The organism is Xanthobacter agilis (assembly GCF_021730435.1).
Classification (GTDB): Bacteria; Pseudomonadota; Alphaproteobacteria; order Rhizobiales; family Xanthobacteraceae; genus Xanthobacter; species Xanthobacter agilis.
On the sequence record NZ_JABWGX010000025.1, the window covers coordinates 1 to 55,661 of the forward strand.

The window sequence follows — 55,661 nt, forward strand, 5'->3', positions numbered from 1 at the left end:
CGTTGTGACCATCGGAGGCGAGGCGGGAACCACGGTGAAGAACATCGAGGCCGTGAACATCACCAGCGGCTCGGGCCATGACAGGCTCACCGGCGGCGCGGGCAACGATACGCTTAATGGTGGCCTCGGCAACGATACGCTTAGTGGCGGCAATGGCGACGACACCCTCTCCAGCGACGGTGGCAAGGACACGCTGGACGGCGGCGCGGACGATGACACTGCGGCGCTGGACTTCAGTGGTGCAACCACGAGTGTGACCTTCACGCTGAATACCGAGGCCGGCTCCACCTCCGTTGTGACCATCGGAGGCGAGGCGGGAACCACGGTGAAGAACATCGAGGCCGTGAACATCACCAGCGGCTCGGGCCATGACAGGCTCACCGGCGGCGCCGGTGACGACCAGCTCATCGGGGGCCGAGGCAACGACCGGCTACTCGGTGGCACGGGCAATGATTGGCTCTATGGCGACTGGTCGGACGATATCGGGGCCGACGACCGTCTCGATGGAGGTCGAGGCGACGACAGCCTCATCGGAGCTGGTGGCAACGACATCCTGAATGGGGACTCTGGCAACGACATCCTTCTTGGCGGCGATGGCAACGACACCCTTGATGGCAGCTCTGGCAACGACGCGCTCAACGGCGGCCTCGGCGATGATGCGCTCACTGGCGGCGACGGCAGCGACACGGCCGCCTATTCCTCCATCACCACGGCGGTGAGCGTCGATCTGACGAAGGCCGGCGCCCAGGACACCGGCGGTGGCGGCACCGATACGCTGATCTCCATCGAGAATCTCACGGGCGGCACCGGTAACGACACCCTGCGCGGGAACGCGGCGGCGAACGTCCTCGACGGCAGCGGCGGCAATGACAGGCTGATCGCCGGCGCCGGCAACGACATCCTGCTTGGCGGCCTCGGCAACGACACCCTCACTGGCGGCGACGGCAGCGACACAGCCGCCTATTCCTCCATCACCACGGCGGTGAGCGTCGATCTGACGAAGGCCGGCGCCCAGAACACCGGCGGTGGCGGCACCGATACGCTGATCTCCATCGAGAATCTCACGGGCGGCACCGGCAACGACACCCTGCGTGGCAACGCGGCGGCGAACGTCCTCGACGGCAGCGACGGCAATGACAGGCTGATCGGCGGCGCCGGCAACGACCTCTATCTGGTGGGCGCCACCGGAGATGTGGTCGTGGAGAATGCCGGCGAGGGCGAGGATCTCGTGATCACGACGCTGTCGCAATACCAACTGACCGCGAACGCGGAGAACCTGATCTATTCCGGTAGCGACACGTTCTCCGGTCGCGGAAACAGCCTCGCCAACATCATCCGGGGCGGCGACGGCGCAAATACGCTGACGGGTGAAGGCGGAAATGACAATCTTGTCGGCGGGACAGGCAACGATACGCTTTACGGCGGCTCCGGCAATGACCGCCTGATCGGCGAAGCGGGTGCTGACCGCATGGAGGGCGGCCTGGGGAACGACGACTACACCGTCGATTCGGGGCGCGACGCCGTCATCGAAAAGGTGGGCGGCGGCGATGACACCGTCCGCACCGCCTTATCGCAGTACCAGATTGCCGATAATGTCGAGAACCTGATCTATACAGGTAATAACTCATTCATCGGAACCGGAAATAATATTGATAATATCATCAGGGGCGGCGCCGATGGCGACACTCTATACGGTGGCGCCGGCAATGACTTCCTTGATGGCGGAGCCGGAGGAGACAAACTCTACGGCGGAATCGGCGGTGACGCTTATGTGGTGAACTCCCGCGCCGATCTTGTCAGCGAAAAGCAGGATCAAGGGTTCGATACCGTCCACACTACCCTAAACTCCTACTCCCTTGGCAACAACGTTGATGGCCTCACCTATACGGGCAACCACGATTTCACCGGAACTGGCAATGCTCTCTCCAATATCCTGACCGGCGGGGTTGGTAACGATACCCTTGTCGGTGATGCCGGTGCTGATCTCCTCGATGGCGGAGCCGGGCGCGACTGGCTTTACGGTGGCCAAGGCAGCGACACCTATGTGGTGGACTCCAGCAGGGATCGCGTCAGCGAACAGGCGGGCGAGGGGACCGATACCGTCCGCACGACGCTGAGTTCGTACGTTCTCGGCGGCGAAATCGAGAACCTGACCTATACGGGCGAGAGCAATTTCTCCGGGACCGGCAACGCCCTTGCCAACACCATCATCGGCGGCGCCGGCAACGATCGCCTTTCCGGGAATGGCGGCGACGATTGGATTCGCGGCCGGAACGGTTCGGATCGGATTGCGGGCGGCTCAGGCAACGACCGGCTCGAAGGCGGCGCCGATGTCGACACACTGATTGGTGGGAGCGGAGCCGATCAGTTCATTTATCGCGGCCTTTCCGATTCCACTTCGGAACACTTCGACACCATCGCCGATTTCTCAGCGGTGGCGGGAGACGTGATCGCCCTTTCCGTCATCGACGCCATGTCTGCCACCGCGAAGAATGACGCCTTCGTCTATATCGGCTCGAAGGCCTTCTCTGGCACGGCGGGACAGCTACGGTTCAGCGGCGGCTACCTCATGGGCGACGTGAACGGCGACAAGGTGGCTGACCTGAGCATCAAGATCGCGGGCGCCACCTCGCTGGACCAAAGCAGCATCGTGCTCTGACCCCCGTCGGCCATGCCATATGGGATGCGGCGGAAGGTTATCGCCGCAGCCGAAACTTAGTCGGGTGCCCAATTGCGGGCACCCTTCATTCAATTTCAATTGTAGATATTCTGAATACTTAACAAATCAGGCGATAATTTAATCGCACATCCGGCCAGCCACCGTTTTCGGCATCGCGCTGGCGGTGGCTATTTCGAGGCGATTACCTGCCGCAGCGCCTCATTGATCCGCTCTTGCCACCCGGGTCCGTCTTCCTGGAAATACTCAAGCACGGCCCGATCCAAGCGGAGCGAGACGGTTTCCTTTGCATTTGGAAGGCTGGGGGCCTGCGGTGGAGTCTCGGCTGGCTTGGTCGTTGCGGCCTTGAAAGCCACTTCAGCGGCCTCGCGCGCGGAAAATCCTGTGCTGCGGAATGGTGGTCGGGCCATCAGAGGTGTCCTTCCTGGGGCGGTTCAGTGCGATGGGGTCGGGGTCGGTCTGGCTGGGACGTCGGGTGGCTGGTGCGCATGGGCTGGACCGCGAAAATCCGCCTCGAGGACGGTCTTCGCGAGACCTATGAATGGTTTCTGAAGCACCAGGGCGGGTTTCGTATATAAACCGCCGAGGGTTTTTCGGGAGCCTGATTTTCAGCCCGTTGGACAGCGACGGGGCTGGGTCCTGAGCGTCGCCGGCGGGGCGTCGCTCGCCGTCTTGTCGCGGGCGCTCGCGGCCGGCATGTCGGCCGCGAGCCGTTGCCGTCAGGTGCCGCAGAAGGTCTGGTAGTCCTTCATCTCGGGTGGCAGCCCGGCATAGGCGGCAAAGCGCGGCTGTTCATCAAAGGGGTGCTGGATGACGCCCAGCAGTTCCTCGAAGGGGGCGTAGTCGCCCTGTTCCGTGGCGGCGTCCAGCGCCCATTCCACCTGGTGGTTGCGGGGAATGAACTTCGGGTTCACCCGCTCCATCCCGGCACGGATCGCCGCGCCCGCGTGGCCGGTTTCGGCAAGGCGCGCCCGCCAGCGCGTGGCGAAGGCGTCGAACGCATCGCGGTCGAGGAACAGGTCGCGCACGCCGGTGAGGCCGTCCGGGCTCTCGGCGGCCGCGGCGAGGCCACGGAAGGTGAGGGTGAAATCCGCCTTCTGGGCTTGCATCACCTGGAGCAGTTCGAGGGCCAGCGCCACATCCGTCGCCGCGCCGCCGGGCAACCCGATCTTGGCGGTCAGGCCGGCGTGATAGGCCGCCTCGAACCGCTTGGGGAAGGTGCCCAGCAGGGCGTTGGCCTCCTCGACCGCGGGTTCACGCTCCGCGTGGAGCAGCGGAATGAGGCATTCGGCAAGGCGGGCGAGGTTCCAATGGGCGATCTGCGGCTGGTTCTTGTAGGCGTAGCGGCCCATGTAATCGATGGACGAGAACACCGTGGACGGATGGTAGGCGTCCATGAAGGCGCAGGGGCCGTAATCGATGGTCTCCCCCGCCACTGACATGTTGTCCGTGTTCATCACGCCATGGATGAAGCCGATGAGCTGCCAGCGGGCCACCAGCGCCGCCTGCCGCTCCATCACCGCTTCGAGCAGCGCGGCATAGGGGTGCGCGGCGCCGATCAGCTCGGGATAGTGCCGGGCGATGGTGTAGTCGGCGAGCGCACGCAGGCCCTCGGTGTCCTTGCGGGCCGCGAAGAACTGGAAGGTGCCGATGCGGATGTGGCTCGACGCGACCCGCGCCAGCACGCCGCCGGGCAAGGCCCGCTCGCGCCAGACCGGATCCCCGGTGGTGACGGCCGCCAGGGTCCGCGTGGTCGGCACGCCCAGGGCGGCCATGGCCTCGCTCACCAGATATTCGCGCAGCACCGGGCCGATGGCGGCTCGGCCGTCGCCACGGCGGGAGAAGAGGGTGGGGCCGGAGCCCTTGAGCTGGATATCGCGGCGGCGCCCCGCGCGGTCGATGACCTCGCCCAGCAGGATGGCGCGGCCATCACCGAGCTGTGGCGTGAACTGGCCGAACTGGTGTCCGGCATAGGCCAGCGCGATGGGTTCGGCGCCCTCGGGCACGCGCACCCCGGCGAACATCGCCGCCGCCTCGTCCGTGGCAAGGGCCACTGGGTCGAGGCCCAGCTCCTCGGCAAGGGCCGTGTTGAGCTTGACGAGGCGCGGCGCGGAAACCGGTGTGGGCTGGGCCGGCGCAAAGAAGGTCTCGGGCAGGCGCGCATAGGAATTGTCGAACGGAATATGAAGCGTGGTGGCTGTGATCGTGGACATGGCAAAGCAATCTCCCCCGGGAAAATGGGCAGGCCCGGGACCGATAGGGCAGGGTGATCGCTTCCGCCGGATGTGTCCAGCCGCTCGCGCTCAGGGGGAGAGGCGGCGGAAGCCGACCGCGCCCTTGTCGGCATCGTAGAGATAATCATAGGCGTTCAGAACGCGCACGGAGGTGTTGAGAAACGCGGGCTGGCCCGGCCGCGCCACCACGATCACCTCGGTGGGCGCCACGGGATCGGCGCGGTCCCCGACCACATAGCCATAGCGCGGCGCGGTGACGCCGGGGCCGGGCGTGACGTCGAGGCGCACCCCATCGGCGAGCACGGGGCGCCCGTCGGGTGTGAGCAGGCCGGAAAACTGCGTCTCGGGCACGGTGAGAAAGCTGCGAAAGACCCCCGTGTCCACCAGCAGTGTGCCGCAGGCGGGGGGTGTGCGACCGGCGAGGGCGAAGCAGGCCGGTGTCGCCTGCCAGTCGCCGGGGGTGGGGGAGGGCGCCAGAGGCACGCGGGCGAAATCCGCGCCGTCACCGGCTCCAAGGCCCACCTGCACCCCGGTGCGGGTGACGATGTAGCCCCGCCCGAGGGTGCCCGGCGGTTCGCCCGACAGGGCCATGCCAGGCAGGTTGAGGAACGGGTTTTTCCGGGGCGTTCCCCCGCTCTGGTGGTCGTTCTCGCGGGCAAAGCCGACCCCCAGCATGGCGACCCGATGGGGCGCCGGATTGGGTTGGCAGCGGCGGGCGGTCTTCAGGCAGTCGATGCGCGTCACCGCGAGCACCGGTAGCGGACGGGTTGTGACCGAGGCGCCATCGGCCCCGGTAAGGGTCACCGCCGCGCGCACATAACGGCCGATCATGACCCGGCCGGAGCTGGAATAGGTGAGGGTGCCCGGTCCGAGATCCGGCAGCGATTCAAGATCGGGAATGGCGCTGGCCGAGATGACGATGCCGGTGGACCCGGTGTCCATCACCGCCCGGCGCCAGCGACCGCCGATGGCGATGCCGAGCTTCGGCGTGCGCAGCAGCGGGCGGCCCTCGGGTGGAGCATTCAGGTACCGGAGCATCACCGGCCGGGGCGTTGCTTCCATGGGGGTGGACGATGCGCCCGTGGACGATGCGCCCGTGGACGAGGCGGCATGGGCCATCGGCAGGGTTCCCGGCAGGGCGCCGCAAAGCGCAAGCATCACGATCGCGCGGCGAAGGGCGCGGGCGGCGGGCGCGCGGCGGATGATCGACATGATTCTCCTCGGCGGCACGCGGCCGCATCCATCATGCCCCATCAAACCATGGCGGGAGCGTCTTGCGCCGTGGCTTGATACCGCAGGAGCCGGCGGCGCCGCGCACGGGCAGGCGTTGCGCAGGCATGGTGATGCTGCTTGTCTGGAGCCGCGGCCGGCCGGTTTGGCGCCCGCCGCGACCGGATGCAAACGAGGTTTCGATGCGCAGCGAGATCACCGGCACCACCCTTCCCATCGTCACCTTCACTCTGGAGCCGGGCGAAGGCGTGCTCGCCGAGCCCGACCGCCTGTCCTGGATGACGCCCAACGTGGCCATGCGCACCACGGCGGCGACCGGCGGGGCGGGCGGCCTGTTATCGGCCATCGGCCGTGCCATCTCCGGCGGCGGCCTGTTCATGACCGAGTTTACGGCAGAGGGGAGCGAGGCGCTGGTGGCGTTTGCCGCCACCGTGCCCGGCAACATCATCGAGGCCAAGGTGGCGCCGGGGCGCGGCTTCCTCATCCACCGCCACGGCTTCCTTGCCGGCTCCATGGGCCTGTCGCTCAGCATCGGCGTGCAGCAGTCGCTCGGCGCCGGGGTGTTCGGTGGCAACGGCTTCGTGCTTCAGCATCTGACCGGGTCCGGCAGCGCCTTCGTGGAGCTGGGCGGCGAGATCGTGAGCTACACCCTTCAGCCGGGTCAGGAACTGCTGGTGCATCCCGGCCATGTGGGCATGTTCGAGGAGAGCGTGTCGTTCGAGATCACCACCATTTCCGGGGTGAAGAACGTGTTGTTCGGCGGCGACGGCTTGTTCCTGGCGCGGCTGAGGGGCCCCGGCCATGTCTGGCTTCAGACGCTCACGCCCGCCAAGCTCGCCCATGCGCTGGCGCCCTACATGCCGCAGGAGCGGCGTTGAGGCTCGCCCGCGGCATGGTCCGGCCGGGGCCTCCCGGCCGGTTGTTATCTGGCTCCGCCGGCCAGCGGGCGCACGCCCACATAGCCGCCATCGGCGTCGTAGAGATAATCGAAGCCATTGAGGAAATGGTAGGATGTGTTGACGAACGGCGCCGGGTGGGGCGGGCCGGCGAGGACCGCCTTGTTCGGAACCATGGGATCGGCGCTGTCGCCGACGCGGACGGAATAGGCCGCGACCGGAAGTCCGGGCACGCTGATGTGAATGCGCGTGCCGTCGGGCAGGGTGACACGCCCGCTTTCCGCGCGCCCCCTGTGAGCGTATGGCACACGCAGGAACATCACGCCCGCGCCCGTATCCATGAGCATGGTGCCGCGGGCCGGAGCCCTATCGTCGAGGGCGATGCAGGCCGGGGCGGGGGCCCATTGCGAACCCGCCTCGCCTTTGCCGAGCTTCACAAAGGAGAAGCCGGCGGTGTTCGCCGCATTGAGGCCGAGCTGCACGCCCGTCCGCGAGATGATGTAGCCGCGCCGCATGGCGCCGGGATGTTCCGCGGTTCCCATATCCTCCGCGGACATGAAGGGATTGACGTGGGGATCGGGAAACCGGGTTCTGCGCGCGAACCCGACGCCGAGCATGGCGATGTCGTCAGGTTTGCGGCGCGGACGGCAGGACTTGGATCCCGGCAGGCAGCGCAGCGCCTCCACCGCCAGAACGAGGATCGGGCGTGTGGTGATGCTTGCCCCGTCGGCGCCCGAGACCGTCACCGGCGCCAGCACCCAGCGTCCGCGCAGCACGCGCCGGGAGCCGGTGTAGACGAGTTCGCCCCGCCCCAGATGGGGCAGGCTCCTCAGGTGTGGGATGCGCGCGGCGGAGAAGGCGACGCCGGTGGAGCCGGTGTCGACCAGCGCTTTAAGCTTCGCGCCGCCGATTGAAAGGTCGAGCTGCGGCCGGTCGGTCATCGGCGCGCCCGGCGCGGCCGCATTGAGGTAGGGCAGGGAAATGGATTTGCTTTGCCCGCCAAAGTTCTGGGGCTCGGTCGCCGCCGCCTCTCGCCCGAGGCAGCCGATGGCCAGGATCAGGACACAAAGAGCACGGGGACTGAGGCGCATCTCCTTCCCTCTTCATGATGAGCCCGATGGAACCCGCAAAACTGTCTTTGCTGACGTCAGGACGCCAGGTTTCCTTTTGTTATGGGAATGTGTGCGTTTTTTAATTTATCCGTGGATGAGAGCAGTGACGTGTGCTGCGGCGGCGGAAGCGAGGGCTTCGAGGTCGTATCCGCCTTCGAGGATGGAGACGATGCGTCCTGCGCAGGATCGGTCTGCGATGTCGATGAGGCGCCGTGTGATCCATGCGAAGTCGGGGTCGAGGAGGCGGAGGGCGGCCATGGGGTCGCGCAGATGGGCGTCGAAGCCTGCGGAGACGAGGATGAGGTCGGGGTGGAAGGCTTCGACGCGGGGCAGGACGCGGGTTTCCATGGCCTCCTTGAAGTGGGTTCCGTCGTCTCCGGCGCGCAGGGGGGCGTTGACGATGGTGTTTGCGCTTCCGGTCTCGGAGAGTTCCCCGGTGCCGGGAAAGAGGGGCATCTCGTGGGTTGAGGCGTACATGACGGACGGGTCGTCCCAGAAGATCTGCTGGGTGCCGTTGCCGTGGTGGACGTCGAAATCGACGATGGCGACGCGTTCGAGGCCGTATCTGGCCTGGGCGTGGCGGGCGGCGACGGCGACCTGGTTGAGGAGGCAGAAGCCCATGGGCTTGCGGGTTTCGCAATGGTGTCCGGGCGGCCGCATGGCGACGAAGGCGTTGGCGACCTTTCGGTCCATGACCTCGTCGACGGCGAAGCATGCGCCGCCGACGGCGCGCAGGGCGGCTTCCCAGCTTCCCGGGGACATGACGGTGTCGGAATCGATGCGGACCAGCCCATCGGCGGGGGAGGCGCCGCCCATGGCGTCGAAGAAATCGGCGGGGTGGACGCGGATGATGTCGTCGCGGGCGCCGCGCGGGGCGCTGTCGCGCACCAGGAGGGAGAACTTTTCCTGCTCGAAGATCCGATCCAGCACGCGCAGCCGGTCGGCGCGTTCGGGATGACCGGGCGGGGTCAGGTGATTGAGCCCGGCCGGATGGGTGACGAGCAGAGTGGACATGAAGCCGGCGACCTCCCTATGGGCATTCTTTTTGTGCACCCATAGCATATTTCCCGGTCTGCCCCCCAGCCTTGCGACGGCTCAAAGTCAGGTGTTCTGTTCGTCGTCGATCCTCTTGTCGTCGAGCCTCTTGGAGAAGACGATGCGGGGTTCCTCGATGAAGCCTTCGGCGTGATAGAAGGCGCGCACGTCGGCATTGTCGGGTCGCACCATCAGCATGAGCTTGGGCACGGCGCGGGCGCGCAGCCAGTCCTGGGCGGCGGAGAGGATCAGGCTGCCGAGGCCCTGGCGCTGATGGTCGGGATCGATGGCGAGGTAATAGACCCAGCCGCGATGTCCGTCGTGCCCGACCATGACCGCGCCGAGCAGGGTGGGGCCGGCCTTCATCGCCAGGATGGTGGAGTGGGGTCCGCGCCGGGCGAGGGCGATGTCGGCGTGGGGATCGTTCCAGGGCCGGATCAGCCCGGCCCGCGCCCAGAGGTCGACGAGGGCCGGGATGTCGGCCTCTTCCAGATGTCCGATGACGAGGTCGAGGTCGCGGAAGGCGGGGCTCGTGGCGGGGCTCATGGCGGGGTTCATGGCTGGGGCTCGTCGTTGGAGGAAGGGCGCGGGGCGGCGGCGCGGGCGAGGCGGTCGGCGATGGCCTCGCCCAGGCCGGCGCGGGGCAGGGGCACCACGGCGATGGCCGGGGCTCCGGAGGCATCGAGGCGGCGCAGGGCGCCATAGAGATGGGCGGCGGCCTCGGCGAGGTCGCCGCCGGGGCTGAGGTCGAGGATGGTGGCGGCATCGGCGCTGCCCGGCGGGCGGGCGCCGGCGAAGGTGAGGAGGGCCTCGCCCGGAGCCACGGCGTCGGCCTCGAGGCGGACCCGGGCGCGGGGCGCGTAATGGGAGGCGAGGCGTCCGGGGGCGGCGGGCCGGGCGTCGTCGCCGGGGGCGGCGTCGGCGAGCGGGGCGCCGAGCCGGGCCTCGATGGTGTCGCGGGTGAGGCCGCCGGGGCGCAGCAGGCGGGGGGTCCCGCCGGTGAGGTCGAGGATGGTGGATTCGACGCCGACGCGGGTCTCGCCGCCGGCCATCACCAGGTCGATGAGGCCGGCCATGTCGTCGAGCACATGTTCCGGGGTGGTGGGGGAGACATGGCCGGAGCGGTTGGCGCTGGGCGCGACCACGGGGCCGCCGAAGGCCGCGATGAGGGCTTGGGCCAGGGGATGGGCGGGCACCCGCAGGGCGATGGTGTCGAGCCCGGCGCGGGCGAGGTCGCAGACCCGGCCGCCTCCGGCATAGGGCACCACCAGGGTGAGGGGGCCGGGCCAGAACGCCTCGGCCAGCCGCCGGGCGGCGGGGGAGAAGGCGCCGAGGGCGAAGGCCTGTTCGCGATCGGCGAGATGGGAAATGAGCGGGTTGAAGGCGGGCCGGCCCTTGGCGGCGTAGAGGGCGGCCACGGCATGGGGATTGGCGGCATCGGCGCCGAGCCCGTAGACGGTCTCGGTGGGAAAGGCGACGAGGCCGCCGGCCTTGAGCCGCCGGGCGGCGCGGGCGAGGCCTTGGGCATCGGCGCCGACGACGCGGGTGTCGCGCGCCGGGGCTCGGGGGGCGGGCCGAGGCGGGCCCGGCTCAGGACTGCCCGGTTGAGGCGTGCCCGGCCCGGTGCCCGGAGGGATGGGGCCTTGGGAGCGAACCATGTGTGCCTTCATGCGGGGCGCGGCTGCGACCAATGGCCGGCGGGCGCGACTTGACGAACGGGGGCCGTCGCCGCGAATTGGGGCCCGGCCGGCGCCTGCGCTTAGAGCGCGGGTGAAGGGCCCGGTCAAGCCGCGGGACCTCCGAGGGGACAGGGGGCCGCGCATCGCAAGGAGAGAGTGATGGCCTATCGTGCGCCGGTCGAGGATGTGTTGTTTTTCCTGAAGACCTGCACCTCATTGCCGCGGCTCATGGAGCAGGGGCTCGTCGATCTCACCTTGGACGTGGTGGAGCCGGTGCTGGAGGAAGCGGGCAAGTTCGCAGCTTCTGTGATCGAGCCCCTCGACCGCGGCGCCGATACTGAAGGCTGTACCCTCAAGGATGGGGCGGTGACCACCCCCAGCGGCTGGAAGGCGGCCTTCCAGGCCTGGAACGCGGCGGGGTGGAACGCGGTCGCGGCGGAGGCGGATTTCGGTGGCCAGCACCTGCCGACCACGCTGACCTCGGCGCTGACGGAGTTCTGGAACACCGCCTCGCCGTCGTTCGGCATCGGCGGGGTGCTGACCCAGGGTGCCATCGAGGCGCTGACCGCCCATGGTTCGCCGGCGCTGCAGAAGACGTTCCTGGAGCAGATGGTGTCCGGCGCGTGGACCGGCACCATGAACCTCACCGAGTCGCAGGCGGGCTCGGACCTCTCGGCGCTGCGGGCGAAGGCGGTGAAGCAGGCGGACGGCAGCTATCGCATCTTCGGCACCAAGATCTTCATCACCTATGGCGAGCACGACATCGCCGAGAACATCGTGCACCTGGTGCTGGCGCGCCTGCCGGATGCGCCCGCCGGCACCCGTGGCCTCTCGCTGTTCGTGGCGCCGAAGTATCTGGTGAACGCGGACGGCACGCTGGGCGCGCGCAATGACGTGGTGTGCACCGGGATCGAGCACAAGCTCGGCCTGCACGGCTCGCCGACCTGCACCATGACCTTCGGCGAGACGGGCGAGGGCGCGGTCGGCTATCTCGTTGGGGAGGAAAATCGCGGGCTCGCCTGCATGTTCACCATGATGAACAACGCCCGGCTGGCGGTCGGCATCCAGGGGGTGGCGGTGGCCGAGCGGGCGACCCAGCGGGCCTTCGCGTATGCCAGGGAGCGCCGCCAGGGCAAGGCGGCGAGCTACGGCGGCGCGGGCATGGCGCCGATCATCCACCATCCGGACGTGAAGCGGATGCTGCTGACCATGCGGGCGGAGACCGACGCGGCGCGGGCGATCTGCCTGATGACGGCGGACGCCCTCGACCGCTCGCGGCGTCTGGCCGATCCGGTGGCGCGGGCGAGCGCGCTGGCGGAGGCGAGCCTGCTGACCCCGGTGGCGAAGGCGTTTTCCACCGACATCGGCATCGAGGTGGCCTCGCTCGGGGTGCAGGTGCACGGGGGCATGGGCTTCATCGAGGAGACCGGGGCCGCGCAGCACTATCGCGACGCCCGCATTTTCGCGATCTACGAGGGGACCAACGGCATCCAGGCCATCGACCTTGTCACCCGCAAGCTGCCCCAGGAGGGGGGCGATGTGGTGATGACGCTCATCGCCGACTTCCGCGACATCGCGGACGAGGTGCATGCGCTGGAGCTGCCGGCGTTCGGCCGGGCCGGGGAGAAGCTGGCGGAGGCGGTGGACGCGCTCGGCCGCGCCACCCGGATCCAGCTCGACCGGCTGGGGGAGGAAAACGAGAAGGCGCTGGCCGGGGCCACGCCCTATCTGCGGCTGTTCGCGCGGGCGGCGGGCGGCGCCTATCTGGCGAAGGCGGCGCTCGCCGCCCACAAGGCCCGGCTCGCCGGCGACAGCGACCCGCGGCACGCGGCCCGCATCGCGCTCGCCCGCTTCTTCGCCGAAAACCTCTGCCCCCAGGCCAAGGGCCTCGAGGACATCGTCGAAGCCGGTCCCTCCAGCCTCCTCACCGCCGACCCCCTCCTCTCCCTCCCCTGAACCCACCCCAACCCCAACCGGGGTCCCCCCAAACCGGGACCCCGCACCAACCCAAAACACCCCAACGCCCCACACAAGGCGCTCCGCACGAGGCGCAACGCTTCATGAGGCGGCAGGGTAACGCTGTTCTCGATACGTAAATCGGGGTTCTGATTCCACGCTCAGGGGGATCGTCAGGACCACTGCGGGGGGATGCCGCTGGGGGTCGCGCCCCTCATGCCGAGGGCGCGCCAGGTGCCCCGGCCGGCGTTTTTCGCCAGATACAGGGCGGCGTCGGCTTCAGCCACCAGGGAGGTCGGGTCCGTGTCCGGCACGCTCGCCACCGCCATGCCGATGGAGAAGGAGGTGGGCAGCACCAGGCCTTCGGTCTCCACCGGCTTCGACAGATGGGTATGGAGGCGATCCGCCAGGCTGGCGAACTCCTCGGCGCTCTTGCCGATGGCGACCACGGCGAATTCGTCGCCTCCAAAACGGGCGGCAAGGTCGCCGGCGCGAAGGGCTGATTGCAGGCGGCGGGCCGTCGTGGTGAGCATCAGGTCCCCGGCCATATGCCCGTGCATGTCGTTGACGCCCTTGAAATGGTCCACGTCGATGAGCAGCACGGCGAACGGCGCCAGATCGCGCGCGAGGCGGCGCCCGGCCTGCTCCAGGGCGCGGTCGAAGGTGGCGCGATTGGCGAGCCCGGTCAGGGGATCGTGGCTCGCGGCGTGCTCGAGAGCCGCCTCGAGGTGCTTCTTCTGCGAGATGTCGGTGATGGTTCCCACCGCCCGCAGCGGCCGGCCCGCGGGGTCATGCTCCACCACCTTGCCGCGCGACAGCAGCCAGACATAGGCGCCGCTGCGGTGCCGGCCACGCAGTTCCATCTGGTAGAGACGGCGCCGGCCGATCGCATGATCGCGGAACGCGGTCTCGACTTCGGGCAGATCGTCGGGGTGTATCAGCTCGCGAAAGCGCACCAGGATGCCGGCGTCGGAATCGGGATTGTAGCCGAGCATGCGGTAGGCCCGCGCGCTGAAGAAGATGGTATCCGATGGCAGGTGCAGGTCCCAGATGCCATCATTTGCGCCTTCCAGGGCGTAGGCGAGGCGGCGCTGGTCCTCCTCCAGGGCGCGTTGCTGGCGTTCGCGCTGGGTCATGATGGCGGCAATGATGAGGGCGGGACAGACCGCGATCACCAGTCGCCCCTGCACCTTCAGGAGGTCAGGCCGCAGCCCTCCGGTCGGGGCGTGCGCCGCATCGGCGACGGCGAGGCCCAGTACAGCGGCGGCAAACAAGGATGCGGCCAGGGCCGTGGGAAAGGGCCCCAGGCGGAACGCGAACCAGAGCAGGATGCAGGCGCCGATTTCGAGCAGCAGGGGCTCGCCCGTCATCGCCACCAGGAGCGCGGTTCCGGCCAGCCCGGCGGTCGCTACGATGTATTCCAGCGCGACGAAGCGCCGGTCATGGCCGGCTCTAAGGGCATGATCGAGCGGCTCGGGCGCGTCCTCCACCCGCGGCCACAGCAGGAACAGGGGCAGCAGCAGCACAATGCTCGCCATGTCCGGTAGCCACCAGCCAAGCACGGTGGACCAGAAGTGGCCGCCGAACTCGCTCACGACCGCGCTCGCGCCGATCCCCGCGCCGGGAAGTCCCGCGATGAACGCCACCGCCACGAGGCCCACCACATGGCGGACGTCGAAACGCCCACCGGGCCGCAGGTCGGCCCAGCGGCAGCCGAGGACAATCAGGCGGAAGCTGAGCGCCGACGCCAGCGCGCAGGCCATGGCATAGGGGCCGGAATCGCCCAGCAGCAGATGCGCGGCCAGGGTCGCCGCGAGTACGCCTGCCATGCACCAGAGGGCGGCGACATCCACGAGCAGGAGATAGATGCCGGCCGCCAACGCATTGGCGGGCCAGATGGCGGTGTCGAGATGGAGCCGCCGCAGCACCGACAGGAGCGTGAACAGCAGGCACGTTTGGAACGCCGTGAACAGGATGATCTGCAGCGCCTGGCGCGTCGTCCGGATGGGTCGCCGCGCCGCTGGCGCGACATCACCCGGCTCTGTGTCCGCGGGCATGGAGCCTCCCGCCGTGGCGGCGAGGAGGCCGTCCGGTCTGGAAGAGAGAGGCTCGTCGGGGCGCATCGCAAGCTCGTCTGCAGGCGGTGCCCCGTGCTCGGATCCGGTACCGCGGTCGCGTTATTACGCCGCATGGTGCCCCTGTATGAAATCCGATCGGAGATTCCGCTGAAAAAACTCCAGAATGTGGTAGTATAATAGGCTCTGCACTTGCCTCCCGGTGGCGCCAATTTTTGCCATGTGACCCCCGGAAAGCAAAGCCCTTTGCCTTGGGCAAAAGCCAGAAAGTTTCAGGGAAATAGGCGGCTCTTGGTCCATGCACTGCCGGCGTTCGCCCGGCGGAACACCACGCGGTCGTGGAGGCGGAACGGGCGGTCGTGCCAGAACTCGATCTGAACCGGCTGTACCCGGAAGCCGGTCCAGTGGGGCGGGCGCGGCACCGCGCCGAGGGCGTATTTCGCGGTGGCGGCGGCGACCGCCGTTTCAAGCGCGAATCGGCCTTCGAGCGGCTGCGACTGACGGCTGGCCCAGGCCCCGATCTGCGACAGGCGGGGGCGGGTGGTAAAATAGGCGTCGGCTTCCGCGTCGCTCACCTGTTCCACGGGACCACGCACCCGGACCTGCCGACGCAGCGATTTCCAGTGGAACACCAGCGCCGCCTTGGGGGTCGCGGCCAATTCCCGGCCCTTTGCGCTCTGGGTGTTGGTGAAGAAGACGAAGCCATGCTCATCCACGCTTTTCAGCAGCACCATGCGCACATCGGGCATGCCGTCGGGATCCACGGTGGCCAGCGCCATCGCGTTCGGATCGTTCGGCTCGCTCTTCTCGGCATCGGCAAACCATTCGCCGAACAGGCGAAAAGGTTCGTCGATCTCGGTAAAATCACCAGTTGTTAAGGGGTTCTGGGGTTCCATGGTCTCGTTCGTCGTCATGTGGAGTCCCCCGTGCCTCGCCTTATCCCGGTTGCCCCGCCGACCGGTGGGACGCCCTCTTATAGGGGTGCCGCGCGCCTGCGCGAAGCCCTCCGCATGGGATTCGGCGCGGCGCTCATGCTGGCGGCGGCCGCCTGCGCGGGGTGCGGCACGGCGCCCTTGCCCGATGATGATTTGGTGACCGGCTCCATCAAGCCCAAGCCGATCGCGCTCAAGCTGCCCCTGGGCGATACCCCCAAGGGCATCGCCGCTTCCGATTGGCTGGCGGCTAAGCTCGCGCTCGACCAGGCGCTGGTGTCCGCGGATGCGGACATTTCCGTGCCTTGGGAGAATGCCGATACCGGCGCGCGGGGCACGGCCACGCCTATCGGCGCGCAGCGCATCGGCGGTTGCCGCGACTTCATGATCGCCGTGGTTGACGGCAAGGTGGCCGACCGCTGGATCCACGGCGAGGCGTGCCGAAGCCGCGAGGGAACGGTGTTATCCCAGGTCCGGGTGCTCGGGCGGGCCTAGGTCGACGAAATCTCGTGGGGTGGTGGGGCATAAGTGTTGCAATTTGGTTTGCATGGACCCACATCTTGAACGCGGCTGGCCGCTGAAGCGCTGGCCGGCGAGGTGAGATTTCATGCGTGATCCATACGACGTCCTCGGCGTTTCCCGGACCGCCGACGAAGCCGAGATCAAGCGCGCCTATCGGCGGCTGGCGAAAAAGCTGCATCCAGACGCCAATGCCAACGATCCCAAGGCCCAGGACAAGTTTGCGGAACTAAATACCGCTCACGAAATCCTGGAGGACAAGACCAAGCGCGGGCAGTTCGACCGTGGCGAGATCGACGCGGAGGGCAAGCCCCGGGCTCCGGAATTTTCCGGTTTCGGCGGGGGCAGGCGCGCGGGTCCGGGCGGCTTTAACGGGTTCGACGGCGACACGATTTTCGAGAGTTTCTCATTCGGGCCGGAAGGCGCGCGGCGCAATGCGCGTCGTGGGGGCGGGGGTGGCTCGGGCGGACCGGGCGGTTCCAGCTTCGACGATCTGGGAGACATGTTCGGCTTCGGCCGCCAGCGCCGCGGCGCCGGTGGCGGCTCCACTCCGCCCATAGGTGCAGACATGGAGATTTCGCTGCCGGTGACCTTCGAGGAGGCCACCCAGGGCGCCAGCAAGCGCGTGGGCCTGCCCAACGGCAAGCAGATCGACATCAAGATCGCCGCCGGCACCCGGGAAGGCCATCGCATGCGGCTGAAGGGGCAGGGCGAGCCCAGCGCCATGGGTGGAGCGCCGGGTGATGCCTTCGTCACCATCTCCTATGCGCCGCACGCCACCTTTGAGCGCGAAGGCGACGACCTGCGCCAGACGGTGGACGTGTCGCTTCCAGATTCGGTACTGGGCACGAAGGTGCGCGTGCCGACCCTCTCGGGGACGGTGGAACTCAATATTCCCGCCTGGACCTCCGGAGGCCGTGTGTTCCGCCTGCGGGGCAAAGGCTTGCCCAATGCCACCGGCGGCCATGGCGACATGCTGGTGCGGATCAACATCGTTCTGCCCAAGGCGAAGGATTCCGAGCTTGAAGCCTTGATGCAGAAGCTGCGGTCCACCGCGCTCTGAGCAATGCCGGGCGGCGCCCTCGGGGCCGCCCGGCGGCGGGGCGCGCGCGGCAGGTGTGGCAGTAAACCTGTCTCATTTTCTTGGTCGCGCGCGGTTTCCTTGGCGTGGGGAAATGCTCTAAGGTCCGCGCCCCGATCGGACTTGCACGGGTGGGCCCATGTTTCTCGAATTGCAGAACCTTTATTTCGAAGACCTCACGGTGGGGCGCACCGAACGCATGTCGAAGACCGTCTCGTCTTCCGACATCGTCGGCTTCGCGGAGCTGACGGGAGATCGCAATCCGATCCACCTGTCGCAGCATTTCGCGGCGAAGACGCCGTTCGGCGGACGCATCGCCCACGGCCTCTATACGGCGAGCCTCATCTCGGCGGTGCTCGGCACCCGCCTGCCGGGGCCCGGCGCGGTCTATATCTCGCAGACGCTCCATTTCCGCGCCCCGGTGCGCATCGACGATACGGTCGATGTGGAGGTGAAGGTGGTGGAATTGATGCCGGAGCGCTGCCGGGCGCGACTGTCGTGCGTCTGCTCCGTGAAGGGCGAGGTGGTGCTGGACGGGGAGGCGTGGGTGAAGGTGCCATCCTCCGGCGCGCAGAAGGTGGTCTCCGCCTGAGCGCCGCGCGCTTCGGCGCGCGGGCGGCCTCGGTCCGGGAGGAGGGTGCGGCATGTTCGAATCCGCGAAGCTGGAGCACAGGCTGGACAAGGCGGCCTTCAAGTCGCTGGAGCCCGGTCTGCGCGAAAACCTGCTGAATGTGCAGTTCCAGCTCATCGATCAGAAGCGCCGCAGCCTCCTGGTGCTCATTCACGGACCCGACGGCGCCGGCAAGGGCGCGGTCCTGAACCGGCTCTACGAGTGGCTGGACGTCCGCAAGCTCGAAACGCTGACCCATGACGCGCCGTGCCGGGACGATGCCGGCCGGCCGGCCATGTGGAGCTATTGGCGTGGCCTTCCGCCATTCGGCGAAATCGGGATGATGCTGGGCTCCTGGTATCACCGGCCCATGTGCGAGCGGGCGCTGGGCAAGCTCGGCCGTTCCGGTTTCGTGAGCGCCATGGAGGACATCCGCCGGTTCGAGGCGATGCTGCATGCGGAAGGTGTGAGCCTTCTGAAGATCTGGCTCTACCTGGAGCCGGAGGAGGCCAACCGGCGGCTCAAGGCGTTGACCCAGGGGGCCTATCAGCGGCCGGTGGTGCGTGAATGGGCCGAACTGCACGGCGCGAAAGAGCGGCAGCGCCTCAGCCTTGCGGCCGAGGATATCGCGCGCATCACATCCACGGATTTCGCGCCGTGGCAGGTGGTGCCGGCGGGAGACGACGCCTATCGCGACGCCACCATCGGCAGCGTCCTCCTGGAGAAGCTGCGCGCCATGACGGCGGACGGCGCTGGTAGCCCGGTCCATCCCACGCCCAGCCCCACCCGTGTGCCCAATGCGCTGCCCACCTTCTCCATCCTCTCCACCCTGGATCTCAGCCAGAAGCTGGAGAAGGACACCTATGAAGAGCAGATCGCGCACGAGCAAAGCCGCATCACCCGCGCCACGCGCGCACCCCAATTCGACGATCGTGGGCTGATTCTGGCTTTCGAGGGCAGCGATGCCGCTGGAAAGAGTTCCACCATCATGCGGCTGCGGCGTGCGCTCGATCCGCGCCGGTTTCGCGTCTATCCCATCGCGGCGCCCACGGACGAGGAGCAGGCGCGGCCCTATCTGTGGCGTTTCTGGCGGCATATACCCGCGCGCGGGCGCGTCGCCATCTTCGACCGCTCCTGGTACGGGCGCGTGCTGGTGGAGCGGGTGGAGGGGCTTGTCACGCCCGAGCAATGGGGGCGGGCCTATGGCGAAATCAACGATTTCGAGGGGCAGCTCGCTGAGGCCGGCTATGTGGTGGTGAAATTCTGGCTGGCCATCAGCCAGGACGAGCAGATGCGCCGCTTCGCCCAACGCGAAAGCATCCCCTACAAGCGCTTCAAGCTGACGCCCGAGGATTGGCGCAACCGCGAGAAATGGCCGCTCTACGAGGCTGCGGTCACGGAGATGGTGGACCGCACCTCCACCCGCGCCGCGCCCTGGACCCTGGTGGAGGCCGAAGACAAGCGCTTCGCGCGGGTGAAGGTGCTGCGCACGGTCGCCGATCGGCTGGAGGCGGCGCTGTCCGAGTGAGGAGAAGGGCGCCTGCCGCGGGCGGTGACCTTAATTCTTGACGATCTTCTGATAGGTGTTCTTCAGATTGTCCTGGATCACGGTCGCTTTGCCCTTGGCGGTCAGCATCAGATCCGTTTCGGGAGTTTGCATGGCGTAGGTCCAGCCCGCGGGCAGCGCCAGGCGCGCGGCGAGCTTCGGCAGGTCCTCGTAGGTCAAGGTCGGGTCCACCATCGAGGTGTAGGACTGCATCACATAAGCGGAGCCGTCGGGCGCGGTGAGGATGAACACGGGCTTGCCGGCGGCGAAACGGTAGGTGGTGTCGCGATCGATGGTCTGCTCGGTGAAGGGCGGCTCCATGGCCTGCCGCAGGCTGGGGAAGATCTCCGCGCGCTTCTCCAGGACGATGCCACCCAGGGTGACCAACTCTCCGCTTACGGTGGCGCCGGACGCGATGATCTGGTCCATGATGAAATAACGTGGGCCGTTCTTGAGGATGTCGAGCACCTCAAAATGTCGGCGCAGTTCAGCTTCGCTCAATGCCGCCCACTGGGCTTGCGGACAATCGTCGTGTCCGAGCGTGTTGTAGACCGTGGCCTTCAAGCCCTGGGTGGTGAGGCTGAGCGGGATGATCTCGCAATAGCGCGCATTGCGGATATCTCCGGTGATCCGGGTGTTGGCGGAAGGCTCGTCCGCGAACGTCGGTCCGCAGGCCAAACCCATGGACCCGCCCAAGACGGCAAGCGCCAGCAGCGACGAACGGATGGTCATCAGAGGTTCCTCCCTGGGGATGCAGCGGCGGGAGGTTACGGTCGCGCGCGGGCGTGCGGGAAGGTGAAATCGGCAGCGCGGCCAAAAAGCGGCGCATGACGCGGGGAGCGCGGACGCAGGAGACGAGGGAGCGCAAGGACCGCGCGACGCCGAGATGATGGGCGCCTTGCCCAATCGAATCGGTCGGCCGACCACCGGCGTTTTGCCGCTCCCGTGCAAGACGCTGGCGGGACAGGCCTGAAACTCAGGATGGCTGGGGCGCCTGGATTCGAACCAGGGAATGGCGGAATCAAAATCCGCTGCCTTACCTCTTGGCTACGCCCCAAGAGCAGCGGCGCGGACATTATCGCCCCGTTTGCGGCATGTCCAACGTCGCGTGCGACATATCCAAAGCCTGGTGCCTCCCGCTGGGCTCTCCGGCGGATGGGAGGCGGCCAGCCTCACGCGCCGGTAAAACGCGGGTTGCGCTTTTCGGCGAAGGCGAGGCGTCCCTCGCGATAGTCCGCGCTGGCATTGGCGGCGCTGGTCGCGCGCTTGGCCTCCGCCAGAAGGGGGCCGTGCGGCCCCTCGGCGGCGCGAATGGAGAGCTTCGCCGCCTTCAAGGTCAGGGGCGCGTTTTCGGCCATGCGCAGGGCGAGGCGATCGGCCACAGCATCCACCTCCTCGGGCGTCGCGAGCATGTCGATGGCGCCGATCTCATGGGCGCGTCCGGCGGCGAGGCGATCGGCTGTGAAGAACAGCTGCCGGGCGCCTTGGCTGCCGAAAACCCGCAGGAGACGCGGCAGGCCGCGCGGATCATAGCCCAGGCCCAAGCGCGCCGCGGGAATGGCGAAGAATGCGGTGTCGGCGGCGATCCGCAGATCGCAGCTCGACGCCAGCGCCGCCCCCGCCCCGACGCAGGCGCCGTGGATCACCGCCAGAACCGGGAAGGGCAGGCCCTCGATGGCGGCGCAGGCGTGTTCCACGATGTCGTCATAGCTCTGCGCGCCCGAGGCGTCGGATCGCGCGGCATCGAAATCCGAGATATCGGCGCCGCCGGAAAAGGCGAGCGCGCCCTCGCCCCGCAGGATGGCGACCCGGATGTCGTGGCGATGGGCCGCTTCAGCGGCGAAGCTGGCGAGCGCCTGCCACATTCCGCTCGAAATGGCGTTGCGCCGCTCGGGATTCGACAGGACGAGACGGGCGATGCCGTCTGCCACGGTGATGGCGATGCTGCCAGCCAACTTCGGCCTCCTGTGCCAGCGCAAGCGGATGCTCGGAGCATGGCCTCTAGAGCAGTTTCAGCAAAAGTGCGAAGTGGTTTTGCGTCCGGAACTGCGAAAACACAAGCAGTTAGAACATTTCCAACGGATATTGAAACGCGAAAATGCGCGCCGCGCCGTTCCCAGGGTTCGCGTCCACAAAAATGGCGGGGGGGCGATGGGGCGAACGCCGGGCGGTTGCCGTTGGGGCGGTGCTGGCCAAAGGAAATCGGCCAAGGGAAACGGGGCGATGCTTGTGGCATCGCCCCGCCCCGACGGGCGCCGGTCAGGGCTTGGCACCCGAAGCCAACAGAGCCTGAATGGCCGTTGAGTAGACGATCGGCGCTTCTTTGACGCGCTCCGCCTTGAACTTCAAGCAAAAAGATCGGAGCAATGCCGAATTGTCTCTAGGTATCTCCATGCGAACATCGTGGAACGCACGGCGCTGTGCTGACGTGGCGATATGGGTGAGTTTTTATGGCCTTTGGAATTATTCTTTTCGAAAGAGAAAATTTCCAATGAACCCAACGATCAGGCTGCCAATTGCCACTGTGATTCCGTATAATGTACCTTCAGTTTGTGAAAAGGTTGCCACGTCCTGCTCGAATCCACTCCGATTGACCTCGAAGTGCTGCACGGCGCGGGCCGTGATCTTCCCATCACGCAAGAGCTGGATGGCGACATCGTATCGCCCGATGGGTGCCTGGCCGGGAATGGTGAAATTGGCGCGGAACACCCGGGGCGCGAGGAAGGTCACGCCGTGGCTGTCTTCTTGATACAGATTCGCCGCCTGCTGGGTCCGCAGAAAGGCTTGGCGAAACGGGTCGGTGGGCACCACGTCCGCATAATCCGTGCCCACCAATTGGGTCAGCGCGTTGCGGGAGAGGCCGATCTGTCCGTCGCGTAGTACCGCGGGCGGGGCCATCTCGTCCGGTGGACGGTTCGATTGTACGCTGAGAAACGCCGGCACGTCGATGAAGGTGCGGCTGTCGGTGTTCACCCACAGGCCGAACAGGCGCGATTTGCGCCATGTGACGAAGCTCTGCTTCGGCCCGCGCACCGTGACCACGACATCGGGAGTGGTATCCGAGGCGATGGTTTCCGCAACCCCGAACACCACCAGCTCGGCACCGGTAAAGGTGGAGGTGATGCTCACCTGAGGTTGCGACACGCTAATCACCAGCCGATCCGCCGACGTTGCCTGGGCGGCGGCCGGATCGGGGGCGAACGCGCAAGCGAGCGCCACTGCGGCGGCGCTCGCCATGGGGCGGAGCCGGACGCCGCGGCGGCTCATCGGCGCACCTCGATCGGATGGAGCACATAGAGTTCAGCCGGCGTGCGCACCAGATCCACCGCGACCCTGATCCCCACCGACAGCACCAGCAGGCCAAGCAGGAAGCGCAGGTTTTCCGGACGCATGGTCTGGCCGGTGCGGGCTCCGAACTGCGCCCCCATGGTGCCGCCGATCATCAGCACGAAGGCGAGCACGGCATCCACCGTGCCGTTGGCCTCGGCATGGAGCACGGTGGCGGCGGCCATGGTGACCAGGGTGAGCACCAGGGAGGTGCCGACCGACGTGGTGGTCGGGACGCGCAGCAGGTAGATGAGCGCCGGCACCAGGATGAAGCCGCCGCCCACGCCCAGCACCGCCCCGAGCAGGCCGATGACGAAGCCGATGGCCACCACCGGAACCGCCGAGACATAGATCCGCGAGCGGCGAAAGCGCATCTTGAGTGGCAGGCGCATGAACCAGGCGTGGGTGCCCGGCCGCCGCACGTGGGGCGCCTTCCCCCGGCGGCTGCGCCGGATGGCCCGCGCGCTCTCCACCAGCATCATGATGCCGATGGCCCCGAGCAGCAGCGTGTAGGCAATGCGGATGAACAGGTCCACCTGTCCGATCACGCGCAGCCACAGGAACAGCGCCACACCCGCCGCCGTGCCGATGAGGCCGCCGATGAGCAGGACGCCCGCCAGGGGCAGGTCCACCATGCCCTTGCGCAGATAAGACAGGGCGCCCGAGAAGGACGAAGCCGCCATGTAGGGCGACACGCTCGCGACCGCCACCGCCGCCGGCACGCCGGTGAAAATGAGCAGCGGCGTCATGAGGAACCCACCGCCGACGCCGAACATGCCCGAGATGAAGCCGACCGCGAGCCCCATGGCGAAGACGGTGAAAATGACCACCGGCAGTTCGGCAATCGGCAGATAAATGGTCACGGGATCGTCCGTTTCGGGTCACGGCAGATGGCGCGGCTTTACGCCATCGGGGTAGGCCTGAGAAGACCCGCGGCCCGTATTCGGCGCCGGGAGCGGCAAAAAGCGCACAGATCGGTCGCTAGCTGAGTTCAAAGACCGATTCAGTGGTCGCATATTCTGGATTATCCAGGGAAATTCTGGCTTTGCCGGGGGCTCTCGGGTGGCCTCAGGGCCGGCGCGACTGGGTGTGGAGGGTGACCAGCAACGCCGCGACAGCGCGCGCCAGGATGGGGTCTTCCCGTCGCGGCCGTGCCTGGCGTCCGGGAACATGCACGAAGACGACCGGAGGGGGCTTTGCCGGATGTGCGGCGGCCCAGGCGAGGGCTTGGAAATAGCTGGCGTTGCACAGGTATCGGCCGGCATCGCGCGACGAGCGCGCGGCCGCGCCGGCGGCACGGGCCGCCGCGACCAGGGGAGCGATCCGGGCGGTTGTGCGCAGGTTCGCGGGCGCATCGGGATCAATGCGCCGTGCGCGGGGGTGCCGGTAGGCCACATCGGGCCGGTCGGCGGCCGCGTTGACGGCGCGTGTCTCCACGCACAGCACGCTACGGCGTGGCGCGACGCCCAGGAGCAGGACCGCATCCGGCGCGTGGCGCTCCAGCAGCACCACCAGCCGGCCGAGGGCGTCCCAGCGGGTGGGGAGGATCTCCACGATGAGATCAATGGCCCCAAGGGCGGGTCGTCGGGTGCGCCCGAGCACCTGGGCAAGCCGTGCGGACGGGTTCACCGGCACGCCGGGGAAGGGTCCGAAGGCGCACACCAGGATGCGTGTGCGGGGCGCCATAGCGTCTATAGGCCGATGAGATGGGCGATCTCCGCCGCCGCCAGGGCGGGGGCGAGCGTACCCGCCGCGACTTCCTTTTCCAGGGTGGGCAGGCGCGCCTTCACGCCCGGATCGGATGCCACCTTCTCGGCCAGCCGTTCATTGAGCAAGGTCCACATCCAGCGCACCTGCTGGGCCTGCCGGGTGGTGGCGAAGGCGCCCGCCGCCTCGCATTTCTGTCGGTGCAGCACCACCTGCGCCCACACCTCCGCGATGCCGTCTCCGGTCAGGGCCGAATAGGTGAGCACGGGCGGCGACCAATGGGCCTGCCGCGCGCCGAGCAGATGGAGGGCGGTGCGGTATTCGCTGGCGGCGGCGCGGGCGCGGGGGATGTTGTCGCCGTCGGCCTTGTTCACGGCCACGATGTCGGCGAGTTCCAGCACCCCCTTCTTGATGCCCTGAAGCTCGTCGCCGGCGCCCGGCAGCATCAGCACCAGGAAGGTATCGGTGAGGTCGGCCACCGCCGTTTCCGATTGCCCGACGCCCACCGTCTCCACCAGCACCACATCGAAGCCGGCGGCCTCGCACAGCAGCATGGTTTCGCGCGTTTTCGCGGCGATGCCGCCGAGCGTGCCGCTCGACGGGGAGGGGCGGATGAAGGCACGCTCGTCCACGGCGAGCCGTGCCATGCGGGTCTTGTCGCCCAGGATGGAACCGCCGGTACGGCTGGAGGACGGGTCCACCGCCAGCACCGCCACCTTGTGGCCGAGGCCCGTGAGGTAGGTGCCGAGAGCGTCAATGGTGGTGGACTTGCCGACCCCCGGAACGCCGGTGATGCCGACCCGAAAGGCGCCGCCCGTGCGCGGCAGCAGGGATTGGAGCAGGGCCTGGGCGCGGGCGCGGTGGTCGCCGCGCCGGGATTCGACAAGGGTGATGGCCCGCGCCAGCGCGGCACGCTCGCCCCTCACAACCGCCTCGGCGAGCTGGGCATCGTCCACCTGTCGGGCTCCCGTCATCGTCCTTCGTCCTCCATGCGACCAGCCTTGGCCGGCTCCATTTTCGCACCGCGGGGGAACTCGTCACGCGCGGCCAGCGTTGTCCAGCCAAATTTCCACTTCGAATCCGGTCCCGGCAGACAATGCCCAAGGGGACGGGATGGCCTGCGGGGCCGGGGTGCGACGCGAACCGGCGGTGCCGCTCGTGATGTTTGATCGCACCGCTCGGGCCACGCATCAGCAGGGGGAAGACCGGCCGCGTGGAGCGGGCGGCTTCCCGAACCGTGGAGGTCAGCCGATGAATTGGGATCGCATCGAGGGCAACTGGAAGCAGATGACCGGCAATGTGAAGGCCCAGTGGGGCAAGCTCACCGACGACGATCTTACCGAGATCTCGGGCCGGCGCGAGGTGCTCGAAGGCAAGATCCAGGAACGCTATGGCCTCGCCAAGGATGAGGTGAAGCGGCAGGTGGACACCTTCACCAGCACCCTCAATTAGCCGCTCACGCCCATTCTTGAGCCTCCGACCCCCGCGTCGCGCGTCGGCGCGGGGCTTTTTTGCGTTCGGCCGCGACCGGGGCGTTCGTGACCGGCGACAGACGGCGTCTCGAACAATTTCAGCAAAAGTGTGCAGCGGTTTTGCGTCTGAAATTGCGATAAAACGCTCTAGCCGGGGACCGCCAGGATGCCGCCGGAATCAAGCTTGGCCAGGGCGTCGGCTGCCCGCACGCCGTCGATGACGATGCCAGGCGCGATCTCCACCAGCGGCACCAGGGCGAAGGCGCGCTCCAGCAGCCGGGGATGGGGGATCTCAAGATCCGGCTCCGCGACCTTTTGGTGGCCGTAGAGCAGGATGTCGATGTCGATGCGGCGCGGTCCGAAGCGCACCTCGCGGCTGCGGTCCCGCCCCAGCATCCGTTCCACCAGGAGGCCGAGGAACAGGAGGCTGTGGGCGCCCACCGGGCTTTCCACCTCCACCACCTGGTTGAGATAGGGGCCCTGCGGGATCGGTCCCCAGGGTGGCGTTTCATAAAGGGCCGAGCGCGCGCGCAGGGTCAGCCCCGCCCGCGCAAGAACGCCGCGCGCGAGGCCGAGCGTCCCCTCCCGGTCGCCCACGTTGGAGCCGAGGCACAGGTAGGCGGTCTCGACGCTCATGACGCGTCCCGGATGGCTTCCGCCACGCGCGCCGCCTGGATCAGGGCGGCCACGTCGTGCACGCGGATGATCTCCACCCCCGCCATGATGCCGATGACGTTCGACGCGATGGTGCCCGGCAGGCGCTCCGCCGGCGTGGTTTCGATCACCTTGCCGATCAGCGACTTGCGCGAGGTGCCGAGCAGCAGCGGCAGGCCGAGCACGCGCAGTTCGCCGAGCCGGCGGATGGCGGAAAGGTTCTGTGGAAAGGTCTTGCCGAAGCCGATGCCGGGGTCGAGCACGATCTTGTCGCGCCGCACCCCCGCCCGCTCCGCCTTTTCCAGCGCGCTCTCGAAAAAGGCGAGCATGTCCGCGACGATGTCGAGGCTCCCATCCACCTCGGCGCGATTGTGCATCACCACGACCGCCGCGTCGTGATCGGCCACCACGCGCGCCATGTCGGGGTCATGGGCGAAGCCCCACACGTCGTTGACGATGTGGGCGCCGGCCTTGAGCGCCTTTTCGGCCACCTCGGCCTTGTAGGTGTCCACGGAGACGGGGACGATGATCTCGCCGGCCAGCGCGGCGAGCACGGGCGCGAGGCGCGCCCACTCTTCCTCCGCCGGTACCGGCGTGTGTCCGGGACGGGTGGATTCACCGCCCACGTCCAGGATGTCCGCGCCCTCCGCCACCAGCCGGCGGGCGTTGGCGAGGGCATCGTCGGGACGGGCGCTGCGGCCGCCGTCGGAAAACGAATCGGGCGTCACATTGAGGATGCCCATGACGAGGGTGCGCGGACCGAGCGGGAGGGCGCGGTCGCGGGCTTGAAGGGTGCGGGGAGGAATCTGGGCCATGGCGGGTGCGTGAGGTGGGATCGGCTCACTCAAGCCCCTGGGCGCCCGCGTGGCAAGCCGGAAGGCGGGCGCCCCGGTCAATTACCGGTCGCGTGCGGTGCATTCGGCCCCTCGCAGGGGTGTGTTCGGATGGCGTGCAGGGCATCGAGGAGGGGTGTCGGCGCGATGCGCATGGGGCCGCTGAAGGGCTCGCCCATCTCCACCACCAGGAACAAGGCGGCGGCGATGGAAAGGCCGCAGAAGGCCAGCGCCGCGAGGCCCGGCGGATTGCGCGGCGCGAACCAGCCGAAGCCGGCGAAGATCAAGGTGAGCCACCCCATGACCACCATGATGAAAATGGTGGGCACGCGGCTCTCGGCATCGGTGGTGAGCCGCCAGCGGTGCGTCAGCAGCATCTTCATGCCGTCGATGGCATTGTTCCGGTTCATCTTCTGGTCGTCGGTGCCGGGCGGCAGGGCGCGGATCGCGTCGTCGAGGCGCAGCAGCAGGTTGGCGGAACTGGTCTCGAACTGCGGGTGCCGCTGCGTCTGGTGCCCACTCCAGGTTTCGTCGAGGATGAGGCGCACATAGGTGGCCAGTTCCTGGCGCGCCGGGCAGGCTTGTGCTCCGAAGTGCCGCAGCTCCACGTCGGTGGTCAGGATCGCCACCGCATATTGCTGCACATCCTCCTGCGCGCCGGCATAGCTGTAGCGCATGGAGGTGGTCATCAGGCCAAGGATCAGCGAGGTGACGGCGGCGGTGAGGCCGACCGTGACCTTCATGGTGAAACGGGTGTCGTCGGAGAGGAAGTCGGGCGGCGACCAGCGGGCGATGGCCATGGCCAGGAAGGCGCCCGTCATCATCGCGGCGAAGGCCAGCGGCGCCACCATCCAGGACGTCATGATTCGTGCCCCATCCCCAGTTCCCGGCCGCCCGATCGTGTCTGGCGAAAGTGCCCGCGCCGCACGCGGGCCGCAACTGCGCCGGAATGGCGCGCGCCCTTGAGGGCCGGCGGCACTGGGCTTACATCTTGTCCATTGCTTCAGAAAGGACGGTTCCATGCCCGTCGTTCATTTGATCGATCGTGCCCTCATTCGTGCATCCGGCCCCGAGGCCGCAAAGTTCCTGCACGGTGTCATTACCTGCAACGTCGCCACCATGGCGGTGGGCGATGCGCGCTATGGCGCGCTGCTGTTCCCGCAAGGCAAGATTCTCTCCGATTTCCTGCTCTATCGCGAGGGGGAGGAGGGCTACCTCTTCGATGTCCCCGCCGAGCGGGCGGACGACCTGTTGAAACGTCTTACCTTCCACCGCCTGCGGGCGAAAGTGGCATTCGAGAAGGCGGACGACCGCGCGGTCGCCGCCGCTTTCGGTGACGCCGGTACGGTGGCCGAGGGGCGCGCGTTTCCCGATCCGCGGCTCGCGGCGCTGGGGCAGCGCGTGGTGCTGCCCAAGGCGGCGGCCGACGGCCTGTCGGCGGACCTCGCCGCCTATGAGGCGCACCGGATCGGCCTCGGCATCCCCAAGGGCGGCGCGGATTTCCCCTATGGCGAGACGTTCCCCCACGAGGCCGACATGGACCAGCTCGGCGGCGTGGACTTCAAGAAGGGCTGCTATGTGGGCCAGGAGGTGGTGAGCCGCATGGAGCACCGCACCACCGCCCGCAACCGCCTGGTGGAGGCGCTGCTGCCCGGCCCGGCGGCCGAAGGGGCCGAGATCATGGCCGGAGACAAGAGCGTCGGCCGCCTGTCCTCGGTCGCCGGCGGCAAAGCCATCGCAACCGTGCGCCTCGACCGCGCCACCGACGCCCGCGCGGAGGGCATTCCGCTCATGGTGGCCGGCATGGAAGTGGAGCTCAAGGCCCCCGACTGGGCGGAATTCCCGCTGGAATGGGAGCGCAAGGTGAGCGAGCTCGACAAGAAGCTCAAGAGCGCCAAAACCTGACACAGCCACCAAGAATGAACGGAGCCGGCTGATGGAAACCCGTGAAGCGATGGCGCATCCGGACGGGCGCCTGCGGTGTCCCTGGTGCGGCACCGACCCGCTCTATGTCGCCTATCACGACACGGAATGGGGGGTGCCGGAGCGCGACAGCCGGGCGCTGTTCGAGAAGCTGCTGCTCGACGGGTTCCAGGCCGGTCTCGCCTGGATCACCATCCTGCGCAAGCGCGACAACTTCCGCCGCGCCTTCGACGGGTTCGAGCCGGAGCGGATCGCCCGCTATGACGCTGCCAAGGTGGAGGCGCTGATGCAGGACGCCTCCATCGTGCGCAACCGCGCCAAGATCGAAGGCGCGGTGCTGTCCGCCCGCGCCTATCTCGACCTTGAGGAAAAGGGCATCTCCTTCTCAGACCTGATGTGGGAGGCGGTGGGCGGCGCGCCGCTGGTGAACCATCCGCGCCACCTGTCGCAGGTGCCGGCGCAGACCCCGGCCTCGCTCACGCTTTCCAAGCGCCTGAAGGGCCTGGGCTTCAAATTCTGCGGCCCCACCATCGTCTATGCCGCCATGCAGGCCTGCGGCCTGGTGGACGACCACCTGGCCGACTGCCACTGCGCTCATGCCGGCTGAGCCGGGATCAGAACCGGGTGACGATCTGGGCGAGATCGGGCCGGGGCCGGTCCTCGAGCTGTAGCGCGGCGGTGCCCATGTAGATGAAGCCGGCGACCCGCTCATGCTCCGCAAGGCCCAGGGCGGCGCGCGCCTCGGCATCATAGGTGGGCCATTCGCTGATCCAGGTGGCGCCGTAGCCGAGGGCGAGGGCGGCGATCAGCATGTTCTGGCAGCAGGCGGCGGCGGACATCACCTGCTCCCATTCCGGGATCTTCACATGGGGCGCCGCGCGCGACACCACGGCCACCACCAGCGGCACCCGAAGGAAGCGCTTGCGCTCCTCGTCGAGGCGCTTGTCGGTCGTGTCCTGGTTCTTGGTGGCAAGGTCCTTGGCGGCAAATGCCTTGGCGGCCAGAACCTTGGCGAAGGCTTCCCCCGCGCGCGCCCGGCCTTCCCCCTCGAACACGATGAAGCGCCAGGGCGCGAGCTTGCCGTGGTCGGGAACCCGGGCGGCGATCGCAAGGATGGTATCCAAATCCTGGGGCGAGGGGCCTGGCTCCTGGAGGTCCATGATGCGGGAGGAGCGGCGCGTGCGCAGGAGCTCGATGGCGTCAGGCATGGGGCAGGGCTTTCGCGGGTTGTGCGCGGGCGGGACCGGCGCGCTGAGGCCGGCTCTATAAAAGGGAACGGCCTCGGTTTGAAGCAGGTCCCGCGGATTCCCTTGGCGCAGGCGTCGAATCCCGTTGCGGCAGGTGGCTTCGTGCACGCGATCGACTTGAAACCGCCCCGAATTTTGTGCACCTCAAGACGATGACCTGCTTCGTTCACCTGTTCCGGCGCTTTCCCCATCGCCGCAGTCTCACCGGCCGGTGTCTTCTGGTGGCGCTCGGGCTCGTGGCCGGCGTGTCCTGGGTCTCCGAGGCGGGGGCGCAGAGCCTGCAATTCCTGGGATCTCAAGCCGCTCCACCTCAGGCCGGGCCGTTCGCGGCGCCGCCCCCGGGTGGCGGCGCGCGGTCGTCGGTTCTGGCACCAGGGACCGGAAGCGCGCCGTCGTCGGGCGGGCGCGAGCCCCATGCGGTGCTGCCATCGGCGCCGGCCGGCAAGGCGGCCCTGGGTGTCTTCGCCCGCTTCGGCCAGGAGGGCGCGCCGGTGCAGCGCGGCCTGGTGTGGCGCGTGTTCGCCGACCAGCCGGAAAGCACCGGAGCCTTCCCGCTGGTGGCCGAAAGCGCGGAAGCGACGCCGGTGTTCTTCCTCAGCCCCGGCGGCTATGTGGTGCATGTGACCTATGGGCTCGCCACGACCGCGCAACGGGTGGTGGTCGGCTCCGTATCCCGGCGCGAGGCATTTGCGCTGCCGGCCGGAGGGCTGCGGCTTCAGGGGGACGTGGAGAACCGCGCCATTTCCGCGCAGAAGCTGACCTTCGACATCTTCGAAGGCTCGTTCCTGCAGGGTCGGACCTCGAGCCAGCCCTATTATCGCGGCGCCGGGGCGGGTGAGGTGATCCTGCTGCCCGAGGGCACTTACCATGTGGTCTCGACCTATGGCGACGCCAACGCCGTCGTGCGCGCCGACGTGAACGTGGTGCCGGGCAAGCTCACCGATGCCACCATGCATCATCGCGCCGCCCAGGTGACGCTGAAGCTGGTGAAGGACAAGGGCGGCGAGGCCCAGCCCGACACCCAATGGACCGTCATCACCCCCGGCGGCGATACCATCAAGGAATCCATCGGCGCCTTCCCGTTGTTCATTCTCTCCGAGGGCGATTACACGGCGATCGGGCGCCACGACGGCCGCAACTACAGCCGTGACTTCAAGGTCGAAGCCGGCAGGGACCAGGCGCTGGAAGTGATGATGCAGTGAGTGCATCATCCGGTGCCCGCCGTCCGCAACCCGAAAGGCCAGCCCCGTGATCCCTCTTCCGCGCCGCGCATTCGGCCCGCTGCTCGCGTTCGTCGCCTTTTGGAGCGCCCTTGATGGCGGGTTGGCCTGGGCCGCGGCGGGCGATGCGGCCGCCGGCAAGGCGCTGGCCACCCGGTGGTGCGCCAGCTGCCATGTGGTGAGCGCCGACCAGAGCGCGGCCCAGAGCGACGCCCCGTCCTTCCGCGCCATCATCCGGCGGACCGTTGATCCTTCGGCGGAGTGGATCGCCTTTCGGCTGCTGGCCCCGCATCCGCTGATGCCCGAGGTCTCGCTCACCCAGGCTCAGGCCGCCGACCTCTCCGCCTACCTCCAGAGCCTGGAGCGGAACGCGGATTGAAGCGGGACGACACCAAGCCGGATGTCGCGATGCAGGCCAAAAGGCGCGGTGTCGGAAGAGGCCCGCCGCCGGTATCCGGGGCGGCGGGCACGGTGTCAGAACAGCTTGTTGATGCTCACCATCACCGCCTGCACATCGGTGGTTCCCGAATAGGTGCCGAGGGCGACGCCGGTGAAGGTCAAGCCGTCATGGAGGGTATCGAACGGCGCCGCGAAGCGGTTCGTCTTGGTGGTGGACATGGTATAGGTGTAGTTCAGGTCCACGAACCAGTCGGGCGCGAGGAAATACGTGACGCCCGTCGAAACGGTACCGCCCCAAACCCAATTGGTGCTGCTGAAGCTCACGGGTGCGCCGGTCAGATCCAGACGATCGCCGAATAGGCTCGCGAAGCCGACGAGGCCGTTCAGTTCCTGCTTGATCTGGGTAAGGGTTGGTCCGCCACCGAAATAAACGAAACTCTTGTCGAAGGCATAGCCGAGGAACGGGACCAGGGCGAACTGGTTCGTTGCCTTCATGGTGGAGCTGCGGGCATAGACATTGCCCGCGAGCACGCCGCTGACCTCACCGGTGTAATAGCCGGCCTGGGGGATCAGAAAATTCTCCTGGCTGGAGGACGCGTTCAAGTAATTATAGGTGAATTTTGCCCCCCATAGCCAGTTGCTGCCCGAGAAGCGCTCGTAATAGCCAAGCTGCACCATGGGCGCGAAATCTGTCTGTCCCGAAAGGTCTGGCGAGGTGGAGCCTCCCGCCTCGCCGCGCGCTACCAGGGTGTCGCCGGAATAGATCTGCGACAGGCCTTGGGCGAACACATCCTGGTTGGTGAAGGTCGAGAAATTTACGCTGCCGCCGGCACCGACGAAGAAACCCTTCTGCGGCACGCCGGTGGCGGCGACCTGGGCCTGCGCCGCATGGGCGCCGCCCCAGAGCATCGCGCCCGTGAGAAGACCGGTCCGGATCCACGTATTCATCTGCTTTATCCCTTGCCGCCACCCAGACAAGGCGCATCGGACAGAGGATCGCTCGCAAAAGCCGCCCGACAGGTGGGAGCGCCTACGGTTGTGCCTTCGCAACGCTCTGAGCCGAATCTTGTCGAGTGCCCCAGATCAAGGGCAAGCGTAAACAAAAGTGAATGCTCCTCCAATGGAGGTGGCCGCGGGGGTCGTATTTCGGCAGGTAAAAAAAGCCCAGAAGCGGTGCTTCGGGGCTTTTTCCAAGAAGTGATGGTATCGAGATCAGGCCGCAGCGGCGGCGAGCGCCTTGCGCTTCAGGTCCGGCGGCACGGCTTCCTCGGTCAGGGCGGCGATCACCGCGTCGAGGCTGCCGCTCTCCTGGGCGTTGGAGCCGAGGCGCCGGATGGATAGCGTGCGCTCGGCCGCCTCCTTCTTGCCGGCCACCAGCAGCACCGGCACCTTGGCCAGGGAGTGCTCTCGCACCTTGAGATTGATCTTCTCGTTGCGCAGGTCGATCTCGGCCCGCAGGCCGGCCGCCTTGAGCTTGGCCACCACCTCTTCGGCATAGGCATCGGCGTCGGAGGTGATGGTGGCCACCACAACCTGCGTCGGTGCCAGCCACAGCGGGAAGTGGCCGGCGAAATGCTCGATCAGGATGCCGGTGAAGCGCTCCATGGAGCCGCAGATGGCGCGGTGGATCATCACCGGCGTCTTCTTTTGGCCGTCGGCATCCACATAGAAGGCGCCGAAGCGCTCCGGCAGGTTGAAGTCCACCTGCGTGGTGCCGCACTGCCACTCGCGGCCGATGGCGTCGCGCAGGGTATATTCGAACTTCGGCCCGTAGAAGGCGCCTTCGCCCGGCAGGATGCCGGTCTTGATGCGCCCGCCGGACGCCGCCTCGATCTGCTTCAGCACGCGGGTCATCACGTCTTCGGCGTGATCCCACACCGCGTCCGAGCCCACGCGCTTGTCCGGACGCGTGGAGAGCTTCACGATGATCTCCTCGAAGCCGAAGTCGGCATAGGTGGAGAGGATCAGGTCGTTGATCTTCAGGCACTCGGCCGCCATCTGCTCCTCGGTGCAGAAGATGTGGGCGTCGTCCTGGGTGAAGCCGCGCACCCGCATCAGCCCGTGCAGCGCGCCGGAAGGCTCGTAGCGGTGCACCGCGCCGAACTCGGCAAGGCGCATGGGCAGGTCGCGGTAGCTCTTCAGGCCGTGCTTGAAGATCTGCACATGACCGGGGCAGTTCATGGGCTTCAGCGCGAACACGCGCTCGTCCTTGGTGTCGTCACCGGCGGACTGGACCTTGAACATGTTCTCCCTGTACCAGCCCCAGTGACCGGAGGTCTGCCACAGCTCGGCGTCCAGCACCTGGGGGGCGTTCACTTCCTGGTAGTCGGCCTTCAGCCGGCGGCGCATATAGGCGACGAGTTCCTGGAACAGGGTCCAGCCCTTGGGGTGCCAGAAGACGGTGCCGGGGCCTTCCTCCTGGAAGTGGAACAGGTCCATCTCCCGGCCGAGCCGGCGATGGTCGCGCTTCTCGGCTTCCTCCAGGCGGTGGATGTAGGCGGCGAGTTCCTTTTCGTCCTGCCAGGCGGTGCCGTAGATGCGGGTCAGCATGGGATTGTTCGAATCGCCGCGCCAATAGGCGCCCGCCACCTTCATCAGCTTGAAGGCGTTGCCGATCTTGCCGGTGGAGGGCAAATGCGGGCCGCGGCAGAGGTCGAACCACTCGCCCTGCTTGTAGATCTTCACGTCCTGGTCGGCGGGAATGGCGTTTACCAGCTCGACCTTGTAATTCTCGCCCATCTCGCCGAAGACGCGCTTGGCCTCGTCGCGGGTCCACACTTCCTTGGTGAAGGGGCGGTCGCGGGCGATGATCTCGCGCATCTTGGCCTCGATCACCGGCAGGTCTTCGGTGGTGAAGGGCTCGTTGCGGGCGAAATCGTAATAGAAGCCGTTCTCGATGACCGGGCCGATGGTGACCTGGGTGCCGGGCCAGATGGATTGCACGGCTTCCGCGAGCACATGCGCGCAGTCGTGGCGGATCATCTCCAGCGCGCGCGGATCGTCGCGGGTAACGATCTCGATCTTCGCATCGCGGCTGATGGGCTCGGCAAGGTCGGCAAGCTGACCGTCCAGGGTGACGGCGATCGCCTTCTTGGCCAGGGATTTGGAGATCTGGGCGGCGATGTCGGCGCCGGAGGTTCCCGCGGCGTAGGCGCGCTGGGCACCATCGGGAAAGGTCAACGAAATCATGTCACTCCTCCTGCCCACTCCTGCGGACCACGCAGGTAGGCTCATTTCCCATATGGGGCGCACCTTTTAAGGGGGAAGGGGGCGGGCCGTCCAGATGGAGATGCGCGGGGGTAGCGGGGCCCGGCGATGAGGCGCTTGTGATCGAAAAGCGGCGCTGCGCGGGGGGCTCTCCCCCTTTCGCATCCGGTCCGGCTCAGCTAATCGAAATACGGGGATGAGGGTTGTGCCTGCCGCATGTATCGGCGTTGCGGCCGAGCGGGCCGGCATGGCGCGAACGGGGGCGTGCGGGAGAGGGCGCGGCGGGCGTTAAGCCAGTTTTAGCCGAACCCGGTGAAAACATGCGCTCCGATGGGACGCGACAGATGAGGCGGGCATGATTTCCTCGACGTTCAAGACCTTGACCTTCGCCGCGCTGCTTCAGGTCGGCCTTCTGGCCGGTGTCGGCGCAACTCAGGCACAGACGGCGCCGCGCGGCACGCCCGGCGCGACCATGGACATCGGCGATCAGCCGGGCCTCGTGCCGCCGGAGGACGACGAGGCGCAGCTCGATCCGGCGTTCCGCCGCCAGCCGGTGTATTTCCGGACCACCGAAGCGCCGGGCACCATCATCATCAGCACCAACGAACGCTTCCTCTATCTGGTGGAAGGCAACAACCGCGCCATGCGCTACGGCATCGGCGTGGGTCGCGACGGCTTCCAGTGGTCGGGCCTGAAGAATATCGTGCGCAAGGCCGAATGGCCCGATTGGCGCCCGCCGGTGGAGATGATCGAGCGCCAGCCCTATCTGCCGCGCTTCATGGCCGGCGGTCCGGGTAACCCCATGGGGGCCCGCGCGCTCTATATCGGCGGCACGGTCTACCGCATCCATGGCACCAATCAGCCGCAGACCATCGGTTATGCTGTGTCCTCGGGCTGCTTCCGCCTCGTGAACTCCGACATTATCGACCTTTATCAGCGCGTGCCGGTGGGCACCAAGGTCATCGTGCGTCAGCAGGCCACCCTCTGAGGGGGGCCTTATCCTTTTCTCTTCTCCTGAACCGGGGGCATTCATGAAGAAGTTACTGGCCGTTCTGGCCGGCGTGGCCGCGCTTGCCGCCACCGGCGCGTCGGCGCAGACCCTGAAGAGCGTGAAGGACCGCGGCGAGCTCGTCTGCGGGGTTTCCAAGGGCCTGCCCGGCTTCTCCGCTCCCGACGCCAAGGGGCAATGGACCGGCTTCGACGTGGACCTGTGCCGCGCCGTCGCCGCCGCCGTGCTCGGCAGCGGCGAGAAGGTGAAGTTCGTGCCGCTGACGGCGGACGAGCGCTTCCCCGCCCTGCAGAAGGGCGAGGTGGACCTGCTTTCGCGCAACTCCACCTGGACTCTGGACCGCGAAGGCAAGCTCGGGCTGCTGTTCGCCGGCATCTCCTATTACGACGGTCAGGGCTTCCTGGTGCGCGATTCGCGCAAGATCACGTCAGCCCTGGAGCTGGACAAGTCCAAGGTGTGCGTGCAGGCCGGCACCACGGCGGCCGGAGCCACCGCCGAATACTTCAAGTCCAACGGGATGGAGCTGGAGCTGATCACGTTGCCCGACTCGGCGGCGCTGGTGAAGGCCTATGAAGAGGGCAAGTGCGACACCCTCACCACCGACGTGTCGCAGCTTTATGCGCTGCGCCTCAACATGGCCAAGCCCGCCGATCATATCGTTCTGCCCGACGTGATCTCCAAGGAGCCCCTCGGCCCGGTGGTCCGCCAGGGCGACGACCAGTGGTTCAACGTCGTGAAGTGGGTGCTTTACGGCATGCTCAATGCCGAGGAACTGGGCGTGACCTCCTCCAATATGGCTGAGGCCCTGAAGTCCCAGAAGCCGGACGTGAAGCGTCTTCTGGGCGTGGAGGGCGACAACGGGGCATCCCTCGGCCTGCCGAACGATTTCGTGGTGCTGGTGGTGAAGGCCGTCGGCAATTACGGCGAAAGCTATGAGCGCAACGTGGGCGCGGCCTCGAAGCTGGGCATTCCGCGCGGCATCAACCAGCTGTGGAGCATGGGCGGCATCCAGTACGCCCCGCCGATCCGCTGATCTGCTCCCGCTGACCGATCGAAGGCGCCGCTCGCAGGCATGTGAGCGGCGCCTTTCCTTTGCGGCATCGACCCTTTCGGACGGCCCGACTATGCTGCGCGCGCCCCGCGCCATGATGCAAGTCCGGTCCTGCGGGGCGAAGGCTTGGGGGAATGACGATCCATGATTGAATTGTCGCGACGCGCCCTCGTTGCCGGGGCGGCCGGTGCCACGGTCACCGGGCTTCTGGCAACGACGATGACCTCGCCCGCCGCCGCGCAGGACGCCGCGACACCCGCCGGCCCGGCGGCCTCGCCGATCCCCGGCGCCTATCGCTACAAGGTCGGGGAAGCACGGGTGACGGCCATCAGCGATGGTGTCCGCACCTTCCCCATGCCTCAGGGCTTCGTGCGCAATGCCTCCGGGGAGGCGGTGAACGACGCGCTCGCGGCGGCCTTCCTGCCGCCGGACCAGATCTCCATTCCCTTCACCGTGCTGCTGATCGAAACCGGCCGGCGGCGCCTTCTGGTCGATACCGGCAACGGCCCGGGGCAGGGGCCGGTGGGGCTTCTGGCCCCGACGCTGGCGGCCATCGGCGTTGCGCCCGAGAGCATCGATCAGGTGGTGATCTCCCATTTCCACGGCGATCACATCAACGGCCTCCTCACCGCGGAAGGCACGCCCGCCTTCCCGAATGCGCGGGTGTTCGTGCCGGAAGCCGAATGGTCGTTCTGGATGGACGACGGCGAGGCGAGCCGCGCGCCGGACCGCCTCAAGGGCAATTTCCAGAACGTGCGGCGGGTATTCAAGCCGCTCGACGGCAAGGTGGAGCGCTATGCCTGGAACAAGGAGATCGCGCCCGGCCTCGTCAGCGTCGGAACGCCGGGCCACACGCCCGGACATACCTCCTTCGAGCTGGGATCGGGGGCGGATGCGCTCTTCATCCAATCGGATATCACCAATATTCCGGCCCTGTTCGTGGCGAATCCCTCGTGGCAGGTGATGCTCGACATGGATGGCGTGAAGGCGGCCGAGGTGCGCCGGCGCACCTATGATCGCCTTGTCGCCGACCGCATGAATGTTGCCGGCTATCATTTCCCCTTTCCGGGTGCCGCCCATCTCGCCCGGGAGGGCGAGGGCTATCGCTACGTTCCGGTGATGTGGAACCCGGTGCCCTGAGCATTGTCCCGTGGAGTGGCGTGCGGGCCACGCTTGCGGGCTATAGCCGCATGCGCAGGTTGAGCGACCCATCTGGTTGAGAAAGCCGGACGGGCTGGCCTGGAGATCGTAGTCCAGGCGCATGTCGAAGGTGGCGAGCCTGGTGCTCACCAGCGCCACGCCGGCGCTGAACAGCCAGGGGGAAAGGTCCGCCCCCTCCGTGACGAAGCTGCCGCCGCCCCCCATGAAGGACGCGCTGACCTGCGCGCCGGTGTCGAGCATGTTGTAGCCGACGCCCGCATATGCCGTGAGATCGGCGGCATCGGCAGGGTGTACGTGCCGCGCAGGCCGCCGGTGAGCATCAATTCCTGGTAGGATTGTCCGGTTACGGCGAGGTCCAGCGCTCCGGCACCGGTCTCGGTGTAGGACTGGGCGTCCACCCGCGCATCATCGAGCCGTGCCAGCGGCTGTAGAACGAGGTCGGGCGCGACATTCAGACTCTGGCGCAGGCCGCCGCCGGCGTGGAAGGTATAGCTGTCATAGTCCGCCGAGGCGGTGGCGCCGACGATGCCCACCAGCCGGCTTGCTGCGTTGGCGTTGAAGGCTCCGTCGATCTGCGCATCGACGGACAGGTTCGGCAGGGCCGCAGAGCTGCCATAGAGCCCGAGGGCGTAGCTCGACACATCGAGGCTGCCAGGCGCCCGAACCGCGTTGCTGGAAATAGAGGTGTCGGAATAAGAAAACAGGCCGCCCAGCCGCACATTGGGCGCCACCACGCGGTCCAGGTGCCGCTTGAGTCGTAGACCCCCCATCAGCATCTCGGCATCGGTGGCATTGCCGCTCACATCGCCATAGAGGTTGGTCAGGATGGGGCTGGCATCGGGCAGGGTGCTGAGCAACACCTTGCCCTCGGGCGTCATCGAGCCGATGCCGCGGCCCCGAAATAGCCGCTCCTGTAATCGGTGATGACGAGGCGGCCGGGCGCGGCGGTACCGAACAGGCTGGGGCTGAAGAGGCGCCAGGGGGTGCTCTGGGTCCAGGCCCATGGGCGGGCAGCGTTGCTCGGCACCACGCGTGGCAAGGGTAGCGGGAAGGTGTCCGGATCGTAGGGCATCATAGAGGCCCAATGGGTCACCAGCACCATGGCGCCGGTCATCATCTGCATCTCCATGGCGGTCACTCCGCCCATGTCTTTCCGCCCTCTTTCTCCACTCCGGTCCGGCTACCGTGATGGGCTGGCTTTAAATGACCCCGCGCCCCACGGCGGTTGGATGCCGTTATTCGACCGGATGGGCGGTCTGCTCGGCCACCCAGGTCGCAAATGCGGTATCCGCGGCCTCCACGGGCAGCACCAGAATGGCGGGAACGTCGTAGGGATGGTCCGCGCGCAGGCGGTCCATGAGCGCCGTGGCCCGGTCGTCCGTCGTTTTCAGGAGGAGAATCACTTCCTCCGTCCGCGCGATGCCGCCCTCCCACTCATATATGGCCAGATGCGCCGGCAGGATGTTGCCGCATGCCGCGAGGCGCGCCTCGACGAGGCGGGTGGCCACTTCCTCGGCCACGGTGCGGGAGGGGAGCGTGGTGTAGATGAGCTTGAGAGCCATGGGGGGTGTCTCGCGGTTGCGTGATGATGACGGCGGTGCGGCACCTCGACAAGCCTTCAGCGTGGGGCTACGAAGGCCGAGCGCTGTTCCCTTGCGCGGCGACATGGATCAGCGGGCGCGACCGTCCTGATGAACACTTCTTCTCCGTCCCTGGCCAAGATTGCCTTCGTTTCCAATGAGACACCCGAAGCCGAAGCCGCGCGCGAGCGGTTGTCCGTGCGCTATGGCGGGGTCGACGAGGCCGACGCGGACGTGATCGTCGCCCTCGGCGGCGACGGACTCATGCTCCAGACCCTGCACCGCTTTCGCGACCGGGGCCTGCCCATCTATGGCATGCATCGCGGTTCGGTCGGCTTCCTGATGAACACCTTCCGGGAAGATGCCTTGGTGGAGCGGCTTGCCGCCGCCCAGCATGTGAAGATCCATCCGCTCACGATGGAGGCCATGGATTGCAACGGGACGCGCCACCGCGCGCCGGCCATCAACGAGGTCTCGCTGTTGCGCCAGACCTACCAGGCCGCCAAGCTGCGGATTTCGATCGACGGCAAGGTACGGCTCGACCAGCTTATCTGCGACGGCGTCATCATCGCCACCCCGGCGGGCTCCACGGCCTATAATCTCTCGGCCCACGGGCCGATCCTGCCGCTCGGCACGGCGCTGCTCGCCATCACCCCCATCTCGCCGTTCCGGCCCCGCCGCTGGCGCGGTGCCCTGGTGCCGGACAAGGCGCGCATCGACATTGCGGTGCTGGAGGCGGACAAGCGACCGGTGAGCGCGGCGGCGGACCACTACGAGGTGCGGGACATCGTCGCCGTCTCGGCGCGGCTCGATACGTCGTCGTCCATCGACATGCTGTTCGATCCGGACCACGGCTTGGAAGAACGCATTCTGCGTGAGCAGTTCGTGTATTAGTTTCCCCTAGGGCGGAGGGCGGTTCGCGTGAAGAATAAGTGTCGAAGAGCGGTGTGGGGCGGTGACATGAGCCGTTGCCCACGCGCGGCGCGCTAACCCATTTCTTCGCGCGCGCCTGCCGATGGTCTTTTCCTCCGTCACCTTCCTTTACTATTTCCTGCCGGCGTTCCTGCTCTGTTATTTCGGAGCAAGGGGCGTGAGGCTGCGCAATCTCGTCCTGCTCGTCTTCTCGCTGGTGTTCTATGCGTGGGGCGGGCTCGCGAATGTTGCCGTGCTGGCGGTCTCCATCGTCGCGAATTTCATCTTCGCGCAGATCATCGACGCGCAGCCGGACCGCACCCGGCTGCGGGCGCTGGGCTGGGCGGTGGCCGCCAATCTGGCCGGTCTCATCGGCTTCAAATACCTGGGTTTCTTCGCGGAAAACCTGAATGTGGCGCTGTCGCCCTTGGGCCTGGCGGTGCCGGTGATCCATCCAAAGCTGCCGCTCGGCATCTCCTTCTTCACCTTCCACGCCATTTCCTATCTGGTGGACGTCTACCGCCGGCGGGTGAAGGCCAATGGCCGGCTGGAGGAGATCGCGGTCTACATCACCATGTTCCCGCAATTGGTGGCGGGCCCCATCGTGCGCTATTCCACCATCACGCGGCGCATCCATGATCGGCGAACCACGCTGGGGCGCGTGTCGGCGGGCCTGCGCATCTTCATCATCGGCCTCAGCTGGAAGGTGCTGATCGCCGACGAGGTGGCGCCGGTGGTGGCGGCGGTATTCGACCAGACCGCCAGCCCCAACCTTGCGGAAGCGTGGCTCGGCATCGTCGCCTATGCGCTGCAGATCTATTTCGACTTCGGCGGCTATTCCAATATGGCCATCGGCCTCGCGCTCGCCATGGGCTTGAAGTTTCCGCGCAACTTCAACCTGCCCTATGGGGCGCTGTCCATCGGCGATTTCTGGCGCCGCTGGCACATGAGCCTGTCGAGCTGGTTTCGCGACTATGTCTACATCCCCCTCGGCGGTAACCGGCGGGGCCATCTGAACACAGCCATCAATCTGTGGACCGTCTTCCTGCTGTGCGGGCTCTGGCATGGGGCGAGCTGGAATTTCGTCATCTGGGGCGTGCACCACGGCTCGTTCCTGGTGCTGGAGCGCACGCGCTTCGGCGCGCTCCTGCAGAAGGTGCCGCGCGTGGCCGCGCACGCCTACACGCTCCTGGTGGTGCTCACCGGCTGGGTCTGGTTCCGGGCCGACAGCCTGCCGCAGGCGCTGGCGTTTTTTAGGGGCCTTGCCGGCCTCAACGGCATCGGCGAGCTTTCGGTGGCCTTGTCGTCCGAATTGCGGATGGCGACCATCGTGGTGATGATTATCGGGTGGCCGCTGGCCATGTTCGGGTTGCCGCGTCCGGGCGGGCGCCGGCTGCCGGAGCGGGTGCGTCGCGCGCTTTACGGCCTCGTGGACACGACGGTGACCGCCGTCCTGTTCATCCTGTGCGTGCTCTCGGTGGGGGCGGCGGCCTACAGCCCCTTCCTCTATTTCCGGTTCTGAGGGGAGGACGGCGATGCCCCTTTTGATGAAATTCCGCCGCTATTGGGCGATCTTCGTGGTGGCCGTGCTGTGCCTGCCCACCATCGGCTTGTTCGCGCCGGATCTGCCGGCGCCGCTCCGCTCGGTTGCCGCCCCGGAAGCGCGCTGGTGGACCAACGCGGCGGCCCGGCTCGATCCTTACATCAACAACGTGTTCGGCTTCCGTGGCGCTGTGCTTGCGGCCCATGCGCAATATGGTCGCTGGATCGGCTCCGGCGAGAGCCGGGTGCTGAAGGGCGAAGACGGGGCACTGTTCCTCAAGGAAGACCAGGCGCTGGAACAGTCCCTGGGTCAGGTGCTGCGGCCGGACGCCATCGCCGCGGCGGCCGACGTGGCGGAGCGGCTCGACAAGATGATGCAGGCGCGTGGCGGCCGCTTCCTGGTGATGTCGCCGCCCAATTCCCAGACGGTGAATTTCGAGCTGCTGCCGGCCTATGCCCGCGCCCTCAAGCACGCGCCCACCGAATACGATTTGTTCGTCGGCGATCTGAAGGCGCGGGGCGTGCCGGTCCTGGATCTGAGGCCGCTGATGGCGCAAGCCAAGACCGACGGGCCGGTTTATCGCCGCATCGACACCCATTGGAACGAGCGCGGCGCGCTCCTCGCCTTCAATGCCGCCATGGATGCGCTCGGGCGGCCGGACCTGAAGGCGGCTCCGGTGGACGCCCTTGGCGATGCGGTGGTGCGCGACGAAGGGGATCTCGTGCGCATGGCGGGTCTCACCAAGCCGGAGAAGCCGGACATCGGCTATAAGATCAAGGGACCGATGGCGTCGCAGCCGGGATTGACGCCGCTCACCGGTGTGATCGCGCCGGTCTCGCCGCGCGATCCGTTCGTGCCGCAGGTGTTCGAGACCGGTCATCCCGGGCCGCGCATCATGGTCATCGGCGATTCGTTCACCCAGGGCTATTGGAAGGGGCTCCTGGCCTCGCGGTCGTCCGCTTATGCCTGGATCCACCACCGCCGCTGCCGCTTCGATTTCGCCGATGTGGAGCGGTTCAAGCCGGACCTTCTCATCTACGCGCCCACCGAGCGGGGCATCCCCTGCCTGCCCTCCAAGGACGGGCCGAAGGCGACGGGTGGGCGCTGAGCGCGTTCAGTCGGTCGCGCGCGGCTCGGCCTTGGGGCGCGGGCGCGCCACCAGCCGGTCCACCGGCGCATAATCGAGATAGCCGCAGCGCGCGAGCACATGGAGGCGGGCGATGTCCAGCCGGCCGTCCACCAGCGCCTCGTCGGCGATGTGGACGCCGATCACCTCGCCGATGACCATGTGACTGTTCGTTTCCCGTCCGTCGCGCCCGCGTGGACGGAGGGTTTCCACATAGACGCATTCGAGCGCGCAGGGGCTGGCGGCCACCCGTGGCGGCTCCACGAGGCGTGACGGCGCGGTGGCGATGCCGAACGCCGCGAACTCGCTCTCGTCCGCCGGCAGCGGGGTCGATGAGGCGTTGACCAGGTCGATGAGGTCGAGGGTGGCGAGATTGCAAACGAATGCGCCCGTGGCCTCGATGTTCGCTACGCTGTCCTTGCGTCCGAGGGAGGTGAACATGACGAGGGGTGGGGTCTCGCTCACCATGTTGAAGAAGGAGTAGGGCGCAAGGTTGGCCGTGCCGTCCGCGGCCAGCGAGGAGATCCAGCCGATGGGACGGGGCGAGACGATGGCCTTCAGCGGGTTGTGGGGCAGGCCGTGGGGTGTCCTGCCGGGCTCGTAGAACATGGGGGGCCTCCCGAGGTGACGAAGGGCGGTGGGGCAGGACCTCGATAGCGCTCCGCGGCCGGGCCGTCACGGGTATCCGGCTATTTCAGCGCGGCGACGGCGGCGGCGATGTCGTCGAGGCTGCGTTCGGCGGCCTCGGCGCCGGCCGCGATCGCCTCTCGCGCGCGCTGGAAATCGAACAGGCCGATGGAGGCGAGCTTGGGCGAAACCGTCAGGTCCGGCGGGTCGCCGGCGAGGCGCGAGCGGGCGATCCGGTCCTGGGTGATGTTGAAGGCGTCGATCATCACGGTGGACAGGCCGCGCGGACCGTCATCGGCCGGGGCGGTGAAGAACCGGCGGCGCAGCCGGTCGGGACTGAGGCGCGACATCAGCGTCCGGCGCTTGCCGGCGATGGCGACATCCGCCACATGGCCGACCACCCCGCCGTGATCGTGCACCACGGTGCCGCGTCCGAACACATCCGAATTGAGATTGACGGCGAGCACCAGCCGCGCCCCGAGCGCGCGCGCCGGGGAGACCGGCACCGGATTCACCAGAGCCCCGTCCATGAGCCAGCGTCCGCCCACATTGACCGGTGTGAAGATACCGGGCAGCGCATAGGATGCGCGCAGGGCTTCCACGAAATCGCCGCGGGTGAGCCAGATCTCATGCCCGGTGCCAAGCTCGGTGGCGATGGCGCCAAACACCACCGGCAGATCTTCAATGGCGACATCGCCGACCTTCTCGCGCATGAGATCCACCAGCCGACGGCCGCCGATGAGGCCAGCCCCGCCGAGCGCGAAATCGAGCATGCCCACCACCCGCCTCTTGGTGAGGCCGAGGGCCCAATCCTCAAGCGCGTCGAGCTTGCCGCAGGCCCACAGCCCGCCGACCACCGCGCCGATGGAGGTGCCGGCAATGACGCGCGGCCGGATGCCGTTTTTCTCCAGCACCCGCAGAATGCCGATGTGGGCGAAGCCGCGCGCGGCGCCTCCCCCCAGGGCGAGCCCCAAGGCCGGACGGTGGTCCGGCGTCTTGGGGGGCGGCGGTGCGGCGTCGAGATCGGGACGCATCGGCGCAGCGGTCATGTCAGCCTCGGCGACCTGCGGGATGTCGAGCTTGGGCTCGATCGGGTCGAGGGCGGGATCGGTGCGTCGATGAAAGGGATGAAACATGGTCGCCTCGCTGAGCGTGCGCATCCATACGCGTGCTTTGCAGTAGCAATGCCCCACCGCCACGCCGGTTCCGGCGCACCCCTCTATTGGCGACACAATGCTACGGGCGCATGTCGGAACCGTGGCCATGACGCAGAATAACGCTGCGTCATGGCGGACTTGGAGCCGTGGCGCGTCGTCGGCCGGTGGTGGATGGCGATCGCCGGTACGGCGCCGGATGGGGAGAGGCCGCCGCCGGGGCCGGAGGGACGGATGGGGAGAGGCGCGCCGTTCCGGGCGTCCGCGCCATTGTCCGGCGGTGCCGGATGCCGTGCCCGGCGAAGGCGCGGCGGCCCGGCTCCGCAAGGCCTTGAACCGCGCAGACGGAGACGAGGGACGGGCGCGCGCCGGCGGGCAAGCCGCCCGCGTTCAGTGGTCGTGCGGCTTGCCGTAGACGGCGGCGGGGTCGAAGCGCGGCGTGTCGCCGGTGAAGCCGAGCTTGGTGTCGGGGCCGGGCGCTGCGCCCAGGGGCACCGTGCGATAGAAGCAGGAGCGGCGGCCGGTGTGGCAGGCGGCGCCGGTGCCGCCCATCTCGACCTTGATGACGACCGCGTCCTGATCGCAATCCACGCGCATCTCCAGCACCTTCTGGGTGTGGCCGGAGCTTTCGCCCTTCTTCCAGAGCTTGCCGCGGGAGCGGCTGAAGTAATGGGCCTCGCCGGTGGCCATGGTGAGCGCGAGAGCGTCCCCATTCATATGGGCGAGCATCAGCACCTCGCCGGTGTGCGCGTCCACGGCCACGCAGGTGATGAGGCCGTTCGCGTCGAACCGGGGGGTGAGCTGCGTGCCTTCCTCCAGCGCCGCGCCCGAGGCGGGGGCGGCGAAAGGCGCGGGGGACGAGGTCATGGCAAGGCTCTTCAAGCAGTCGGGCCGCCCCTTGCGGCGCGGCCCCGGTTCAGGCGAAAGGCGGAGTGGCGACTAGGCCTTGCTGGCGCGCACCATGGTCATGAAGCGCACCTGCTCGGCCGGATCATCGCGGAACACGCCGGTGAACTGGCTGGTGAGGGTGGTAACCCCCGCCTTGGTGATGCCGCGCATGGACATGCACATGTGCTCGGCCTCGATCATCACCGCCACGCCGCGCGGATGCAGCCCCTCGTCGAGGGTGGTGACGATCTGCGAGGTCAGGTGTTCCTGGGTCTGCAGGCGCTTGGCGAAGGTGTCCACCACCCGCGCGATCTTCGACAGGCCCACCACCCGCTCCACCGGGAAATAGGCCACATGGGCCTTGCCGTAGAACGGCACCATGTGGTGCTCGCAGTGGGAATAGAAAGGGATGTCCTTCACCAGCACCATGTCGTCGAACGAGCCGATCTCGCCGAAGGTGCGATCGAGCATCTCGTCGCCGCCCTCGCGGTAGCCGGCGAACAGCTCGTCATAGGCCTTGATGACGCGCTTGGGCGTGTCGAGCAGGCCTTCGCGCGCGGGGTCTTCCCCCATATAGGCGAGCAGGGTGCGCACCGCGGCTTCGGCTTCCGTCCGGGACGGGCGCGGGCTGCCGTCGGCCAGGGGCGGAAATGCCACGCGCGGAGCCGGCTGGCCGTCGTCGGCCGCCTGTGCCTTGCGGGCGTGCCTGGAGGCGTCTTTGGCGGCCTGGGCCTGACGCTGGCGCTCCTCGTGTTCCGCCTGCGCCTTGAACAACTTCACCACCGCGTCCATGACGTACACAACTCCGTTCGACCCGCCGTGGCTGAATGCCGGATGGCGGGAGTGTCACCGGTCGTCGGCTACGCATGCGCGGCTGCCTCTTCAACCGCGCCCCGCCTCGCGGCGGCGGCCATGCCGTCCGTACCCTCCAGCCTGGAGCGGTTCCAGGCCAAGCTCCATCATGGGGCCGCTCGCGCCGCGGCGCAAGCGGTGACGCTTGCATGACAGCGGGGGACTTACCGGCGTCCGACGCAGCGCTATATAAGCGAGGGGGTCCTGCGTCGGCACGGCGCAGGGATCACATTTGCGTTCAAGGCCGGCGCGGCTGGCGGGTTCGAGCCATGATCAACGATATCTACAATGCCCGCATTCTGGCCCTGGCGGCGGAAATTCCGCGCCTCGGCCGCCTGGAGGCGCCGCAGGCGACGGCCAAGGCCCATTCGCGCCTGTGTGGCTCGACCGTCGTCGTGGATCTGGCCATGGAGGGCGACACCGTGACCGCGTTCGCCCATGAGGTCCGCGCCTGCGCCTTGGGGCAGGCCTCGTCCTCGCTCATGGCCCGCCATGTGGTGGGAGCGAAGGCGGCGGACCTGCGGGCCTTGCGCCAGACCGTGACGAAGATGCTGAAGGAGAACGGTCCGCCGCCCGACGGCGCGTTCGACGCATTCAAGGTGCTGGAGCCCATCCGCGACTACAAGGCGCGCCACGCGTCCACCCTGCTCACCTTCGACGCGGTGGTGGATTGCATCGACCAGATCGAGCAGGCGCGAGCCGCCGAGGCGAACCATGCCGCCGAGTGACGGGCCGTCGGACGGCAGCCCCCTCGACGCGCTGCCGTGGTCCAAGCCGGAATCTTCCGCGCGGCGGGGCGCGCGTTTGGTTGGCAGGGCTCCACGCCTGCTGCTGCGGGTGCCGATCCTGCTGTATCGTTACACCCTGTCGTCTTTCATGGGACGGCAGTGCCGCTATCTGCCGACATGCTCCGAATACGCGGATGAAGCCATCTCCCGGCACGGGGCGTGGCCGGGCCTGTTCATGGCGACCGCACGCGTGTGCCGCTGCCATCCCTGGGGAGGCCACGGCTACGATCCGGTGCCCAAGGCCCTTCCGGCCGCGGGGCGCTGGTACGCGCCATGGCGCTATGGTCGGTGGCGGTTCAAGGCGGAGCCGGTGCGCGAAGACTGAGGCCTCACGGCTGAATCCCGCAGGCCGAAGAGGGTGTGGCAAGGGCGGCCCAGACGGCGCGGACAGCCTTGTCGTTGTTGCAGCGATCGCTGCTGTGCTCCAATTGCTTGCGCAGGTTCATCTGCACCGGCTTCGACAGCCACCAGCTCATGGAGACATCGCGAATCGCCTTCGGCTTCTCGGCGCCGATCGGGCAGGTGCCGTCGAGCGCCTCCGGCCACACCCGGATATGGGCGAGGTTGGTGGGACAGCCGGCGCCGAAGCGTTCGTTCAGCCACTGGTTGGTGGCGGCGACGGCCAGGCGACCGCGACCGCTGCGGACGGCGCCGATGGAACTCAGCGGGCCGGTCAATTCCGGGAGCCAGACCTGTTCCGACCCATCGGGCACCACGACGCCGCGGGCGGTGCGTTCCTCGGTCAGGGTGCTTTGGGGATCGTTGGAGATGACGAGGATGAACGGCGCGAGCCGCGGCTCCACCTCCGCCATCGCCTGGGCCAGCTCCAGGGCGCTTTCCACTCCGAAATTCTCAAAATAGCCGCCATCCACGATGCGGTCCGCGATGTCCCCTTCCCCCTGAAGGATCGAGCCGGGCGGCGAGATCAGCGGGAAGCGCGCGGAATTCGACGCGGCGGTGGACAGGCGCACGTCGAGACTCCCATGCAGGAAGCCATGGAAGTCGATGGCGTGGGTGAAGATCGGGCATTCGGGCCGATCTCCGCCGCTCGGGCAGGGACGTTTGGGCGCGTGGGTCGGCATCAGGTCGGTGGTGACGATCCGCTGCCCGGTTTCCACCGAGGTTCCGTTCAGCACCAGGAACGGCACCCAGACGGCGGGATCGCGTTCGGCCGTCAGCAGGGGCTGGGACAGCCGCTGCGGCGTCGCGCGGTCGCCTTCGGTGGCGATCTGGGCAAAGCGGTTCTCCCAGCTTTGTTCGAGCAGGGCGGCGCGATCTTCCAGGTAGAGCTGCACCTGATCGTGGAAAGCGAGGCCGAAGAAGCTGGCGGTGAGGTAGTCGCCGGCGGTGAGGCTCTCCAGGCAATCCTGCCAGGTGGTGATGCGGGCGCCGAACCAGTAAGGCGGGGCGGCGCCGGCGCAGGGGGAGGCGCGGCCGTTGCGGCTGCCCAACGCCGCGGCGGTGACGGCGGCGCCGTAAGCTCCGCCCGAAACCCCGGAAATGGCGAAGATGCGATCCGCGATATCCGCATTGGCAAGGGCATCGGCGGCCGGTGGGCTGATGCGCCCGTCGTCCAGCGGGCCGCGCACCAGCGTCCTGCCGTCGGCGCGGGTCAGCGTGTAGCCCTCCCGATGCTGCGCCACGTCCAGGAAATGACCGACGACGCTGGCGGTGAAGAAGCCGGCCCGGCTGGCCCCTCCGGCGGCAACCACGATGATCGGCCGCGGGCAGGTCGCGGGGGCCTGTGCGCATCCGTTGGCGCGCATCCAGAGGTACACCGCTGTGTCGAGGGTGGTGCGGCGATATGCCGGTTCGTTGGCGAGGAGCGTGCGGACCTTGTGATTGTCGCCGAACAGGTAGACCCCCACGATCCCAAGTGCCAGCGCCGCCGTGACAAAGGGAAAGTGGAGGCGCCGGCCGATGGAGCTGAGATAGGACAGAATCGGCACCCAGGCCCCGAGGATCAGGGGCACCGCCAGGGTGAGGGGGAGCTGCCGGGCCAGCCACAACGGGTTGGCAATGAGGATGATGATGACGCCGGCCGCATAGGTGAGCAGCAGCAGGCGGCCGGTGGCGTGCAGCGCGCCACTGGGATCATTGCGGCGCGGAGCGATGGCCAACCACCGGAACGGGCCGGCGCAGAGCCGGTCCAGGGCGGCCGTGGCGGCGCGGACCGGTCCGGACAGAGCGAGCCGGCCGCGGGCTGCGGAGTAAAGGAAGAAGAACGGAACGGCCACCAGCATCGCCACCGCGATCACATGGAGCTGCGCCTGCGCGGCCTGCGTGACGGACGTGTCGGTGAGGGTGGGCAGGTTGACGATGGCCTGTTCGGCGCCGATGGCGAAGGCCACGAACGTCAGCGCGCCCAGCAGCCGCGGCACCTGCCGGATGACGAATCCGGTCCAAGCATCGCCAGGGGCGTGCGGGGTGGACTGCGCCAGCGCCTGCGGGGCGGCTCCGGCCTGGGACGGGATGGCGCCCGCGCCGGCCGTGTCTCGCGACGCCGGGCCGTGCTCCGCGATCGCGGCCTGCCGGGCCGCCGCCTGGTCGCGCCGTGTCGCCAGGGCGGCGATGCCGTCGTCGGTGTCCAGCAGCAGCCGGGCCGCGAAATGCACCGGGATCGCCCATAGAAGGAAGATGGCCAGGATGAGCTTGCCGAGAGCGAGGGACAGACCCGGCTTCTCCACCAGCTGCGGGCCCGCCATGGCCACGTCCACCAGCGTGTCCTGAGCCTGGGTGACACCGAGCATCAGCAGCAGGCCGATGGCGACGCTGAGCAGGGGAATACGCACGACCCAAAGCACTAGGCCAAGGTCCAGGACGCGCGACCAGAGTTGCACGATGGCGCGGACCAGTGGCGGCGCCCCGGCATCATCCTGCCCCCACCGGTCGGCATCGGCAGCGGACGGCACGGCCTTTTGGGGATCCGGCGGCGGATGGTCAGGCGATGTTCCCATGTGCGATCGGACCTCCCGCATGGACCCGCGCCGGCGCCGCCGGAACATGGCGAGAATAGCAACTCAAATCCATTTTTGCGAGTGATAGAACGAAGTGCAACTCAATAAGCGGGGCGCCAGGTGGCGTGAACTGGCGACGGCGGCCCGGTCCGTCGCCAGTTCCCTTGCCCGGCCCGGTTGGGGTTGCCTATGCTTGCCCCGGTCTTCGCCCAGGGGAGCGCGCGGAAACCGGAGGAAGGGACGTGACGATCTCGGTAGTCAGTGGCGGAGCGGTTTCCGACGCCGCTTCGGTGACGGCGCGCTTTGCCCTCGGCACCATGGACCTTATCGGACCCGCGGCGGCGGGCGCGCCGGTGATGGCGCGGGTGCGGCTGCCGCTGGTGCCCTTCAAGGCCATCGGTGGCGGCGCGCAGCAGGTGTCGGGCCTGTGGTTCGGCACGGTGCGGCGCGCCGGCCCTGCCGAAACCTTCCGCCTGGTCTCGGGTGACGGGAGCTTGGTGCTCACCGGCGCGGTGGGGAGCGATCTCAAGCTGGATGCGGCGACCCTCGCCTATGGCGAGGTTCTGGATATCACCTCCGGGCAGCTTTCGATGGGCGCCGGCGGGAGCCTTGCCCTCAGCCTTGCGGGCAAGATGTCGGTTCCCGAGCCGTCAGGGCAGGAATTCCATGTGCATTGGGATTCCTGGTACGAAAAGCCCGATCCGGCCTATCCCGAGCGCTTCTATCTGACGAATTTGCCGCCCTATGTCTCGACGGTCACCCTGTGCTTCGCCCGTCCCCAGGTGACCTACGAGGGCCTCGACGACAACGTCTTCGCCACCACCGGCCTTCAGTTCCAGGGCACGGGCCACCAGCTCAAGAACGCGCTCGACCTGCTGCGGCTGCGGCGCCCCGGCATCCGTGTCGCGCTCGCGGTGCAACAGGGCGGGCCGCTCGGTTTCGAGCCCTACAACCGCGAGGGGTGGGCCGGCATGAACGGCACCCACTTCCGCGCGCTGGCGCTGTTCCTGGAGCAGATGGGCATTCGCGACATCGACGTGGACTATGAGTGCGTGGCCTCCTCCATGGACGGCGACAAGCATTGCCTCGTCAAGGCGAACCGCGACGTGTGGTGCTATACGGACGGCGAGCTGGTGCGCGTCATCAAGGCCTTCCGCGACAAGTTTCCGCGCCCGAAATTCCGCCTTGCCTTCGACGCCTACAATACGGGGGCCTATTTCGGCCCGTTCGCGCGGCAGGCGCCGGTGGGCTGGAACCACGGCTATGTGGCGGCTCTTGCCCGCGACCCCAAGGCGCGCGCCGCCATCGACATCATCAACATCATGTCGTTCGACGAGAAGCCCGGATACGATCCGGCGCGGGCGCTGGAGGCCTACCAGTACCATTTCCCCGATGCTCAGGTGTTTCTGGGCCTGCGCTCCGGCCCGGCGTGGCATGGGGACGTGAAGCGGTCGCTGACGGATGTGATCGATTTCGCCAATGCCGCCATCCGCCTCAAGGCCGGCGGGCTCTGGCTTTATTCGCTGCTGTGGGACGCGGGCGAGCCCCACGGACCCTATGGCCCCGACAATCCCGACGCCAACATGATGGCGCGGCTGGTGGCGGAGCGGTTCCGCCTGCCGGGCGCGGATCTGCCGCTGGTGAGCACCGGCGCCTGAGCCGGCTCGCCCTTGAAGGGCGGACCGGCTACGGGGCCGCGCCTCAGCGGGTGAAGGCGTCGTCGGGGCCGGTGCTGGTGATCTGCTCCAGGATGATCTGCCGCACCGCCTTCTTGGAGAGCTTTCCGGTGGCGGTATGGGGCAGCTCGGACACGATCACCACTTCATCGGGCATGCTCCACTTTGAGATCTTGCCCTCGTAATGGGCGCGCATGTCGGCGCGGGTGAAGCTGGCGCCGGGCTTCAGCACCGCCACCAGCACCGGGCGTTCGCCCCAGCGCGGATCGGGCTTGGCCACGATTGCCGCTTCCTGGATCGCCGGATGGGCCTGGGCGATGTTCTCAAGCTCGATGGAAGAGATCCATTCGCCGCCGGATTTCACCACGTCCTTGGTGCGATCGACGATCTGGATGAAGCCGTCAGCGTCCTGGGTGACCACGTCGCCGGTGTTGAACCAGCCCGGATGCTCCTCGTGGGCGGAGCTGTGGGGCGTGTTGAAATAGGAGGCGGCGACCCAGGGCCCGCGCACCAGCATGGCGCCGAAGCTTTTGCCGTCGCGCGGCACCGGCTTGCCGTCTGCCCCGGCGACGAGGAACTCCATGCCGAACAGGGGGCGGCCCTGCTTGCATTCGAGGGCGAGCTTGGCCTCGGGATCAAGCGCCTCGTGCTTGGGCTTCAGGGCGGCGGACAGGCCCACCGGGCTCGTCTCCGTCATGCCCCAGGCGTGGCGCACCTTCACGCCCATGTTGTGAAAGCGGCTGATCATGATGGGCGGCGTCGCCGATCCGCCGATCACGACCCGCTTGAGCGAGGTGAAGCCGCGCCCGTGGGTGTCCATCCAGTCGAGCAGGCCGAGCCAGACGGTGGGTACGCCGGCCGTGAAGGTCACGCCCTCGCCCTCGAACAGCGTGTGGAGGCTGGCGCCGTCGAGATGGGCGCCGGGCAGCACCAGCTTGGCCCCCACCATGGCGCCGACAAAGGGCAGGCCCCAGGCGTTCACATGGAACATGGGCACGATGGGCGCGATGACGTCGGCCGATGAGAAGCCGAACGCATCCGGCATGCACACCGCCATGGCGTGCAGCACGCACGAGCGGTGGCTGTAGAGCACGCCCTTGGGATCACCCGTGGTGCCCGAGGTGTAGCACAGGCTGGAGGCGGTATTCTCGTCCAGTGCGGGCCACTCGAAGGTGTCCGGCTCATCGGCGATGAGGGTTTCGTAGCACAGAAGGCCGGGCAGGGCGGCGGACTGCGGCATGTGGGCCTCGTCCGTCATGGCGACGATCGCCTTCAGGTCCTTCAATTCGCCCGCCAGTTCCTCGACGATGGGCAGGAAGGTGAGGTCGAAGAACAGCACGCTGTCGCCGGCATGGCGGATGATATAGGCGATCTGCTCGCGGAACAGGCGCGGGTTGATGGTGTGGCAGACCAGCCCGGAGCCGGACACGCCGAAATAAAGCTCCACATGCCGGTAGCCGTTCCACGCCAGGGTGCCGACCCGGTCCCCCGACTGAAGCCCGAGCCGGGCAAGGGCATTGGCGAGCTTTCGGCTGCGCTGGGCCACCGCGCCATAGGTGGTGCGGTGAAGGCCACCCTCCACCGCCGCCGACACCACCTCGCCATCGGCATGGTAGGCCTCCGCATGGCGCAGGATCGACGAAAGCAGCAAAGGCACATCCATCATCGTTCCGAGCATCGTTTCCTCCTTTGAAGCCATTCTGTTGGGCGTTTTCCGGCGGGGTTCAGAAGGCGTCGGCCGGGAGCGCCATGAGCGAGGATGCGCCGTGGCCGAGCGCGGCGTCGAGGCCCAGCGTCTCCGGCAGCATGCGCGCCATGAAGAAGCGGGCCAGCGCGGTCTTGCGCGCGGCGGCGGGGGGCGCGGCTTCCCCCATGTCGGCCGCGGCGGCGGCCATGCGCACCCACATCCAGCCGAACGAAACCAGGGCGAACAGGCGCAGGTAATCGGTCGCCGCCGCGCCGGCCTCGATGGCGCCACCCTGCGTCGAGAGCCGCGCGGTGGCGCCTTCGAGCCGCGCCAGGGCGTCGGCGGCCGGCGTCACCAGATCCGCGCCGACGATGGGGAGGGCGGCATCGAGGTCGGCCTTGACCAGGGCGAAGAAGCGCGCCGGCACCTTGCCCCCGTCGAGGCCGAGCTTGCGGCCGACGAGGTCCATGGCCTGCACGCCGTTGGTGCCCTCGTAGATCTGCGCGATGCGGGCGTCGCGGACATATTGTTCCATGCCCCATTCGCGGATGTAGCCGTGGCCGCCGAACACCTGCTGGGAGGCCACGGCGGTCTCGAAGCCGAAATCGGTGAAGGCCGCCTTCACCACCGGCGTCATGAGGGCCACCAGGGCGTCGGCCTCGCGGCGCGTGTCGGCGTCGGGGTGGTGGACGGCGATGTCCATCTGAAGCGCGGTCCACACCGCGAGCGCGCGGGCGGCTTCGGCGAAGGCGCGGCCCTTCAGCAGCATCTTGCGCACGTCCGGATGGGAGATGATGGGAACCGGCCCGGCGGTGCCATCGGCGCCATGGCCCTGGAGCCGCTCGCGGGCATAGGCGACGGCCTTCTGATTGGCCGCTTCCGCGATTCCGAGGCCTTGGATGCCGACGAACAGGCGCTCGGCATTCATCATGGTGAACATGGCGTTCAGCCCACGGCCGGGTTCGCCCACCAGCCAGCCGGTGGCGCCGTCATAATTCATGACACAGGTGGGCTGGGCATGGATGCCCATCTTGTGCTCCAGCGCGCCCACGCTCATGCGGTTGCGCGCGCCGAGGGTG

52 protein-coding genes and 1 tRNA gene (1 of these 53 running past the window's edge) are annotated in these 55,661 nt (G+C 67.7%); 21 read left to right on the top strand and 32 right to left on the bottom strand.

What is annotated here, in order from left to right:
- The first annotated feature begins 34 nt into the window (after window positions 1-34).
- Window positions 35-2,659 (top strand): beta strand repeat-containing protein, encoded by a 2,625-nt coding sequence (locus HUW53_RS16670; protein WP_336885719.1) that lies wholly within the window; start codon window positions 35-37, stop codon window positions 2,657-2,659.
- Between the two features lie 188 nt (window positions 2,660-2,847).
- On the opposite strand, the gene HUW53_RS16675 is transcribed toward HUW53_RS16670, so the two are convergent.
- The 3 genes from HUW53_RS16675 to HUW53_RS16685 all read right to left on the bottom strand — a co-directional run bounded on the left by HUW53_RS16675 (window position 2,848) and on the right by HUW53_RS16685 (window position 6,123).
- Window positions 2,848-3,087 (bottom strand): BrnA antitoxin family protein, encoded by a 240-nt coding sequence (locus tag HUW53_RS16675; protein ID WP_237346894.1) that lies wholly within the window; start codon window positions 3,085-3,087, stop codon window positions 2,848-2,850.
- 309 nt (window positions 3,088-3,396) lie between these two features.
- A complete protein-coding gene (locus HUW53_RS16680; RefSeq protein ID WP_237346895.1) occupies window positions 3,397-4,890 on the bottom strand; it encodes a protein adenylyltransferase SelO in 1,494 nt (497 codons plus the stop codon).
- A 90-nt stretch (window positions 4,891-4,980) separates the two neighbouring features.
- Window positions 4,981-6,123 (bottom strand): hypothetical protein, encoded by a 1,143-nt coding sequence (locus tag HUW53_RS16685; protein ID WP_237346896.1) that lies wholly within the window; start codon window positions 6,121-6,123, stop codon window positions 4,981-4,983.
- Window positions 6,124-6,323: 200 nt separating this feature from the next.
- On the opposite strand from HUW53_RS16685, the gene HUW53_RS16690 reads away from it, so the two are divergent.
- Complete coding sequence (locus tag HUW53_RS16690; RefSeq protein ID WP_237346897.1) at window positions 6,324-7,019, top strand: TIGR00266 family protein; 696 nt, start codon at window positions 6,324-6,326, stop codon at window positions 7,017-7,019.
- A gap of 44 nt (window positions 7,020-7,063) precedes the next feature.
- On the opposite strand, the gene HUW53_RS16695 is transcribed toward HUW53_RS16690, so the two are convergent.
- The 4 genes from HUW53_RS16695 to HUW53_RS16710 all read right to left on the bottom strand — a co-directional run bounded on the left by HUW53_RS16695 (window position 7,064) and on the right by HUW53_RS16710 (window position 10,842).
- A complete protein-coding gene (locus HUW53_RS16695) occupies window positions 7,064-8,128 on the bottom strand; it encodes a hypothetical protein (RefSeq protein WP_237346898.1) in 1,065 nt (354 codons plus the stop codon).
- A 105-nt stretch (window positions 8,129-8,233) separates the two neighbouring features.
- Window positions 8,234-9,163, bottom strand: a complete 930-nt coding sequence (locus HUW53_RS16700) for a histone deacetylase family protein (protein ID WP_237346899.1) — start codon at window positions 9,161-9,163, stop codon at window positions 8,234-8,236.
- An 87-nt stretch (window positions 9,164-9,250) separates the two neighbouring features.
- Entirely contained in the window at window positions 9,251-9,730 is a 480-nt protein-coding gene (locus tag HUW53_RS16705; protein ID WP_237346900.1) for a GNAT family acetyltransferase, read from the bottom strand.
- 8 nt (window positions 9,731-9,738) lie between these two features.
- Window positions 9,739-10,842 (bottom strand): L-threonylcarbamoyladenylate synthase, encoded by a 1,104-nt coding sequence (locus HUW53_RS16710; protein ID WP_237346901.1) that lies wholly within the window; start codon window positions 10,840-10,842, stop codon window positions 9,739-9,741.
- Between the two features lie 180 nt (window positions 10,843-11,022).
- On the opposite strand from HUW53_RS16710, the gene HUW53_RS16715 reads away from it, so the two are divergent.
- The gene (locus HUW53_RS16715) at window positions 11,023-12,819 is read left to right on the top strand and encodes an acyl-CoA dehydrogenase family protein (RefSeq protein ID WP_237346902.1); all 1,797 of its coding nucleotides are present in this window, start codon (window positions 11,023-11,025) and stop codon (window positions 12,817-12,819) included.
- Between the two features lie 173 nt (window positions 12,820-12,992).
- Here HUW53_RS16715 and HUW53_RS16720 read toward each other — a convergent pair whose 3' ends face one another.
- Window positions 12,993-14,876, bottom strand: a complete 1,884-nt coding sequence (locus tag HUW53_RS16720; RefSeq protein WP_237346903.1) for a diguanylate cyclase — start codon at window positions 14,874-14,876, stop codon at window positions 12,993-12,995.
- A 290-nt stretch (window positions 14,877-15,166) separates the two neighbouring features.
- Complete coding sequence (gene pdxH / locus HUW53_RS16725; protein ID WP_237346904.1) at window positions 15,167-15,808, bottom strand: pyridoxamine 5'-phosphate oxidase; 642 nt, start codon at window positions 15,806-15,808, stop codon at window positions 15,167-15,169.
- A 96-nt stretch (window positions 15,809-15,904) separates the two neighbouring features.
- Between pdxH and HUW53_RS16730 the strand changes: the two genes are divergently transcribed.
- The 4 genes from HUW53_RS16730 (at window position 15,905) to pap (ending at window position 19,564) form a co-directional block, all read left to right on the top strand.
- Window positions 15,905-16,321 (top strand): RT0821/Lpp0805 family surface protein, encoded by a 417-nt coding sequence (locus tag HUW53_RS16730; RefSeq protein ID WP_237346905.1) that lies wholly within the window; start codon window positions 15,905-15,907, stop codon window positions 16,319-16,321.
- 112 nt (window positions 16,322-16,433) lie between these two features.
- Window positions 16,434-17,408, top strand: a complete 975-nt coding sequence (locus HUW53_RS16735; RefSeq protein WP_237346906.1) for a DnaJ C-terminal domain-containing protein — start codon at window positions 16,434-16,436, stop codon at window positions 17,406-17,408.
- A gap of 157 nt (window positions 17,409-17,565) precedes the next feature.
- On the top strand, window positions 17,566-18,018 hold the full coding sequence (locus tag HUW53_RS16740) for a MaoC family dehydratase (RefSeq protein ID WP_237346907.1): 453 nt from the start codon (window positions 17,566-17,568) through the stop codon (window positions 18,016-18,018).
- 52 nt (window positions 18,019-18,070) lie between these two features.
- Complete coding sequence (gene pap, locus HUW53_RS16745; RefSeq protein WP_237346908.1) at window positions 18,071-19,564, top strand: polyphosphate:AMP phosphotransferase; 1,494 nt, start codon at window positions 18,071-18,073, stop codon at window positions 19,562-19,564.
- Between the two features lie 30 nt (window positions 19,565-19,594).
- Here pap and HUW53_RS16750 read toward each other — a convergent pair whose 3' ends face one another.
- From HUW53_RS16750 to meaB, 7 genes are all read right to left on the bottom strand, one after another.
- Entirely contained in the window at window positions 19,595-20,314 is a 720-nt protein-coding gene (locus HUW53_RS16750) for a hypothetical protein (protein ID WP_237346909.1), read from the bottom strand.
- A 250-nt stretch (window positions 20,315-20,564) separates the two neighbouring features.
- Window positions 20,565-20,639, bottom strand: a tRNA-Gln gene (locus HUW53_RS16755).
- A gap of 115 nt (window positions 20,640-20,754) precedes the next feature.
- Window positions 20,755-21,537 carry an enoyl-CoA hydratase-related protein gene (locus HUW53_RS16760; protein WP_237346910.1) on the bottom strand — a complete coding sequence of 261 codons (783 nt, stop codon included), beginning with the start codon at window positions 21,535-21,537 and terminating at the stop codon, window positions 20,755-20,757.
- Window positions 21,538-22,045: 508 nt separating this feature from the next.
- The gene (locus tag HUW53_RS16765) at window positions 22,046-22,819 is read right to left on the bottom strand and encodes a TIGR02186 family protein (RefSeq protein WP_237346911.1); all 774 of its coding nucleotides are present in this window, start codon (window positions 22,817-22,819) and stop codon (window positions 22,046-22,048) included.
- Window positions 22,820-22,845: 26 nt separating this feature from the next.
- Window positions 22,846-23,772: a sulfite exporter TauE/SafE family protein gene (locus HUW53_RS16770; protein WP_237346912.1), complete on the bottom strand. Its 927-nt coding sequence runs from the start codon at window positions 23,770-23,772 to the stop codon at window positions 22,846-22,848.
- Between the two features lie 205 nt (window positions 23,773-23,977).
- The gene (locus tag HUW53_RS16775) at window positions 23,978-24,595 is read right to left on the bottom strand and encodes a pyroglutamyl-peptidase I family protein (RefSeq protein WP_237346913.1); all 618 of its coding nucleotides are present in this window, start codon (window positions 24,593-24,595) and stop codon (window positions 23,978-23,980) included.
- Window positions 24,596-24,600: 5 nt separating this feature from the next.
- Window positions 24,601-25,590 carry a methylmalonyl Co-A mutase-associated GTPase MeaB gene (gene meaB / locus HUW53_RS16780; RefSeq protein WP_237346914.1) on the bottom strand — a complete coding sequence of 330 codons (990 nt, stop codon included), beginning with the start codon at window positions 25,588-25,590 and terminating at the stop codon, window positions 24,601-24,603.
- Between the two features lie 277 nt (window positions 25,591-25,867).
- Between meaB and HUW53_RS16785 the strand changes: the two genes are divergently transcribed.
- Window positions 25,868-26,068: a CsbD family protein gene (locus HUW53_RS16785; RefSeq protein ID WP_237346915.1), complete on the top strand. Its 201-nt coding sequence runs from the start codon at window positions 25,868-25,870 to the stop codon at window positions 26,066-26,068.
- Between the two features lie 167 nt (window positions 26,069-26,235).
- Here the strand turns inward: HUW53_RS16785 and folK are convergent, their stop codons facing one another.
- From folK to HUW53_RS16800, 3 genes are all read right to left on the bottom strand, one after another.
- Complete coding sequence (gene folK, locus HUW53_RS16790; protein WP_237346916.1) at window positions 26,236-26,724, bottom strand: 2-amino-4-hydroxy-6-hydroxymethyldihydropteridine diphosphokinase; 489 nt, start codon at window positions 26,722-26,724, stop codon at window positions 26,236-26,238.
- Window positions 26,721-27,557: a dihydropteroate synthase gene (folP, locus tag HUW53_RS16795; protein WP_237346917.1), complete on the bottom strand. Its 837-nt coding sequence runs from the start codon at window positions 27,555-27,557 to the stop codon at window positions 26,721-26,723. Before folP ends, folK begins: the two co-directional genes overlap by 4 nt.
- Before the next feature lie 77 nt (window positions 27,558-27,634).
- Entirely contained in the window at window positions 27,635-28,438 is an 804-nt protein-coding gene (locus HUW53_RS16800; RefSeq protein WP_237346918.1) for a bestrophin-like domain, read from the bottom strand.
- A gap of 157 nt (window positions 28,439-28,595) precedes the next feature.
- Between HUW53_RS16800 and ygfZ the strand changes: the two genes are divergently transcribed.
- Complete coding sequence (ygfZ, locus tag HUW53_RS16805) at window positions 28,596-29,480, top strand: CAF17-like 4Fe-4S cluster assembly/insertion protein YgfZ (protein ID WP_237346919.1); 885 nt, start codon at window positions 28,596-28,598, stop codon at window positions 29,478-29,480.
- Window positions 29,481-29,511: 31 nt separating this feature from the next.
- On the top strand, window positions 29,512-30,105 hold the full coding sequence (locus HUW53_RS16810; protein WP_237346920.1) for a DNA-3-methyladenine glycosylase I: 594 nt from the start codon (window positions 29,512-29,514) through the stop codon (window positions 30,103-30,105).
- Between the two features lie 7 nt (window positions 30,106-30,112).
- Here the strand turns inward: HUW53_RS16810 and HUW53_RS16815 are convergent, their stop codons facing one another.
- Window positions 30,113-30,706, bottom strand: coding sequence for a nitroreductase family protein (locus tag HUW53_RS16815; RefSeq protein WP_237346921.1), 594 nt, complete (start codon window positions 30,704-30,706; stop codon window positions 30,113-30,115).
- Between the two features lie 191 nt (window positions 30,707-30,897).
- Here HUW53_RS16815 and HUW53_RS16820 point away from each other — a divergent pair, with 191 nt between their 5' ends.
- Window positions 30,898-31,947 carry a hypothetical protein gene (locus tag HUW53_RS16820; RefSeq protein WP_237346922.1) on the top strand — a complete coding sequence of 350 codons (1,050 nt, stop codon included), beginning with the start codon at window positions 30,898-30,900 and terminating at the stop codon, window positions 31,945-31,947.
- A gap of 46 nt (window positions 31,948-31,993) precedes the next feature.
- Complete coding sequence (locus HUW53_RS16825; RefSeq protein ID WP_237346923.1) at window positions 31,994-32,344, top strand: c-type cytochrome; 351 nt, start codon at window positions 31,994-31,996, stop codon at window positions 32,342-32,344.
- Between the two features lie 95 nt (window positions 32,345-32,439).
- Here HUW53_RS16825 and HUW53_RS16830 read toward each other — a convergent pair whose 3' ends face one another.
- Entirely contained in the window at window positions 32,440-33,312 is an 873-nt protein-coding gene (locus tag HUW53_RS16830) for an outer membrane protein (RefSeq protein WP_237346924.1), read from the bottom strand.
- A gap of 264 nt (window positions 33,313-33,576) precedes the next feature.
- Window positions 33,577-35,553, bottom strand: a complete 1,977-nt coding sequence (gene thrS / locus HUW53_RS16835; protein WP_237346925.1) for a threonine--tRNA ligase — start codon at window positions 35,551-35,553, stop codon at window positions 33,577-33,579.
- A gap of 373 nt (window positions 35,554-35,926) precedes the next feature.
- Here thrS and HUW53_RS16840 point away from each other — a divergent pair, with 373 nt between their 5' ends.
- The 3 genes from HUW53_RS16840 (at window position 35,927) to HUW53_RS16850 (ending at window position 38,771) form a co-directional block, all read left to right on the top strand.
- Window positions 35,927-36,559, top strand: a complete 633-nt coding sequence (locus tag HUW53_RS16840; RefSeq protein WP_237346926.1) for a L,D-transpeptidase — start codon at window positions 35,927-35,929, stop codon at window positions 36,557-36,559.
- A gap of 43 nt (window positions 36,560-36,602) precedes the next feature.
- On the top strand, window positions 36,603-37,613 hold the full coding sequence (locus HUW53_RS16845; protein ID WP_237346927.1) for an amino acid ABC transporter substrate-binding protein: 1,011 nt from the start codon (window positions 36,603-36,605) through the stop codon (window positions 37,611-37,613).
- Between the two features lie 162 nt (window positions 37,614-37,775).
- Window positions 37,776-38,771 carry an MBL fold metallo-hydrolase gene (locus tag HUW53_RS16850; protein ID WP_237346928.1) on the top strand — a complete coding sequence of 332 codons (996 nt, stop codon included), beginning with the start codon at window positions 37,776-37,778 and terminating at the stop codon, window positions 38,769-38,771.
- 146 nt (window positions 38,772-38,917) lie between these two features.
- On the opposite strand, the gene HUW53_RS16855 is transcribed toward HUW53_RS16850, so the two are convergent.
- From HUW53_RS16855 to cutA, 3 genes are all read right to left on the bottom strand, one after another.
- On the bottom strand, window positions 38,918-39,670 hold the full coding sequence (locus HUW53_RS16855) for an autotransporter outer membrane beta-barrel domain-containing protein (RefSeq protein ID WP_237346929.1): 753 nt from the start codon (window positions 39,668-39,670) through the stop codon (window positions 38,918-38,920).
- On the bottom strand, window positions 39,667-39,939 hold the full coding sequence (locus HUW53_RS16860) for a hypothetical protein (RefSeq protein WP_237346930.1): 273 nt from the start codon (window positions 39,937-39,939) through the stop codon (window positions 39,667-39,669). Before HUW53_RS16860 ends, HUW53_RS16855 begins: the two co-directional genes overlap by 4 nt.
- Window positions 39,940-40,027: 88 nt before the next feature.
- On the bottom strand, window positions 40,028-40,354 hold the full coding sequence (cutA, locus tag HUW53_RS16865; RefSeq protein ID WP_237346931.1) for a divalent-cation tolerance protein CutA: 327 nt from the start codon (window positions 40,352-40,354) through the stop codon (window positions 40,028-40,030).
- A 129-nt stretch (window positions 40,355-40,483) separates the two neighbouring features.
- On the opposite strand from cutA, the gene HUW53_RS16870 reads away from it, so the two are divergent.
- From HUW53_RS16870 to HUW53_RS16880, 3 genes are all read left to right on the top strand, one after another.
- Window positions 40,484-41,266, top strand: a complete 783-nt coding sequence (locus HUW53_RS16870; RefSeq protein ID WP_237346932.1) for an NAD kinase — start codon at window positions 40,484-40,486, stop codon at window positions 41,264-41,266.
- 121 nt (window positions 41,267-41,387) lie between these two features.
- Complete coding sequence (locus HUW53_RS16875; protein WP_237346933.1) at window positions 41,388-42,806, top strand: MBOAT family O-acyltransferase; 1,419 nt, start codon at window positions 41,388-41,390, stop codon at window positions 42,804-42,806.
- 13 nt (window positions 42,807-42,819) lie between these two features.
- A complete protein-coding gene (locus HUW53_RS16880; RefSeq protein WP_237346934.1) occupies window positions 42,820-43,935 on the top strand; it encodes an alginate O-acetyltransferase AlgX-related protein in 1,116 nt (371 codons plus the stop codon).
- Between the two features lie 6 nt (window positions 43,936-43,941).
- On the opposite strand, the gene HUW53_RS16885 is transcribed toward HUW53_RS16880, so the two are convergent.
- The 4 genes from HUW53_RS16885 to folE form a co-directional block, all read right to left on the bottom strand.
- Window positions 43,942-44,562 carry a flavin reductase family protein gene (locus HUW53_RS16885; protein WP_237346935.1) on the bottom strand — a complete coding sequence of 207 codons (621 nt, stop codon included), beginning with the start codon at window positions 44,560-44,562 and terminating at the stop codon, window positions 43,942-43,944.
- Between the two features lie 80 nt (window positions 44,563-44,642).
- Window positions 44,643-45,716, bottom strand: coding sequence for a patatin-like phospholipase family protein (locus HUW53_RS16890; protein WP_237346936.1), 1,074 nt, complete (start codon window positions 45,714-45,716; stop codon window positions 44,643-44,645).
- Window positions 45,717-46,124: 408 nt separating this feature from the next.
- Window positions 46,125-46,601 carry a phosphoribosyl-AMP cyclohydrolase gene (hisI, locus tag HUW53_RS16895; protein ID WP_237346937.1) on the bottom strand — a complete coding sequence of 159 codons (477 nt, stop codon included), beginning with the start codon at window positions 46,599-46,601 and terminating at the stop codon, window positions 46,125-46,127.
- A 72-nt stretch (window positions 46,602-46,673) separates the two neighbouring features.
- Entirely contained in the window at window positions 46,674-47,414 is a 741-nt protein-coding gene (gene folE / locus HUW53_RS16900) for a GTP cyclohydrolase I FolE (protein WP_237346938.1), read from the bottom strand.
- Between the two features lie 329 nt (window positions 47,415-47,743).
- On the opposite strand from folE, the gene HUW53_RS16905 reads away from it, so the two are divergent.
- Together HUW53_RS16905 and yidD are read left to right on the top strand one after the other, a co-directional pair.
- Window positions 47,744-48,202, top strand: coding sequence for an iron-sulfur cluster assembly scaffold protein (locus tag HUW53_RS16905; protein ID WP_237346939.1), 459 nt, complete (start codon window positions 47,744-47,746; stop codon window positions 48,200-48,202).
- A complete protein-coding gene (gene yidD / locus HUW53_RS16910; protein ID WP_237346940.1) occupies window positions 48,189-48,587 on the top strand; it encodes a membrane protein insertion efficiency factor YidD in 399 nt (132 codons plus the stop codon). The genes HUW53_RS16905 and yidD overlap by 14 nt, the downstream gene beginning before the upstream one ends.
- 4 nt (window positions 48,588-48,591) lie before the next feature.
- Here the strand turns inward: yidD and HUW53_RS16915 are convergent, their stop codons facing one another.
- Window positions 48,592-51,174, bottom strand: coding sequence for a hypothetical protein (locus HUW53_RS16915; protein ID WP_237346941.1), 2,583 nt, complete (start codon window positions 51,172-51,174; stop codon window positions 48,592-48,594).
- A 287-nt stretch (window positions 51,175-51,461) separates the two neighbouring features.
- Here HUW53_RS16915 and HUW53_RS16920 point away from each other — a divergent pair, with 287 nt between their 5' ends.
- Window positions 51,462-52,877 (top strand): hypothetical protein, encoded by a 1,416-nt coding sequence (locus tag HUW53_RS16920; protein WP_237346942.1) that lies wholly within the window; start codon window positions 51,462-51,464, stop codon window positions 52,875-52,877.
- A gap of 43 nt (window positions 52,878-52,920) precedes the next feature.
- Here HUW53_RS16920 and HUW53_RS16925 read toward each other — a convergent pair whose 3' ends face one another.
- Window positions 52,921-54,573, bottom strand: coding sequence for a long-chain-fatty-acid--CoA ligase (locus HUW53_RS16925; RefSeq protein WP_237346943.1), 1,653 nt, complete (start codon window positions 54,571-54,573; stop codon window positions 52,921-52,923).
- A 46-nt stretch (window positions 54,574-54,619) separates the two neighbouring features.
- Window positions 54,620-55,661, bottom strand: partial view of an acyl-CoA dehydrogenase gene (locus tag HUW53_RS16930; RefSeq protein WP_237346944.1) — the 3' portion only. It continues 722 nt past the right edge of the window; the window shows 1,042 of its 1,764 coding nt (coding positions 723-1,764); its start codon lies off the right edge, out of view; the stop codon is at window positions 54,620-54,622.

What these genes read in the sequence shown, in the direction of transcription:
- HUW53_RS16675 (WP_237346894.1), bottom strand. Translation starts at nt 3,087, where the DNA reads ATGGCCCGACCACCATTCCGCAGCACAGGATTTTCCGCGCGCGAGGCC.
- HUW53_RS16680 (WP_237346895.1), bottom strand. Translation starts at nt 4,890, where the DNA reads ATGTCCACGATCACAGCCACCACGCTTCATATTCCGTTCGACAATTCC.
- HUW53_RS16685 (WP_237346896.1), bottom strand. Translation starts at nt 6,123, where the DNA reads ATGTCGATCATCCGCCGCGCGCCCGCCGCCCGCGCCCTTCGCCGCGCG.
- HUW53_RS16690 (WP_237346897.1), top strand. Translation starts at nt 6,324, where the DNA reads ATGCGCAGCGAGATCACCGGCACCACCCTTCCCATCGTCACCTTCACT.
- HUW53_RS16695 (WP_237346898.1), bottom strand. Translation starts at nt 8,128, where the DNA reads ATGCGCCTCAGTCCCCGTGCTCTTTGTGTCCTGATCCTGGCCATCGGC.
- HUW53_RS16700 (WP_237346899.1), bottom strand. Translation starts at nt 9,163, where the DNA reads ATGTCCACTCTGCTCGTCACCCATCCGGCCGGGCTCAATCACCTGACC.
- HUW53_RS16705 (WP_237346900.1), bottom strand. Translation starts at nt 9,730, where the DNA reads ATGAGCCCCGCCACGAGCCCCGCCTTCCGCGACCTCGACCTCGTCATC.
- HUW53_RS16710 (WP_237346901.1), bottom strand. Translation starts at nt 10,842, where the DNA reads ATGGTTCGCTCCCAAGGCCCCATCCCTCCGGGCACCGGGCCGGGCACG.
- HUW53_RS16715 (WP_237346902.1), top strand. Translation starts at nt 11,023, where the DNA reads ATGGCCTATCGTGCGCCGGTCGAGGATGTGTTGTTTTTCCTGAAGACC.
- HUW53_RS16720 (WP_237346903.1), bottom strand. Translation starts at nt 14,876, where the DNA reads ATGCCCGCGGACACAGAGCCGGGTGATGTCGCGCCAGCGGCGCGGCGA.
- pdxH (WP_237346904.1), bottom strand. Translation starts at nt 15,808, where the DNA reads ATGACGACGAACGAGACCATGGAACCCCAGAACCCCTTAACAACTGGT.
- HUW53_RS16730 (WP_237346905.1), top strand. Translation starts at nt 15,905, where the DNA reads ATGGGATTCGGCGCGGCGCTCATGCTGGCGGCGGCCGCCTGCGCGGGG.
- HUW53_RS16735 (WP_237346906.1), top strand. Translation starts at nt 16,434, where the DNA reads ATGCGTGATCCATACGACGTCCTCGGCGTTTCCCGGACCGCCGACGAA.
- HUW53_RS16740 (WP_237346907.1), top strand. Translation starts at nt 17,566, where the DNA reads ATGTTTCTCGAATTGCAGAACCTTTATTTCGAAGACCTCACGGTGGGG.
- pap (WP_237346908.1), top strand. Translation starts at nt 18,071, where the DNA reads ATGTTCGAATCCGCGAAGCTGGAGCACAGGCTGGACAAGGCGGCCTTC.
- HUW53_RS16750 (WP_237346909.1), bottom strand. Translation starts at nt 20,314, where the DNA reads ATGACCATCCGTTCGTCGCTGCTGGCGCTTGCCGTCTTGGGCGGGTCC.
- HUW53_RS16765 (WP_237346911.1), bottom strand. Translation starts at nt 22,819, where the DNA reads ATGGCGAGCGCCGCCGCAGTGGCGCTCGCTTGCGCGTTCGCCCCCGAT.
- HUW53_RS16775 (WP_237346913.1), bottom strand. Translation starts at nt 24,595, where the DNA reads ATGGCGCCCCGCACACGCATCCTGGTGTGCGCCTTCGGACCCTTCCCC.
- meaB (WP_237346914.1), bottom strand. Translation starts at nt 25,590, where the DNA reads ATGACGGGAGCCCGACAGGTGGACGATGCCCAGCTCGCCGAGGCGGTT.
- HUW53_RS16785 (WP_237346915.1), top strand. Translation starts at nt 25,868, where the DNA reads ATGAATTGGGATCGCATCGAGGGCAACTGGAAGCAGATGACCGGCAAT.
- folK (WP_237346916.1), bottom strand. Translation starts at nt 26,724, where the DNA reads ATGAGCGTCGAGACCGCCTACCTGTGCCTCGGCTCCAACGTGGGCGAC.
- folP (WP_237346917.1), bottom strand. Translation starts at nt 27,557, where the DNA reads ATGGCCCAGATTCCTCCCCGCACCCTTCAAGCCCGCGACCGCGCCCTC.
- HUW53_RS16800 (WP_237346918.1), bottom strand. Translation starts at nt 28,438, where the DNA reads ATGACGTCCTGGATGGTGGCGCCGCTGGCCTTCGCCGCGATGATGACG.
- ygfZ (WP_237346919.1), top strand. Translation starts at nt 28,596, where the DNA reads ATGCCCGTCGTTCATTTGATCGATCGTGCCCTCATTCGTGCATCCGGC.
- HUW53_RS16810 (WP_237346920.1), top strand. Translation starts at nt 29,512, where the DNA reads ATGGAAACCCGTGAAGCGATGGCGCATCCGGACGGGCGCCTGCGGTGT.
- HUW53_RS16815 (WP_237346921.1), bottom strand. Translation starts at nt 30,706, where the DNA reads ATGCCTGACGCCATCGAGCTCCTGCGCACGCGCCGCTCCTCCCGCATC.
- HUW53_RS16820 (WP_237346922.1), top strand. Translation starts at nt 30,898, where the DNA reads ATGACCTGCTTCGTTCACCTGTTCCGGCGCTTTCCCCATCGCCGCAGT.
- HUW53_RS16830 (WP_237346924.1), bottom strand. Translation starts at nt 33,312, where the DNA reads ATGAATACGTGGATCCGGACCGGTCTTCTCACGGGCGCGATGCTCTGG.
- thrS (WP_237346925.1), bottom strand. Translation starts at nt 35,553, where the DNA reads ATGATTTCGTTGACCTTTCCCGATGGTGCCCAGCGCGCCTACGCCGCG.
- HUW53_RS16840 (WP_237346926.1), top strand. Translation starts at nt 35,927, where the DNA reads ATGATTTCCTCGACGTTCAAGACCTTGACCTTCGCCGCGCTGCTTCAG.
- HUW53_RS16845 (WP_237346927.1), top strand. Translation starts at nt 36,603, where the DNA reads ATGAAGAAGTTACTGGCCGTTCTGGCCGGCGTGGCCGCGCTTGCCGCC.
- HUW53_RS16850 (WP_237346928.1), top strand. Translation starts at nt 37,776, where the DNA reads ATGATTGAATTGTCGCGACGCGCCCTCGTTGCCGGGGCGGCCGGTGCC.
- HUW53_RS16855 (WP_237346929.1), bottom strand. Translation starts at nt 39,670, where the DNA reads ATGACGCCCGAGGGCAAGGTGTTGCTCAGCACCCTGCCCGATGCCAGC.
- HUW53_RS16860 (WP_237346930.1), bottom strand. Translation starts at nt 39,939, where the DNA reads ATGGGCGGAGTGACCGCCATGGAGATGCAGATGATGACCGGCGCCATG.
- cutA (WP_237346931.1), bottom strand. Translation starts at nt 40,354, where the DNA reads ATGGCTCTCAAGCTCATCTACACCACGCTCCCCTCCCGCACCGTGGCC.
- HUW53_RS16870 (WP_237346932.1), top strand. Translation starts at nt 40,484, where the DNA reads ATGAACACTTCTTCTCCGTCCCTGGCCAAGATTGCCTTCGTTTCCAAT.
- HUW53_RS16875 (WP_237346933.1), top strand. Translation starts at nt 41,388, where the DNA reads ATGGTCTTTTCCTCCGTCACCTTCCTTTACTATTTCCTGCCGGCGTTC.
- HUW53_RS16880 (WP_237346934.1), top strand. Translation starts at nt 42,820, where the DNA reads ATGCCCCTTTTGATGAAATTCCGCCGCTATTGGGCGATCTTCGTGGTG.
- HUW53_RS16885 (WP_237346935.1), bottom strand. Translation starts at nt 44,562, where the DNA reads ATGTTCTACGAGCCCGGCAGGACACCCCACGGCCTGCCCCACAACCCG.
- HUW53_RS16890 (WP_237346936.1), bottom strand. Translation starts at nt 45,716, where the DNA reads ATGTTTCATCCCTTTCATCGACGCACCGATCCCGCCCTCGACCCGATC.
- hisI (WP_237346937.1), bottom strand. Translation starts at nt 46,601, where the DNA reads ATGACCTCGTCCCCCGCGCCTTTCGCCGCCCCCGCCTCGGGCGCGGCG.
- folE (WP_237346938.1), bottom strand. Translation starts at nt 47,414, where the DNA reads ATGGACGCGGTGGTGAAGTTGTTCAAGGCGCAGGCGGAACACGAGGAG.
- HUW53_RS16905 (WP_237346939.1), top strand. Translation starts at nt 47,744, where the DNA reads ATGATCAACGATATCTACAATGCCCGCATTCTGGCCCTGGCGGCGGAA.
- yidD (WP_237346940.1), top strand. Translation starts at nt 48,189, where the DNA reads ATGCCGCCGAGTGACGGGCCGTCGGACGGCAGCCCCCTCGACGCGCTG.
- HUW53_RS16925 (WP_237346943.1), bottom strand. Translation starts at nt 54,573, where the DNA reads ATGCTCGGAACGATGATGGATGTGCCTTTGCTGCTTTCGTCGATCCTG.